Origin of the sequence: Thermoactinomyces sp. DSM 45892 (genome assembly GCF_900107305.1) — a bacterium.
GTDB lineage: Bacteria > Bacillota > Bacilli > Thermoactinomycetales > Thermoactinomycetaceae > Baia.
Genome location: NZ_FNPL01000011.1, coordinates 1 through 57,671, shown reverse-complemented (window position 1 = coordinate 57,671; position 57,671 = coordinate 1). Strand labels below are relative to the sequence as shown.

At 42.6% G+C, this 57,671-nt stretch carries 55 protein-coding genes (1 of these 55 running past the window's edge); 3 read left to right on the top strand and 52 right to left on the bottom strand.

Features of this window, described 5'->3' with window-relative positions; all coding sequences use genetic code 11:
• From BLU58_RS10200 to miaB, 14 genes are all read right to left on the bottom strand, one after another.
• Positions 1–1,055 carry the 5' portion of a methionine gamma-lyase family protein gene (locus BLU58_RS10200; RefSeq protein ID WP_093292109.1) on the bottom strand. Its footprint begins 208 nt before the window's first position, so the window shows 1,055 of its 1,263 coding nt (coding positions 1–1,055); the start codon lies at positions 1,053–1,055; the stop codon falls past the left edge of the window.
• 40 nt (positions 1,056–1,095) lie between these two features.
• Positions 1,096–2,334, bottom strand: a complete 1,239-nt coding sequence (gene hflX / locus BLU58_RS10195; protein ID WP_255404675.1) for a GTPase HflX — start codon at positions 2,332–2,334, stop codon at positions 1,096–1,098.
• A gap of 70 nt (positions 2,335–2,404) precedes the next feature.
• Positions 2,405–3,367: an AAA family ATPase gene (locus BLU58_RS10190; protein WP_093292107.1), complete on the bottom strand. Its 963-nt coding sequence runs from the start codon at positions 3,365–3,367 to the stop codon at positions 2,405–2,407.
• Between the two features lie 92 nt (positions 3,368–3,459).
• Positions 3,460–3,708, bottom strand: a complete 249-nt coding sequence (hfq, locus tag BLU58_RS10185; RefSeq protein ID WP_072329815.1) for an RNA chaperone Hfq — start codon at positions 3,706–3,708, stop codon at positions 3,460–3,462.
• 33 nt (positions 3,709–3,741) lie between these two features.
• Positions 3,742–4,671: a tRNA (adenosine(37)-N6)-dimethylallyltransferase MiaA gene (miaA, locus tag BLU58_RS10180; protein ID WP_093292106.1), complete on the bottom strand. Its 930-nt coding sequence runs from the start codon at positions 4,669–4,671 to the stop codon at positions 3,742–3,744.
• A gap of 13 nt (positions 4,672–4,684) precedes the next feature.
• Positions 4,685–5,362, bottom strand: coding sequence for a GNAT family N-acetyltransferase (locus BLU58_RS10175; protein ID WP_093292105.1), 678 nt, complete (start codon positions 5,360–5,362; stop codon positions 4,685–4,687).
• A 68-nt stretch (positions 5,363–5,430) separates the two neighbouring features.
• The gene (locus BLU58_RS10170) at positions 5,431–6,156 is read right to left on the bottom strand and encodes a class I SAM-dependent methyltransferase (protein ID WP_176786608.1); all 726 of its coding nucleotides are present in this window, start codon (positions 6,154–6,156) and stop codon (positions 5,431–5,433) included.
• A gap of 278 nt (positions 6,157–6,434) precedes the next feature.
• A complete protein-coding gene (locus tag BLU58_RS10165) occupies positions 6,435–7,256 on the bottom strand; it encodes an ADP-ribosyltransferase (RefSeq protein WP_255404673.1) in 822 nt (273 codons plus the stop codon).
• 399 nt (positions 7,257–7,655) lie between these two features.
• A complete protein-coding gene (gene mutL, locus BLU58_RS10160) occupies positions 7,656–9,557 on the bottom strand; it encodes a DNA mismatch repair endonuclease MutL (protein WP_093292102.1) in 1,902 nt (633 codons plus the stop codon).
• A gap of 68 nt (positions 9,558–9,625) precedes the next feature.
• Complete coding sequence (mutS, locus tag BLU58_RS10155; RefSeq protein WP_093292101.1) at positions 9,626–12,382, bottom strand: DNA mismatch repair protein MutS; 2,757 nt, start codon at positions 12,380–12,382, stop codon at positions 9,626–9,628.
• A 111-nt stretch (positions 12,383–12,493) separates the two neighbouring features.
• Complete coding sequence (locus BLU58_RS10150; RefSeq protein WP_093292100.1) at positions 12,494–13,927, bottom strand: putative amidoligase domain-containing protein; 1,434 nt, start codon at positions 13,925–13,927, stop codon at positions 12,494–12,496.
• A gap of 276 nt (positions 13,928–14,203) precedes the next feature.
• Positions 14,204–14,794 (bottom strand): outer spore coat protein CotE, encoded by a 591-nt coding sequence (cotE, locus tag BLU58_RS10145; protein WP_093292099.1) that lies wholly within the window; start codon positions 14,792–14,794, stop codon positions 14,204–14,206.
• A 90-nt stretch (positions 14,795–14,884) separates the two neighbouring features.
• Positions 14,885–15,313 (bottom strand): YlbF family regulator, encoded by a 429-nt coding sequence (locus BLU58_RS10140; RefSeq protein ID WP_143123764.1) that lies wholly within the window; start codon positions 15,311–15,313, stop codon positions 14,885–14,887.
• A 12-nt stretch (positions 15,314–15,325) separates the two neighbouring features.
• Positions 15,326–16,810, bottom strand: coding sequence for a tRNA (N6-isopentenyl adenosine(37)-C2)-methylthiotransferase MiaB (miaB, locus tag BLU58_RS10135; protein ID WP_255404672.1), 1,485 nt, complete (start codon positions 16,808–16,810; stop codon positions 15,326–15,328).
• 261 nt (positions 16,811–17,071) lie between these two features.
• Here miaB and BLU58_RS10130 point away from each other — a divergent pair, with 261 nt between their 5' ends.
• Positions 17,072–17,896, top strand: a complete 825-nt coding sequence (locus tag BLU58_RS10130) for a Cof-type HAD-IIB family hydrolase (RefSeq protein WP_093292097.1) — start codon at positions 17,072–17,074, stop codon at positions 17,894–17,896.
• A 132-nt stretch (positions 17,897–18,028) separates the two neighbouring features.
• Positions 18,029–18,355, top strand: a complete 327-nt coding sequence (locus tag BLU58_RS10125; RefSeq protein WP_093292096.1) for a hypothetical protein — start codon at positions 18,029–18,031, stop codon at positions 18,353–18,355.
• A 5-nt stretch (positions 18,356–18,360) separates the two neighbouring features.
• Here the strand turns inward: BLU58_RS10125 and BLU58_RS10120 are convergent, their stop codons facing one another.
• The 23 genes from BLU58_RS10120 to BLU58_RS10010 all read right to left on the bottom strand — a co-directional run bounded on the left by BLU58_RS10120 (position 18,361) and on the right by BLU58_RS10010 (position 43,276).
• Positions 18,361–19,095: a sugar phosphate nucleotidyltransferase gene (locus BLU58_RS10120; protein WP_093292095.1), complete on the bottom strand. Its 735-nt coding sequence runs from the start codon at positions 19,093–19,095 to the stop codon at positions 18,361–18,363.
• Positions 19,096–19,836: 741 nt separating this feature from the next.
• On the bottom strand, positions 19,837–22,287 hold the full coding sequence (locus BLU58_RS10115) for a beta-ketoacyl-[acyl-carrier-protein] synthase family protein (RefSeq protein ID WP_093292094.1): 2,451 nt from the start codon (positions 22,285–22,287) through the stop codon (positions 19,837–19,839).
• 14 nt (positions 22,288–22,301) lie between these two features.
• Positions 22,302–23,402 carry an aminomethyl transferase family protein gene (locus BLU58_RS10110; protein ID WP_093292093.1) on the bottom strand — a complete coding sequence of 367 codons (1,101 nt, stop codon included), beginning with the start codon at positions 23,400–23,402 and terminating at the stop codon, positions 22,302–22,304.
• 1 nt (position 23,403) lies between these two features.
• Positions 23,404–24,744 carry a DUF6365 family protein gene (locus tag BLU58_RS10105; RefSeq protein WP_093292092.1) on the bottom strand — a complete coding sequence of 447 codons (1,341 nt, stop codon included), beginning with the start codon at positions 24,742–24,744 and terminating at the stop codon, positions 23,404–23,406.
• Between the two features lie 4 nt (positions 24,745–24,748).
• Complete coding sequence (locus BLU58_RS10100) at positions 24,749–27,712, bottom strand: GNAT family N-acetyltransferase (RefSeq protein WP_093292091.1); 2,964 nt, start codon at positions 27,710–27,712, stop codon at positions 24,749–24,751.
• A gap of 35 nt (positions 27,713–27,747) precedes the next feature.
• Entirely contained in the window at positions 27,748–28,254 is a 507-nt protein-coding gene (gene fabZ, locus BLU58_RS10095) for a 3-hydroxyacyl-ACP dehydratase FabZ (RefSeq protein WP_093292090.1), read from the bottom strand.
• Positions 28,255–28,262: 8 nt separating this feature from the next.
• Positions 28,263–28,550, bottom strand: a complete 288-nt coding sequence (locus BLU58_RS10090; RefSeq protein WP_093292089.1) for a phosphopantetheine-binding protein — start codon at positions 28,548–28,550, stop codon at positions 28,263–28,265.
• 42 nt (positions 28,551–28,592) lie between these two features.
• Positions 28,593–29,339: a 3-oxoacyl-[acyl-carrier-protein] reductase gene (gene fabG / locus BLU58_RS10085; protein WP_093292088.1), complete on the bottom strand. Its 747-nt coding sequence runs from the start codon at positions 29,337–29,339 to the stop codon at positions 28,593–28,595.
• A 242-nt stretch (positions 29,340–29,581) separates the two neighbouring features.
• The gene (gene fabD, locus BLU58_RS10080) at positions 29,582–30,505 is read right to left on the bottom strand and encodes an ACP S-malonyltransferase (protein ID WP_093292087.1); all 924 of its coding nucleotides are present in this window, start codon (positions 30,503–30,505) and stop codon (positions 29,582–29,584) included.
• An 18-nt stretch (positions 30,506–30,523) separates the two neighbouring features.
• Positions 30,524–31,765 carry an ABC transporter permease gene (locus BLU58_RS10075; protein ID WP_093292086.1) on the bottom strand — a complete coding sequence of 414 codons (1,242 nt, stop codon included), beginning with the start codon at positions 31,763–31,765 and terminating at the stop codon, positions 30,524–30,526.
• A 17-nt stretch (positions 31,766–31,782) separates the two neighbouring features.
• Positions 31,783–32,730, bottom strand: coding sequence for an ABC transporter ATP-binding protein (locus BLU58_RS10070; protein ID WP_093292085.1), 948 nt, complete (start codon positions 32,728–32,730; stop codon positions 31,783–31,785).
• 329 nt (positions 32,731–33,059) lie between these two features.
• On the bottom strand, positions 33,060–33,932 hold the full coding sequence (locus BLU58_RS10065) for a non-homologous end joining protein Ku (RefSeq protein ID WP_255404677.1): 873 nt from the start codon (positions 33,930–33,932) through the stop codon (positions 33,060–33,062).
• A gap of 31 nt (positions 33,933–33,963) precedes the next feature.
• Entirely contained in the window at positions 33,964–35,340 is a 1,377-nt protein-coding gene (locus tag BLU58_RS10060) for a tetratricopeptide repeat protein (RefSeq protein ID WP_176786607.1), read from the bottom strand.
• A gap of 123 nt (positions 35,341–35,463) precedes the next feature.
• Positions 35,464–35,847 carry an aspartate 1-decarboxylase gene (panD, locus tag BLU58_RS10055; RefSeq protein ID WP_093292082.1) on the bottom strand — a complete coding sequence of 128 codons (384 nt, stop codon included), beginning with the start codon at positions 35,845–35,847 and terminating at the stop codon, positions 35,464–35,466.
• Between the two features lie 3 nt (positions 35,848–35,850).
• The gene (gene panC / locus BLU58_RS10050) at positions 35,851–36,714 is read right to left on the bottom strand and encodes a pantoate--beta-alanine ligase (protein ID WP_093292081.1); all 864 of its coding nucleotides are present in this window, start codon (positions 36,712–36,714) and stop codon (positions 35,851–35,853) included.
• Positions 36,711–37,577: a 3-methyl-2-oxobutanoate hydroxymethyltransferase gene (panB, locus tag BLU58_RS10045; protein ID WP_093292080.1), complete on the bottom strand. Its 867-nt coding sequence runs from the start codon at positions 37,575–37,577 to the stop codon at positions 36,711–36,713. The genes panC and panB overlap by 4 nt, the downstream gene beginning before the upstream one ends.
• A 12-nt stretch (positions 37,578–37,589) precedes the next feature.
• Entirely contained in the window at positions 37,590–38,573 is a 984-nt protein-coding gene (locus BLU58_RS10040; RefSeq protein WP_093292079.1) for a biotin--[acetyl-CoA-carboxylase] ligase, read from the bottom strand.
• Positions 38,554–39,780, bottom strand: a complete 1,227-nt coding sequence (locus BLU58_RS10035; RefSeq protein WP_093292078.1) for a CCA tRNA nucleotidyltransferase — start codon at positions 39,778–39,780, stop codon at positions 38,554–38,556. Before BLU58_RS10035 ends, BLU58_RS10040 begins: the two co-directional genes overlap by 20 nt.
• A gap of 14 nt (positions 39,781–39,794) precedes the next feature.
• Positions 39,795–40,919, bottom strand: a complete 1,125-nt coding sequence (gene bshA / locus BLU58_RS10030) for an N-acetyl-alpha-D-glucosaminyl L-malate synthase BshA (protein ID WP_093292077.1) — start codon at positions 40,917–40,919, stop codon at positions 39,795–39,797.
• A gap of 34 nt (positions 40,920–40,953) precedes the next feature.
• Complete coding sequence (gene bshB1 / locus BLU58_RS10025; protein WP_176786606.1) at positions 40,954–41,661, bottom strand: bacillithiol biosynthesis deacetylase BshB1; 708 nt, start codon at positions 41,659–41,661, stop codon at positions 40,954–40,956.
• Between the two features lie 23 nt (positions 41,662–41,684).
• Positions 41,685–42,077 carry a methylglyoxal synthase gene (locus BLU58_RS10020; protein WP_093292075.1) on the bottom strand — a complete coding sequence of 131 codons (393 nt, stop codon included), beginning with the start codon at positions 42,075–42,077 and terminating at the stop codon, positions 41,685–41,687.
• Positions 42,078–42,104: 27 nt separating this feature from the next.
• Positions 42,105–42,905, bottom strand: coding sequence for a 4-hydroxy-tetrahydrodipicolinate reductase (gene dapB, locus BLU58_RS10015; protein ID WP_304442032.1), 801 nt, complete (start codon positions 42,903–42,905; stop codon positions 42,105–42,107).
• 20 nt (positions 42,906–42,925) lie between these two features.
• The gene (locus BLU58_RS10010; RefSeq protein WP_093292073.1) at positions 42,926–43,276 is read right to left on the bottom strand and encodes a nucleotide pyrophosphohydrolase; all 351 of its coding nucleotides are present in this window, start codon (positions 43,274–43,276) and stop codon (positions 42,926–42,928) included.
• Between the two features lie 182 nt (positions 43,277–43,458).
• On the opposite strand from BLU58_RS10010, the gene BLU58_RS10005 reads away from it, so the two are divergent.
• Positions 43,459–44,343, top strand: coding sequence for a YitT family protein (locus BLU58_RS10005; protein WP_255404671.1), 885 nt, complete (start codon positions 43,459–43,461; stop codon positions 44,341–44,343).
• Positions 44,344–44,384: 41 nt separating this feature from the next.
• On the opposite strand, the gene BLU58_RS10000 is transcribed toward BLU58_RS10005, so the two are convergent.
• From BLU58_RS10000 to ndk, 15 genes are all read right to left on the bottom strand, one after another.
• Entirely contained in the window at positions 44,385–45,188 is an 804-nt protein-coding gene (locus tag BLU58_RS10000; RefSeq protein ID WP_176786605.1) for a sporulation protein YpjB, read from the bottom strand.
• Positions 45,189–45,272: 84 nt separating this feature from the next.
• On the bottom strand, positions 45,273–45,914 hold the full coding sequence (locus BLU58_RS09995) for a DUF1405 domain-containing protein (protein ID WP_093292071.1): 642 nt from the start codon (positions 45,912–45,914) through the stop codon (positions 45,273–45,275).
• A gap of 65 nt (positions 45,915–45,979) precedes the next feature.
• Positions 45,980–46,789 carry a menaquinol-cytochrome c reductase cytochrome b/c subunit gene (locus BLU58_RS09990; RefSeq protein WP_255404670.1) on the bottom strand — a complete coding sequence of 270 codons (810 nt, stop codon included), beginning with the start codon at positions 46,787–46,789 and terminating at the stop codon, positions 45,980–45,982.
• Between the two features lie 25 nt (positions 46,790–46,814).
• Positions 46,815–47,486 carry a menaquinol-cytochrome c reductase cytochrome b subunit gene (gene qcrB, locus BLU58_RS09985; RefSeq protein ID WP_093292070.1) on the bottom strand — a complete coding sequence of 224 codons (672 nt, stop codon included), beginning with the start codon at positions 47,484–47,486 and terminating at the stop codon, positions 46,815–46,817.
• Positions 47,487–47,516: 30 nt separating this feature from the next.
• Complete coding sequence (locus BLU58_RS09980; protein ID WP_255404669.1) at positions 47,517–48,014, bottom strand: QcrA and Rieske domain-containing protein; 498 nt, start codon at positions 48,012–48,014, stop codon at positions 47,517–47,519.
• A 161-nt stretch (positions 48,015–48,175) separates the two neighbouring features.
• Positions 48,176–48,637, bottom strand: a complete 462-nt coding sequence (locus tag BLU58_RS09975; protein WP_093292069.1) for a DUF2487 family protein — start codon at positions 48,635–48,637, stop codon at positions 48,176–48,178.
• Positions 48,638–48,688: 51 nt separating this feature from the next.
• On the bottom strand, positions 48,689–49,240 hold the full coding sequence (locus tag BLU58_RS09970; protein WP_093292068.1) for a ReoY family proteolytic degradation factor: 552 nt from the start codon (positions 49,238–49,240) through the stop codon (positions 48,689–48,691).
• Positions 49,241–49,356: 116 nt separating this feature from the next.
• A complete protein-coding gene (locus BLU58_RS09965) occupies positions 49,357–50,472 on the bottom strand; it encodes a hypothetical protein (protein ID WP_093292067.1) in 1,116 nt (371 codons plus the stop codon).
• A 67-nt stretch (positions 50,473–50,539) separates the two neighbouring features.
• On the bottom strand, positions 50,540–51,472 hold the full coding sequence (coaA, locus tag BLU58_RS09960; RefSeq protein ID WP_176786604.1) for a type I pantothenate kinase: 933 nt from the start codon (positions 51,470–51,472) through the stop codon (positions 50,540–50,542).
• An 88-nt stretch (positions 51,473–51,560) separates the two neighbouring features.
• Entirely contained in the window at positions 51,561–52,049 is a 489-nt protein-coding gene (locus tag BLU58_RS09955; protein ID WP_093292065.1) for a hypothetical protein, read from the bottom strand.
• A gap of 148 nt (positions 52,050–52,197) precedes the next feature.
• Complete coding sequence (hisC, locus tag BLU58_RS09950) at positions 52,198–53,295, bottom strand: histidinol-phosphate transaminase (protein ID WP_369813738.1); 1,098 nt, start codon at positions 53,293–53,295, stop codon at positions 52,198–52,200.
• A gap of 242 nt (positions 53,296–53,537) precedes the next feature.
• Positions 53,538–54,632 (bottom strand): 3-dehydroquinate synthase, encoded by a 1,095-nt coding sequence (gene aroB, locus BLU58_RS09945; RefSeq protein WP_093292064.1) that lies wholly within the window; start codon positions 54,630–54,632, stop codon positions 53,538–53,540.
• A 15-nt stretch (positions 54,633–54,647) separates the two neighbouring features.
• Positions 54,648–55,811, bottom strand: coding sequence for a chorismate synthase (gene aroC / locus BLU58_RS09940; protein WP_093292063.1), 1,164 nt, complete (start codon positions 55,809–55,811; stop codon positions 54,648–54,650).
• 27 nt (positions 55,812–55,838) lie between these two features.
• Positions 55,839–56,846, bottom strand: coding sequence for a hypothetical protein (locus BLU58_RS09935; protein WP_176786603.1), 1,008 nt, complete (start codon positions 56,844–56,846; stop codon positions 55,839–55,841).
• A gap of 91 nt (positions 56,847–56,937) precedes the next feature.
• Positions 56,938–57,381: a nucleoside-diphosphate kinase gene (ndk, locus tag BLU58_RS09930; RefSeq protein ID WP_093292061.1), complete on the bottom strand. Its 444-nt coding sequence runs from the start codon at positions 57,379–57,381 to the stop codon at positions 56,938–56,940.
• Between the last annotated feature and the right edge of the window lie 290 nt (positions 57,382–57,671).

Here is a 57,671-nt window from a genome sequence, read left to right as displayed (position 1 = left end):
ATCGGAGTAATGTGGGCATCCACTGGACTCGCACTTTGAATACCTTGGCAAAAAGCAATCAATAGTTCGGCACTCCCCAGTCGAACTTGCTGGATAATATCCGTTCGCGGTTCATCCCATCTTGGAGTAGTCTGAAAGCCAACTTCTTTTAACATCGCAGAAGCAAATACCACGCCCTTTAATGCTTCCCCCACTACATGAGGTGCTAAAAACAGTCCTTGATAGTAGTCCCGTTGATACCCATAAGTGGCCCCACCTTCTACCCCTATACCCGGGGCAACGAGACGTGAAGCCGCCTTTTCGATGAACTTCTTCTTCCCGACCATATATCCACCTGATTTTGCCAAGCCCCCGCCTGGATTTTTGATGAGTGAACCCGCTACAATATCAGCCCCGACATGTGTCGGCTCCAAGTTCTCTACAAACTCCCCATAACAGTTGTCTACAAAAATGACCGCTTGAGGTGCTATTTCACGAATTTGTAAAATCATGTCTCGAATGCGTGCAATGGTAAAAGAAGGTCGATCCGCGTAGCCACGAGAGCGCTGAATAGCAACTACTTTCGTGCTTGCACTAACAAACTTCCTAAATGTGTTCCAGTCGATATCCCCATCATCTAGCAAAGGGATTTCTCGATATCGAATTCCATAGTCCGCCAAAGAGCCTGTCCCATCCCTCTCCTTACCAATCACTTTATGGAGTGTATCATAAGGGGTTCCAGTAAGATAAATCAACTCTTCACCCGGGCGCAGGTTTCCGTATAAACTGCTCGCAATCGCATGTGTACCGGAAATAATATTGGATCTGACCAATGCCATCTCAGCCCCAAACAAATCGGCAAAAATCCGTTCAAGCACTTCCCGTCCCACATCATCATACCCATATCCTGTAGACGAGTGCAGATGATAATCGCTCACAGCATGTTTGCGAAACGCATTAAGAACGCGCCACTGATGCATATCGACGCGTTCCTCGATTTGACCCATAATAGGCCCTACCTGCTTTCTTACTTTAGACTGTAATTCCTGAATCCATGTTTCATGTTTTAGCTCCATATGTACACCGTTTCTATTGTGTATTTGTTTACTTACCTACCTACTTTATTTGCATCTTCTCTTGCAAATCCCTCGGAAGAGAGCTCAATTTATTCCTCGGGAGACGGTATTGAAACGAAATTTCTAAATCCTCTGTCTCGCTATGTAAGATTTCTGCATGACGATATAGCGCAGAAATCCAGTCCCCCTTCTCAACAGAGAATGAAACCGTCCCTTTAAAATCATGTTGATAGAGAAGCTCTTCTATTTTTTCTTTTAGGCGTTCTAAATCAGATTGATTAAAGGCGGAAATCATCATTCGGTTGCCTTCTCGCTCTCCCAATTCATCCTGGGTCGATCGCTCCACCATTTGATCCACTTTATTAAAAACAATCAGTGTTGGGATATGTGCCGCTCCTAATTCTTCGAGAACCTCTTCCACTACCTTCATTTGTTCTGATGATTCAGGATGGCTTGCATCCACTACATGTAGTAGCAAATCAGCTTCTGTCACCTGTTCAAGAGTACTACGAAAAGAAGCTACTAATTGGTGCGGAAGATTGCGGATAAAACCAACCGTATCCGTCAACAAAACCTCTTGCCCGTTAGAAAGATCCAATTTACGCGATGTCGGATCCAAGGTGGCAAATAATTTATCCTCTGCTAACACTTCCGACTCTGTTAACTGATTGAGTAATGTAGACTTCCCTGCATTTGTATAACCTACGAGCGATACTTGTGTCACGGCTTGTTTCTTTCGTCTTGCTTGGTGAAGCCTGCGATGTTTGCGCACTTCTTCTAAGTCATGTTTCAAAATATCAATTTGTCGCCTGATATGTCTTCGATCCGTTTCAAGCTTCTTCTCACCAGGGCCTCGTGTACCAATCCCGCCGCCCAGTCTAGATAGCTCTCTGCGCTTTCCTACCAGTCTTGGTAGCATATATTGGAGCTGAGCTAACTCAACTTGAAGACGACCTTCTTTCGTCTGTGCTCGCCCTGCAAATATATCGAGGATTAACTGTGTCCGATCAATCACTTTCGCATCAATTAGCCCCTCTAGATGTTTGATTTGGGAAGGAATTAATTCTTGATCAAAAATGACCAAGTCAGCCTCTAGATCCTCTACTAACTGCGCGATCTCTTCTGCTTTTCCCTTTCCAACTAACCACGCACGATCCTTTCGATCGCGAAACTGAATCACCTGTTCCATTACCTCTGCGTGGGCCGTTTCCGCTAGACCCGCTAATTCTTCTAAAGAAGAACGAAGCTCCCATTCATGCAACTTAGAACCACAACTCACAAGTATGGCCCGTTCCCTCTCTACGATTCCTTCGATTGGTATCCATCCTTCCAACAAACAATGAAATATGTTAATTATACCATGAGTGAATAGGTGTTTTCTTTTCGACTTCGTCTAACTGAAAGTCATTTGAACGCAAGGTCATTAAGTCGTTTCGATTTGCATAAGGCATTTGTAGCAACCGAACGGCATGTTGGCGAACGGCCTGTTCAATCGAATTACGTATATAACGAGCATTCCCAAAAGGGCGATCTAAACGCTCCATTTCTCGTTGAACATGGCTTCGCAACTTCTCTTTTGCCGCGACAGATAGACGGTATTGTCTCTCATTCGTCATACATTCAGCAATTTCAAGTAGTTGTTGAATCGAAAAATCCGCAAACTCAAGCTGAACAGGAAATCGAGAAGGCAATCCAGGGTTGGAGCTTAAAAAATTACTCATTTCCCATGAATATCCTGCTAAAATTAAGATAAAATCATTCTTATGATCCTCCATTGCTTTTACAAGGGTATCAATAGCTTCTTTCCCAAAATCTTTTTCCCCACCACGAGCTAATGAATACGCTTCGTCAATAAATAGAATTCCACCAAGTGCTTTATTTACATGCTCTCTCGTCTTTTGAGCAGTATGTCCGATGTACTCCCCCACTAAATCAGCCCGCTCTACCTCCACTAAATGACCTTTTGACAACATCCCCATTTCCCGAAACAAACTGCTCATAATTCTCGCTACCGTTGTCTTACCCGTTCCAGGGTTCCCAGTAAATACCATATGAAGAACTTGCTGCTCACTACTTAGACCAGCGGCCTGCCTTCTCTTACCGATTTCCAGCCATGCATATATTTCCTTTACGAAGGCCTTCACTTGGGTTAATCCTACTAATTGATCCAATTGGTCGAAGCATTTCTTTAAACCGACAGGCGTTTCCTCTTGCCAAGCAGGAAGGGAACAGATAGCAGCGCTCTGTTTTCGATCAAACACGATTTGGATTCGATGTTTCTCATCTTGCACCTCAAGGACTCTCCTGCTCATGAAGTTCACCTCATCTGGGCTATTTGTTCTGTCTATGTATACGCATATGCCCATTTATTGGTGATAATAGAAAAAAGCCAAGTGATAATTTCTCACTTGACTTCTACTTCTTTATCTTCTTGGGACATAAGAGATACAGGACGCGCTGGTGTAAACGTAGAGATTGCATGCTTATAAACCATTTGTTGCTTACCTTCACTATCGATCACAATGGTAAAGTTATCAAAACCTCTAATGACACCTCTTAATTGAAATCCATTCATTAAATAAATGGTTACAGGTACTGATTCTTTTCGAATCTGATTCAAAAATGTATCTTGGATATTAATGGCTTGTTTCAAAATAAGTACCTCCTATGTTTATCAGTCAGGTATTTATTCTCTGTACTCTGGAAACTTTCCTGCCACCTGCTCTTTAATTTCTTCAAAGATTCCTTTTTTCGTTACATCATACCAAAAAATCTCACTTGATCGCCTAAACCATGAGAGTTGCCGTTTCGCATAATTACGAGATCCCTTTTTAATCTGTTCAATGGCAGCATCCAAAGACCATTCTCCATCTAAATAGCGATAAATCTCCTTGTAACCGATCGCATGCATCGAAGTAGCAGCCCTTTGATACCCCTTTTGACGCAACATTTGTACCTCTTCTACTAGCCCTTGCTCTATCATCAAATCAACCCGCCCATTAATTCGCTCATATAGTAAATCCCGGGGCATCGTTAGACCAATCCATAAGGATCGATACGGCGACTCTCCCTTTTTACTTAGTTGTGAGATCGACTTGCCTGTCTGTTCATACACCTCTAAAGCCCGGATTAACCGTTTCTGATCATTTGGATGTAATTTCTTTGCTGATGCCTGGTCTACTTCTTGCAAACGTCTATGCAGCGCATCATTCCCCTTTTTTTCTGCTAACTCTCTTAATTTTTGTCTCAAACTCGGGTTTTCTTTTACATCTGGCATGAGATAGTTATGAGTAACCGAATCCAGGTATAAACCCGTTCCACCTACTAAAATAGGAAGGTGAGCTCGACGGGTTACTTCGGCAATCGATTCTCGAGCCACTTTCTGAAACTCCTGCACTGAAAAAGAGTAGTCGGGATCATACAGATCAATGAGATGATGAGGAATGAGTTCTCTGTCTTCCTGCGACGCTTTTGCTGTTCCAATATCCATATAACGGTAAACTTGCATCGAGTCCCCCGATATGATTTCTCCATGAAACTCTTGAGCTAATGATAGACTTAAAGACGTTTTCCCTACAGCAGTAGGGCCCACAATTACCAACAAGTTAGGCTTCATCGTAACTACACCCCTAATCTAACCTCATTGACGTAAGACACTCTTCCAGTACTTTTACATGGATCTGATTCATTTCTTGGTATTTTTTCTTAAATATTTCTTCGATCATCCTTTCAATCTCATCATAACCCACTGTTTCCTCATACTGTTTCAGAAGCAAATGCAGCGGAACAGGTTGATCGCCTTGTTTTAACGGTGGCTGTAGATATTTGACATTCTTCAGATTTATAAATTGATTCTTTTCAAAGAAGCGATTTCTCCGCGTGCAATTCCGCTTCTCAAGCTCTGTATGCGACAATTCTTCCTTCTCAGTCTCCAATACAATTCCTTTTAGAGAATGGTACCCTGCTTTTTTTGCATCATTCATCAGAATTTCCTCTATTTTATTTAGCGTCATACTGCCTATTCCACGACTTCTTATGTGTGGATTCGTTGCGAGGTAAACTACAAACCCCATATTCAATTTTGAAAAATAATGGGCAGTAGCAAGAGAGCAGATTTCATTCTCATTTTGATATCCTACTAGAAATGTATATGAGTCTGGAAAGGAGGATTTCTGACTTACTAAACCCCGATAAAATACATCGTGTGACTCCCTCACCTCGTCAGGGAATGATTGATCATAAATCTCAAATACTTTCTGAATGAAGACTTCATCTTCGGATGTGAGTTTTCTCCATGTTATATCCACTTTTGACTTTTTAACTCCTCTATTTCTCTGTTTTTTGTTTGTGAAGCAAACTTATTTACATAAAAAACTTATGTTGTCTGGGATGTTCGTATAACTCCCCAAGCAAATTGCGAAGATGCTTTTACAATCGTGAATCCTAATCGCTCGAACTCTCCGCTATCGGGTCTCTCTTTTAGCATAACCAACCGCCTAGCAACTCGAACAGCGTGTTGAACAGATTCTTGATCAAGTGGTACAGGATTCGCAAGTGGTTTTAACACCTGCATCGCAGAAGAAGACTTAATAGTAGAGCGAAACATCGGATCAAAGATAACCACATCAAAAGAATCATCTTTCATAATGGGAAGAGTATCGCGATAATCTTGACCGACCACTTCCACTCTTCTCATCGCAGCATCTAACCTGGTTCGATTCGTAATCGTGGTCTTCAAGCCTTGCCTTACCATCTGTGCTAAAACAGGTTGCGACTCCAAACCAACGACCCGCCCTGAATCACCAACTGCATAACTTGCCACAATCGCATCAGAAGCCATACCCAACGTACAGTCGAGAACGTGGTCCCCCGATCGTAGCTCGGCAAACTTCACCAATGAATCCGATTCGCCACGAGCTAAATTTTTGATTCTAAGTGCTGAAGTGTTGGGATGGAAATGAAATGAATGACCGTCTTTTCGCTCATAGCGCCAACCTTTTTTCGTTATTAAAATCACTTCATCTCGGTCTGCTTGGTCAAATAAACCGGGGAGTGATAGGCGATGTCGTTCTTTATACGGAACAGCTAACTCTCCCGCCAATTGCTTCGCCTCTTTTACTAATACATCGTCTGGGTGAAAAGAAGTGCTTACAAATAATATTTTACATCACTCGCTTCGATACTAAGGGATTATAGTGTTTTTTATCTTTTGAAGTATACACGAATACCAGTCTTCTATCCAATCGGCCTGTTAGATATATTTCCGATCCTACTTAGGATGCGCTGGACTATACCCCGAGGGAAGTGAAAATTCATACAAAAACCACCTCTATTGAAATTTTCAGAAGTGGTTTGTCTACAGTCAGTTGGTTTTACTCCTTATTTTGATAAGGATGGTAGGCGGTCTTCAAATATTTTGTTATCAAGAGAACGTTTCTCTCTATAATTAGACGGTATGTCTAAAATATCAATATCTACCAATACATATTCTCTATCTCTTTCGATCGTTTTTCCTTCCTCGTCTTTTTCACTTATTTTTTCAGTTACTGGCGAGATATTGGTAACTTTATATGTTCGATTTCTCGGTAAAAGCAACTCCATTTCGTCAGGGAAATTACTTAAAGGTGCTAAATACATAGCTGGAACTCCTTGTGGAACATGAATTTTCATTAAAATAGGTAACTCACTAAACCCACCTGCCACATCTTTCATAATACTAGTACTCATATACGCTGGATCTTTTTTCATTTTTCCTTGAAACAAAGTTTTGAACCCTTCAAAACGATCCATATTTATCTTGGAATCGTCGTTAATTAGATCACCATTTTGTAATCCAAATGCTCGCTCGCTCACTCGACGATATACGATCGTATCTTGAAACAGTCTTACTCTAGAAAAAGCCTTGTCCATATGTTTAATGCTTTTTTCGATTTTTGCTTGATCTAGGCCCTCAAAAAAGTTAGAACGAAGATAACCATTGATAGCACTATAATCTGCCATAGTATATCCTCTTACTATATCTTTTTCTACTTGTGGAGCAAGTTTATTCCACAAGCTAAATAACTCATTTCCCCACTCGTCAGCTTCTGACTTACATTCTTCTCTAAACTCCAATGGTCTTTTAGAAAGACACTGTTTAGTAGTTACTTCTACTTTTGACTGTGCAGAAACATGGATAGGAATTACGATGGAAGATACCATGAATACACTCATGCATACACTCAATATTCGTTTGCTTTTCAACGTCATATTATCTCGTTGCCTTTATTTTATAATATTCTAAAAAACATGTAAAACCGTTTATTTTCGGATACATTGAATACAAATACGGCAACTCTCTCCCTTTTTTTAGTAGATTTGCAATATAATCATTTGATTTAATTAGATTTTTATCAAGTAATTATATTACTTTGGTAATAGTATCACTAATCCCTATCAATTACTATATACATATCATTGAATATCTCGACTTCACTACTTTTTCACTTCTTGTTTGCCATTTGTTTGCAACGCCCCTTCTATTCACCTGATTCCTCTTTTGACAGCTCCTAAAAAAACTCGGGTTTATCAGGTGAATAGAAGTGACTGCAACACTTGTTATTACATCACTCGTTTAAACATCTTTTCTAGCTCATACGTTGTAAAATGGACAAAAATCGGGCGCCCATGTGGGCATGTAAACGGATTTTCACACTCAGATAACTGGTGAAAAAGAGACTCCATCTCTTCATGCCTAAGATGGCGATTCGCCTTGATCGCCGCTTTACATGACATCATCTTCGCGGAGGCATCTCGTAATACCGCCACATCAACTTTGCCGTGGTCCTTCAAGTAGAGAATGATTTCATGAATCAAGTCCACTTCATTTTCCTTGGGAAACCAACTTGGATACGCTCGAATCATAAACGTATTTCCCCCAAACGGCTCCAAATCCAAGCCCCAGTCTTGCAGTTCTTCTAAATAATTTTCTAATATCTTCGCTTCTGGAATCGTACATTCGATCGTTAACGGAATTAATAACGATTGTTGTGTTCTATTTTTTTCGCCCATTCTGTGGTAAAAAACTTCATAATAAACTCTTTCATGGGCGGCATGTTGATCTACTAGATAGAAGCCATCATCTGATTGGGCAACAATATAGGTTCCGTGTACCTGAGCCAGTGGCAACAGTAGCGGAAAACGTGAGTTCGTAGCCTCTATTGACTCATCTATCGTATTCAAGTTTCGAGACTCTGCTTGTTCCACGATGTCTGGCAACTCTGGCTCGATCTTTTCTTCTACTGGGTCTGGTATTGGATTCACATATGGAGGAGGAGAAAATTTCTCCTGAACCAGTTGTCTCTCTATCACTTTTTTCTCTTCTACTTTCGTTTGTGGATTATCATGCCATAGAGAAGCCCTCTCTTGAACCTCCCATTCGTTTGACCGAGCAGGTGTAAAAGATAACTCAGATTGCTCTGGCTTCGGCGCGACACTTTTTATCGTTGCAGCTCCCATAGCTTGTGGTACGAGCCTTTGCTTATGAAGAGCACTTTGAACGGACTGTTCTATTAATTGACATAGTTCACGTTCCTTGCTTAAACGAACTTCTAATTTGGTCGGATGAACATTTACATCTACCAGTTTGGGGTCCATCCTCATTTGGATCACACCAATCGGATAACGCCCATTTGGCAGGAGCGTACCATATGCCCTAAGGATCGATTGAGAGATAGAGATACTCCTTACATAGCGACCATTTAGGATAATAGAGAGGTAGGAGCGATTCGATCTAGTCAACTCCGGCTTAGAGATAAGCCCACTTAATTGGAAATCTCCATCTTCTCCACCTACTTGCATCATCTGAGAAGCAACTTGTTTCCCATAGATAGCATGGATCACATGAAGCAATTTCCCGTCTCCCGGTGTTCGGAAAAGCTCTTTTCCATTATGAATAAGCGTAAATGAAAGATCCGGGCAAGAAAGAGCAAGCCGGCCCATTACATCTGCTACTTGACTTACTTCTGTGTTGACGGTCTTCAAATATTTTAAGCGAGCAGGCGTATTATAAAACAAGTCACGCACTACTACATCCGTTCCCCTAGAACGAGAAGTATCCTCTGTGTGTAATAACTGTCCGCCCTCAATTGTTAATAAAGTGGCGAGTTCAGAAGCGTCTTCAGCTGTCTTCAGCTCCACCTTCGCCACAGATGCAATACTAGGTAATGCTTCCCCACGAAACCCAAGTGTCTGGATTTGAAATAGATCTCGTTCACGCTGAATCTTACTAGTAGCATGTCGTTCAAAGGCGATTACTGCATCTTCTCGCTCCATCCCTGAACCATTATCTGAAACGCGAATATATGAAATACCGCCTTCTTCTAACTGCACCGTAATCTTATCCGCCTTGGCATCAATCGCGTTTTCTACTAGCTCCTTCACGATGGAAGCAGGACGTTCTACTACTTCCCCTGCGGCAATCTGATTCGCCAATTGCTCATCTAACACACGAATTTTCCCCATGTACATATCCCCCTCTCATAAACAAAGGAACGAGAGATTGGTTCCTACCATCTGCCCGCCCCAATTAGCTATTTCAATAATTTTTTCTTTAGCTCTAAAACAAACTGCATCGTTTGAAATGGTGTTTGATTCATCAGATCAAATTGTAATATAGCAGATAACACTTCTTCCTCTGCTACAGGACGACTCGAAGACCATTTAGCCTCTGATCGTTGTTCTGCATCTACTATTTCTCGTTCTGTTTCATGAGCAACTTCCCGCTCTCGCGATTTTTTCGCAGCTCCACCAAAATCAAACAAACTTAATTGTCCATCTGGATCATCTGTTTGATAGACGATCGGTTCTTCATGGATTTCTGGGATATGTCCGCTATTGACTTGAATGGAAGCCGCACATGCGACAGCAGACTCCGAGTTGCCAACTTCAAGCCTCTCTAAGATCACTTTCGCACGCTGAATCACAGTGGTAGGTAGCCCAGCTAGCTCGGCAACATGGATTCCATAGCTTCGGTCCGCTCCACCTGAGACAATGCGGTGTAAGAACACAACTTTCCCGTCTTTCTCAATACATTTTGCATGTACATTTACAAGACGTTCTAGTTTTTGGTCTAATTGTGTCAGCTCGTGATAATGAGTCGAGAATAGAGTCTTCGCCCCCACATGATCATGGATATATTCTACAATAGCATGAGCAAGAGCTAAGCCATCATAAGTGGATGTACCTCTTCCTACTTCATCCAACAGAATCAAACTACGGGATGTCGCTTCTCGCAGTGCTTGACACGTCTCAGCCATCTCTACCATAAACGTACTCCGTCCACCTACTAAATCATCTGCAGCCCCGATTCGTGTAAAGATCCGATCTGTTAACGAAATCCGTGCAGACCGAGCCGGAACAAAGCATCCAATTTGACTTAAAATCGTAATCAAAGCCACTTGTCTCATATAGGTGGACTTCCCAGCCATGTTCGGCCCCGTAATGAGATACAATTGGCGAGATTGATGATTTAGTTCCACATCATTTGCGATGAACTCCTGATCATCGCGTGCAAGTGCTTCAACCACTGGATGTCGCCCTGCCACGACAACCATTTCATCCCCTGCATGCACTTCTGGACGTACATACTGCCCCTCGGCAGAAACTTTTGCAAATGCATGAAGTACATCTAATTCAGCAATCTGTTCGGCCAGCTTCTGGAGTCGTCCAATATGGGTAGCGAGATGATTTCTCACTCCACAAAACAGCTCATACTCTAAATCCATCGACTTCTCAGAAGCGTCGAGAATCAATTGTTCTTTCTGCTTTAACTCAGGTGTAATAAACCGCTCTGCATTGGCAAGAGTCTGTTTTCGTTCATATAATCCTTCTGGAAGATTTCGTAAATTCGAACGGGAAATCTCAATATAATAACCAAATATACGGTTATAACCAATCTTGAGAGACTTAATTCCTGTTCGATTACGTTCTTGTTGTTCTAATGTAGCAATCCACTGTTTTCCATTTTTCTGGACGTCACGATACTGATCCAACTGTTCGTGATAACCAGCCTGGATGATGCCTCCTTCTTTTACAGAGAGAGGGGGGTCAGCCACAATCGCTTTTGATATGTATGTCTGTAAATCTACACATTCATCTATCTCTACTAGAAGGGAATGAATCCGTTTCGACGGCAACTGACGTAACAAATTTTTCAAATCAGGGATTGCTACGAGTGAGCGGTGTAGGGCCACTAGATCCCGAGCAGTAGCAGACCCGTAAGAAATCCGGGCAGCTAAACGTTCTAAATCATATACATTCTTTAATCCCGCCCGAACATCATCTAATAACAACAGATGCTCCAGATAGGCAGCTACAACGTCTTGTCGGTTTTGGATCTCTTCTATACGAAGCAAAGGCTTGTCCAACCATTTTTTTAATAGCCTGCTTCCCATAGCGGTAACCGACTGATCTAATAATCCTAATAGGGAACCGCGCTTCTTCCCTTCTCCCATCGTAATCGTCAATTCCAGATTACGTCGAGCCACTTCATCCAACATCATGTACTGCTTAGCATCATATCGATGCAGCCTTTGTAGATGGCCTAAAGATCGTTTTTGTGTATTTTGTAGGTATGCATACAAAGTAACTAAACCTTTTTTTAAGCCAACAGTAGAGCATTCTTGATGAAAAGTAGGAAACTGGCCCTCCACCTTCTTCTGCAGACCCTCAAATTGCGTCTCCTCCACAGAAAACGGTGTCACCACTACACGATATCGCTTTTGCAACATCGTTCCTATATCTTCTCGGTCTAGTAAAGCATGTTCGACTAATAATTCTTTAGGTTGATAAGACAAGATTTCATCTAATAACGAGGACAAATCCTGTAATTCGGTAAGATGAATCTCCCCTGTTGATAAGTCCACAGCCGATAAGCTATATAGAGAATGACTCTGTACAACAGATACAAGAAAGTTATTTTCTTGATCGGTCAGCATTGATTCTTCCATCACAGTCCCTGGGGTGACGAAACGGATAATTTCTCTTCTTACAACCCCTTTGGCAGAGGATGGATCTTCTACCTGTTCACAAATAGCGACTTTATAACCTTTTTCAATTAGGCGTTCGATATAGGTATTAGCAGAATGATACGGAACTCCGCACATCGGAATTCGCTCTTCTGTTCCTCCACCTCGCCCTGTCAATGTAATCTCTAGCTCTTCTGCAGCTAATTGAGCATCTTCAAAAAATAACTCATAGAAGTCCCCTAAGCGAAAAAATAAAAAGGCATCGGGTGCTTGAGCCTTAATCTTAAGATACTGTTCAATCATCGGAGTATATTTAGCCAAATCTCTCTTCCTCCGGCTATTATTCTATCAATTCTATATCTTACTTATTGTAACATGCATAGAAAAAGGGAACAACTATAACATACCATAGGTTCCCTTCAATGCCTTATGTTACCTTTTCTTTGTATGATATGGAGGAAGTCTCCAAGCTTTCCGTAAGTCCGCTGACTCATCCCACGTCTTCCCTTGCTGGATGAATGAAAAAAACTCATCAATCACATTTTGATATGCTTCGTAATCATCTAAACGTTTTATATCTTGCCATAGATCTGGAATCCATTCTTTTAGCACTGCTTTATTTCCATCGTAGTATGCCTGTTGTATATCAGGATCACTTAACGGATTATACATCAATTGTTCGAAATTTCCAGCAATAATTTTCGACAAAACCAGCACACCTTTGGTTAGAACAGGGGTTATTAACCAACTAGGTGGAGTTCGGTATTCAAAGCCACCGTGCTCCTGCATGCGATAATCTCCGAGGAATCCATATTTGGGACGCCGATCCTTCCCTCTAGGATCTTCACATACTACTAGCGGCAAAGCTAAGTAATTATCTAAAGCCCTGAGTAATTGAAAACTAGGCTCGATCCCACTAAAGTGAACATGACCACCAATCGGGTATTTGGGGTAAGGGAGGGCACCTGCTAACCATTTACATTGTACATGTTGCACCTTCTTCGCAGCATGTAGCAAGCACTGATAGACGCGAATACTTAACCGTAAGGGGTCTGACGTAGGATCTGGCCTGAGTTCCACAATAGGCTTATGACTTCGATTATCTCCTAACCATGCCGCATCACACCCTATTTTCCCTTGTATAGGAAAATATTTCGATGCGACAATCAAATTTCCTTTTGGAGTAACCATAATAAACTCCGGATCGGCACCTAACATAATCGGCTTAAGTGTGGTGCTTGACTTCCTAAGATTTTTGCGATAATCAGATACGGCTTTAATAAAAAGCCTCTCTAGATCTTCATTTAACTTAGGACTAGGGTCGACCTGAACAATCGATATCTTTTTACTTGTACCTACTCCACAGGTTACCATTCCATAATCCAATCCCGTCGCATATAAAGCCCGAACGGCTACCTTTTGTACGCGCTTGATTTCCCGATCATGATCCGGATCGGTAACCCTTACATACGTTTTTCTCTTCACTTTTTGCTTTTTCTTGGATTGACTTAACCAAACACTCGTTTCCTTCGAACGATAAACACTAAGTACTTTCGTCTGAAAAATACTAAATACGTATTCACGAAGAAACTGCCGGCTGCTACCTACCACCTGAAGCCCATGTAATTGAAGAATGTCATGATGTTGTTTTGCACTTTTTAGTTTCTCTACGTGTTTTTCGTTGTTTAATGTGTAGAGCGTTGAAGACATACGTATCGCCCCAGATATTTGGATCTGATCGTCATTCGTCTCCAAGAGGATGGAAGGCGCAAATCTGTGATCAACACTGACAAGTTGTTCGCGAAGACCTTGCAGTTCTTCTTGTTCAGATTCCTTTTCATCTAATGGTAGGGTAACGGCTCCCATAACCTTTCCCCTTTCTACGCACCACCCACGGCTACCTTTTATGCCTTAATACCGAAAAAGCCAAATCCATTGGTTATTTATATGCAAATGCATCAGCACAAGTGAGTATTATCAAGCCACTTATTCTCATTCCAAAAAACAGACTCCCTGCTATAGTATTCGAATCCATGCGGGCTGGAGTCTGTCTCTAGTTATTTTTACGTACCTATGAACATATTTTCTATTTCTATAAAAAATAAAGCTACCGGCATCATTTGCCAGTAGCTTTACTAAGAATCAGTCTTCCAAATCATCAAAGACTAAGTCTGGATCTAGGTCATCGAAGGTGTCATACTCGTCTTCTTCAGCCATCTCGCTTATGAAGTCTTCTTTGTCTTTATCATCCCAATCACCAAGTTCATGTGGGAAGACGGCTACTGTGACTTTTGTTTCACCTATCAGCTCCACGACAAATTCTTTTTCCACTTTGATAGAAATGGAATCTTTATGGGGAGAAAGCTTTGCTGCTACACAATTGGGAGTCTGTGTACAAATCGTACTTACATTAACAGTCCCTTCGCGTGTATAGCGATCATAGTACGTAAGGGGAATTTTTTCTGCGTAGTGTACTGTTTCTGTCATGACATCTGTCTTGGTATTTCCTTTGGTGGAGTACCAAATATTCACATCATACGTACCACGTACCTCGACCGCTTCACCTACCTTAGAGCTTTCATAATTGTGATTAATTAACCACGCTCCTAATATGTGGTGAATGTGGTCAGGTGGGTGGATAGAGTGTTTCACTTGACAAAACTTCCGTCCTTTCCCACAAATCGCTCTCGACATGATTTGACGGTATTCAACTGATCGATCTGTATTTGCCACCTTATTCCCTCCTCAAACGGTCGTTCACTTGAGTATATGCAGGGCGTACGCCTAGGGTGCATGAGGGAACTAACAGATCTCAAAGTTTTTTCATTTTGAACGGCTTTTGCAGCCACACGAACCGCCAGAACCACAGCCTCTAGCGACTTCTCCTCCCGCCTCAATATGAATTTTTGCTGAAACGGTTTCTGCCACGACATTTTGAATCGTTTGCAGAAGATCATTTATCTCTACTTGATACTGTTGGTATTCCTTCACAATCGGAAGGTGATCAAATTCATATTGTAGCTGTTCTAATTCTTTTTCCAGCAAACGAACGTACTCGCTTTTATGATAATGTTTGGCGTGAACCAACTCTTTTTGTTTCTTCTTAATTTCATCAATTAACTGGTTTACCTTCGCACTATCCTGAACTTGTTTCTCAGCTTGCCGGAAGCGCTTGACCTCGGCAGTAGCACTCACCTGTTCAGATAGTTTTTTGGCACACACGAGCACGGGATGTTCCATTATATCCTTCACCTGCCACCCCACCTAAGCAACCGGAACTTTCTGCTGTGGTTGATCTTCCAACCAAACACCTGTTAACGACCAAGTTTTTGGATCTTCGATGCGGACCATTACCATTTTACCAATTAAACTTTTAGGTCCAGCAAAGTTTACCAATTTATTCGTACGAGTCCGGCCGGAGAGAACATCTGCATTCTTCTTACTCTCGCCCTCGACCAACACTTCTACGACTTCACCACGTAACGCTTCGTTTTTACGACGACCTATTTCATTTAAAGTTTCATTTAGTCTCTGGAGTCGTGCCTTTTTCACTTCCATCGGAATATCATCCTGCATCTTAGCCGCTGGAGTCCCTTCACGAGGAGAATAGATAAAAGTAAAGGCGGAATCAAATTCCACTTCTCTCACTAACGAAATCGTCTCTTCAAACTGCTCATCTGTTTCACCTGGGAAGCCAACGATGATATCTGTTGTTAGAACCACATTTGGCACTGCTTCTTTGATTTTACGCACTAAGTCTAGATAACGTTCCCGATCATATTTGCGGGCCATTAATTTCAGGACCTCACTACTTCCAGATTGAACAGGGAGATGAATGTGTTCTACCAAGTTACCACCTTTACCAAGCACTTCCACTAAGTGGTCATCAAAGTCACGAGGATGGCTCGTTGTAAAGCGAATTCGGGGAATGCCAATCTTACGCACATCATCCATTAAGTCGCCGAAGAGATAGTTACGATCTTCTAGATCTTTACCATATGCATTTACATTTTGGCCAAGCAATGTTACTTCTTGATAGCCTTTACGAGCCAATTCTCGGATCTCGTCAAGTACATCCTCTGGGCGACGACTACGTTCCTTCCCACGGGTGTAGGGAACGATACAGTACGTACAGAATTTATCGCAACCATACATGATATTTACCCAAGCACGCAAGCCATCTGCACGTACTTTTGGCATATTCTCTACTACATCTCCCTCTTTTGACCAAACTTCGATTACCATCTCTTTACTCATAAGCGCATTATGCACTAGATGGGGCAGACGATGGATGTTATGGGTTCCGAATACCAAATCCACATTTTGATAGCTTTTTAGAATCCGATTCACTACTGATTCTTCTTGAGACATACATCCACATACACCTAGAATCAGATTAGGCTTCTCAAGCTTAAGATGTTTGAGCCGGCCTAACTCTCCAAACACTTTATCCTCAGCATTTTCACGGATTGCACATGTATTGAGCAAGATGATGTCTGCATCGCGTTCATCTGTAGTAGGCGAATAACCCATCATCTCAAAAATACCTGCCATCGTCTCGCTATCATGGACATTCATCTGACAACCAAACGTTTGGATCAAATATTTATGACCCACTCCGATCTGTTTCATTTCATCTGGTAATGTCTCAAACTGCAAAACTTGTACTTCTTCTTTCCCACGCTTTTTCGCTTCTCTTAAGTCAGGGGCTTGAAAGTATTGAGAGAAGTCTTTTTTCATTTTACTCATGCTCCCACCTCTGAATTCTCATTTATTTTTTTAGAGACTTATCTATTTTAAATGAAATCATAACGTCACTTGTAGCGCTTAAATAGAAAAACAACCTACAACTAAGTGATTATACCTGAAATTCCTTATTTCTTCAATGGAGGCTTAACAATCCACTTACTATTCCTAAAAATAGAAATAAAGGTATCTTCACGCACTTCCTTGGTACATGGTGTATAATTATTTTCATTATCGAAAGAATAGTGAAACGGGGGTTTATTTATGTCGAACAAACATTTAATAGTGCTAGATTTAGATGGAACATTACTAACAGAAGATAAAAAAATAACACAAGCCACGAAGCAAGTACTCCACCAAGCGATGAGGGAGGGGCATGAGGTTGCCATTGCGACAGGACGTCCTTATCGGATGAGTATGCAATATTATCAGGAGCTTGGCCTACGCTCACCAATCGTAAACTATAATGGTGCACTTAGCCATCATCCCTATGATACGTCCTTTGAAAAACATCATATTACCATACCATTAGAGCAAGCTCATCATATTATTGAAACTTGTTATTCCCTTGATATGCCAAATATTCTCGTAGAAATAGAAGATCATATCTACTCTTCCATAACAGGAATCGAAAATACAGATCACACATTCTTCTCCTTGCATGCACACGAAATTCACACAGGGGATTTGCTTCAACTAATAAAAGATCATCCAACCAGCATACTCGTACAATTCCATGACCATCATAACTGGGATGAAATCCAAAAAACCTTTATTAATCGTCACAGTCATATCGTACATCACCGCAAATGGAATGAACCTTTTCAAGTGGTGGAAGTCCTACGACAAGGAGTTGACAAAGCGGTTGGGGTAGAACGAATAGCTCGTTATTACGATATTCCTAAGGAGCGAATTATCGCTTTCGGCGACGAAGATAACGACATGGGAATGCTCCAATATGTCGGTAAGGGAGTAGCCATGGGAAATGCCATCGAAGCCTTAAAAAGTGTTGCAGATGACATCACCGATCACAATGATCATGACGGTGTAGCGAATTACTTGAAAAAACATCTAAAACTACAGTCATAATCATGGAAAATAATAAGAGGATCCACTATTTTAGATGCGTAGTAGCAACCAAAATAGTGGATCCTCTTCGTTAGTTCTAAAAAGATAGTTGTCTCATAAATAGAAGGTAAAGCTCAGTTAGAGGAGGATACGATGAAAAATAAATGGTTTCCCATCATCATGCAATCCTGCTTAGTAACCGCCATTGCAGTCAATCTGATGCTTGTTTCCATGTTTCTCTGGGTCCCAAATGCAAACTCCGTCCCAGCTACCGCATTTCCCACACAAAATGGTGGAAAAAGTGAATACTCCTCTGAACTACAAAGCCGGCAAGACAAAGGTAGTTATCAAGTCGAAGCCTACCAAGAATATGAGATTACAAGAGATGCGGATGGGAAAATGATCAAAAAAGAAGCAACAGATGAAACGACTTATCTTCGCTACTGGAATGGAAAAAATACTACCGGATCAGTTGAATAAATCCATTATTTCATTTCTATCACATCATAAGCTATCTCACTAGATAGCTTATTTGCAATGGCTAGAGAGTGAATGGTTCCTGCATCCGTCCACCATCCATCTAGTATGTCATAGGTTAGTTGTTTTTTTCTAATATAAGCATTATTTACATCGGTTATCTCAAGTTCCCCACGCTTTGATGGTTGAAGTGTTTTGATAATCTCAAAGACATGGTGGTCATATAGATAAATCCCCGTTACTGCGTAGGAGCTTTTGGGATCAGATGGTTTCTCTTGAATGGATATAATTTGATCTCCATCGATCTCAGGTACGCCAAAGCGCTTGGGGTCATCCACACGCTTAATCAGTATTTTAGCCCCTTGGGCCTGATTCTGAAACGTTTGGACACAAGAAGAAATATCATCTAAAAATATATTATCTCCTAGTAAAACGGTAACCAAATCATCGCCAACAAAATCCTTAGCTAGTCCTAAAGCCTGCGCGATCCCACCTGCTTGATCTTGAACTTTATAGGTAAACGAAACCCCAAACTCAACTCCACTTCCTAAGAGGTTCACTACATCCCCCATATGCTCCCGGCCGGTTACGATCAATATGTCTTGAATGCCTGATTGACGTAATTTGTAGATCGGATGATAAATCATAGGGTATTCCCCAACGGGAAGTAGATGCTTATTTGTCACCTTTGTCAACGGATACAATCGGGATCCCGTTCCACCTGCTAAAATCACGCCTTTCATGATATATCCACCTCATTTGGTTAAGGAATCGTGTAGAGTCATACTAGTATCAGCCAATTAGCTAGGAAAAAAATAGGCTTGTTGATAAGCTAAGCCAACTATGGAAGCCGGCACGGGGCATGTATCTGATCACTGCTAAATAGTGAGCCTGCAAAGATGTGGAAAAGCAAGTCCGCTCCGTCATTCTCAGCTTCGGGCAAGTGGCAAAAACTCGCAAAAACCGCTCAAACATTTGCCACAAAACACCCGAGCTTCCAATGACTGCGCTAAACAGACTCACTAACATCGCTATGATCAGACACATTGCCCCTCTTCCATCTCCAATACTGATTCATTAACAGAACTGTAGGGAAGAGAAAAAGAAATTGCTTGTTCTCTTCCCAATCATGCAAATCAAGTTTACTTTCTAGATAAGCACCCACAACAACCAGGTTGGTTTATGCATCAGAAATTAGGGGCTAGAGAGGGGAGAGTCTGTTCAACCTCTTGCAATATTAGCGATCCATAGCGTGGGGCGCTTTTGGTGCAATGTCCGAGCGTACTTTGCGAGTCTTGCACCTCCCTAGAGGAGGATTGCGGAGCGAGCAATCCCTACTTCCCTGCTGGGTCGGTATTTGAGCAGTGGTCGAACAGATCTCTCCCGGTTCTGATCATCCAATAAGCCCTTCATAAACAACCGATTATCCACACTTCCCCCGGTCGTTCTCCAAAATATTTGGTGATTAGCTTAATTCTCCACCCTTACTCATAACGACTGAGCACCAACGAATGATAATTCCCACCATACGCATACGAACTAATCAATGCATGATCTACCTGAGCCTTACGCGGCCCACCCATTACATAATCAAGGTTTACATCGGACATTGGATTCTCTAAATTCCGGGTAAAAGGAATCGTACCATCCAAGGCAGACAAAGCGGTTAACAAGCCAATGGAACCAGCTGTGCCATGTGTTTCCCCGAAGATGGAACCCGGTGCACTAACAGGGACTTTATCTTGGAACACTTGATGGATTGCTTTTGCTTCAATCGGATCAAAGAGATGATGTCCATTTGCCGCGGCAGCAATATAGCCGATATCTTCTGTAGCTAAACCAGTATCTGATAGAGCCAGCTCAAATGACTTTGCCCACTCCGTTCCCTCCGGATTTAGGCTTGCAATTTTATGATGATCAGATGTCATACCAAACCCTTTGCACTCTGCGAGAACCCGTGCATTACGAGCCTTTGCTGCTTCTTCGCTCTCCACGATCATCGCCACGCTTCCTTCTCCGAGCACGACTCCATCCCGATCACTAGCAAAGGGTCTTGACTTGGTTTTACTCAAGAAGTTGGGAATCCGGCCATGACCCGCAAGTAACGGCTCATTAAACTCATCTGATGTCACCACAATGACCGTATCACATCCACCTAGTTGAATCAGTGAGTAAGCATAATATAAGGCGCTAATCGCTGAGACCCCACCAGCTGTAATCGTAGAAGTAGGTCCCTTAACTTTAAAATGGAGTCCAATATGACCTGCAGCAGCATTCATCACCGTATTCGGGAAAAGCTGGGCATTCGCCATCTTCGCCCCTTCTTGAATGACTACACGGTTAAAGGATTCTACTGTCTCTGTCGGACCTGTGCCTGTCGCGAAAATCACGCCTACTTTTTCGCTGTTATTACGGGTAATCTTGAGCTTCGCATCATCCAATGCCATTTTCGTTACCGCAACCGCTTGCTTACTCAGCGTGTCCATTCTTCGTAACATGCTTGGATTAATCATCTTTTTATAAGGAATATCAGGGATTTGTCCAGCTTCTGACTGGCCGTAAGGCTTGGTGTCAAATCGATGAACCTCCGAAATCCCGCTCTCTTCTCCTTTTACCAGTTGATCAAACTGCTGCATGTTGGCAACATTACCAGCTAACACACCTACACCTGTTAGCAAAACTTTCTTCCTTGGTGCCTGAGCAGGGGTTGGCTTTTGATCATGGTGCTTTCCAAAAAGAGCCGTTGCATTATTCCCTCCAAATGCAAACGAGTTAGAAAGAACCGTGTTTATCTTTGCTTCTCGTCCTTTATTGGGAACAAAGTCCAAATCAAATTTTTGACTATCCTCATCAAAGTTGATTGTAGGAGGGATAAAGGAACGATGAATCGCTAAGACGGACGTAACAGCTTCCACTGCACCTGCAGCTCCTAATGTGTGACCCAACATAGATTTGGTTGATGAAATAGGAACAGCTTGTTCTTTGATAATACTCCGTAGCGCCTTTGGTTCAGAAGCATCATTCGTAGGAGTACCTGTACCGTGTCCATTGATATACGAAAGATCCTGTTCAGTCAGTCCTGCCTTATTTAATGCTCCTTTCATCGAGCGAATCGCACCTGCGCCCCCTGGGTCGGGTGCTGTTTGATGATAGGAATCGGCTGAGAGGTCATAATCGAGAACCTCGGCTAAAATCGTAGCGCCCCGAGCACAAGCATCTTCCATACGCTCTAGAATGAGAATACCTGCACCTTCACCGATATTTAGACCGTGACTTTGGCTATAGGGTGCACATGGTTCACTGGAGAGAGCTTGTAAACTATTAAAACCGCTAAATGATAGAAATGTTAGCGGATCTACTCCCCCCGCAATCATGACATCCGCTTTCCCTGTACGAATGATATCCGTTGCATATCCAATCGAATTGGTTCCGGCTGCACATGCATTGGAAATGACACTTCGAGGCCCTTTGATACCAAGTGCATGGGCGATGTTGTCACATGGGGTGTGGACAGGGTATTTATAAAGCAGATTTACATCCGTTTGATCTAATCCGTTTTCAATCCATTGTTTGTGAAAAATTTCTCCACTACGCATCCCACCAAGCGAAGTTCCTAAAACGATACCAACTCGATAGGGATCTAATTCAGATAGATTCATCTTGGCAAATTGAACCGCCTCTCGGGCAGCTAAAACCGCAAACTGCCCCGCGCGATCCATATGTTTTCGTTCTTCGTCGGTAAAGTGATTTTCAGGCCTGAAATGACCCACTTCTCCTCCAAATTTTGTATTGATTTGGGACAAGTCTAAAGAAGTAACCGGTTTAATTCCACTTTTACCAGCAACCACATTCTCCCAAAATTCTTCTACATCATTGCCATTTGCACAGATGATCCCTACGCCTGTTACAGCGATACGGGCTTTTTGGATTGACATGTCCACTCACCGCCTTAGATGATTTTGATTGACCACGATTTAGGGAATGTATACGGGGACGATTGAGTTTGAATCCGTACTCGTTCCCCATTCTGATTTAGCCCTTCTAGATCAATCCCAGAAACCGCAAAGTCCTCATGAATCACAGCAAGCCCTAGTTTTTTGTCAAGAGTCGGGCTATAGCAAATTTGTAAAACCTTCCCAACATTTGTTTCCTCTACTACGATCGCATCATTGGCATCGAGTACGTGATCTTGATTGGTAACAAAGCCGATCACCCTTTGTTTAACTCCTTGCTCTCTCATCGAATTGATCGCCTCAAAACCAGTAAAGTCCTCTTTGTCAAAGCTGACCAACCACTCCAAACAAGCTTCATACAGTGTTAAATCGTTGCCTTCAACCGCCATATTCGGCTGGCGCACTTCCATCATCGCGATTTCAAGAGCATCCATTCCCACTGCTTGTACTTTTACATCTTCATCAGCGTAACCGAGTAACGTTTCCCACATCTGATGGGCAACATCCATCTGTACAATGACCTTATATCCATATTCTCCAGTAACACCTGTCCGGGCAAAGAAGACATGATGTCCATTCCAATCGATTTCCACAAACGCTTGGAATGGGAGAGAGGAGATTTCAAAATCGATTAAACGTTGACCCACCTTCCACGCATAAGGCCCTTCCAGTCCGATCATAGCTAACTTCTCGCTAAGATCTTCAATCTCTACATCATCCACTTTGCGCCCATTTAACCATGCCAATACCTCAGAACGCTTTGTTATAGATGTTTCGATCAAGATCGCATCCTCTGTCTTATATACATTAATGAGATCGATCACTTGTCCATTGTCATCAAGAAGCAATGTATATAAAGACTTTTCTATATCAAGGAATTCAATCTCTTTGGTAACTAATTCATTGATAAACTCTACATGGCTCTCCCCAGTTACCTTGATTTTCCCAACAGCAGACAGGTCAATGAGGCCAACCCCACCACGCAGCACACGGTATTCCTCATTTACATCGGTATAGGTCGAAACCACAGCATAACCATCTGCTTCTCGACAAGCATGATCGTTCATAATGTTTCTGGTTAACAGTGTTGTTTTCATTTTATCTCCCCCATGAGAACTCAACTTTTTGTTCAGTAATAAAACGGAGCATTTCCATCGCACCAGGTAAATGAATGATTTTCTCTATATATCTTTCTTGCTTGTCCAAAATATGTTGCTTCGTTGGCTCATCGTACAACATGTTCCATATCTTTTCGCCCGTTTGATCCACACAAAACATCTCCGCAATATCTATCGCAGCAAAAAACGGATTATCTTCTAGCAAAGGGGCCAACTCCTCAACCCAACCATTTGGAAAAGTGAGAAACGGATATAGCCCTTGTGGCAATACTCGATTCCATCGCTCCAAAATCTCTTTGATCGGTTCGCTACTTACTTGCGGAAGAGACGGTACACCGCGATCCGGACTACTTACCACCTTTGTATTAATGAGGCTTAGTGTGGGCACATATCCAAACAACGCCTTTGCCATCGAGCAAGAAGTGATATTATCGGTAATAAATAAATCACACGAAAACAATAGATCTTCATACTCATCTAAATCCATAAATGGTAATGAAACAAAAGACAACTTAGAATGTGGATCTCGTTCGAGAAAGCCCTTCTCTGATGCAATTCCCACAACCACTACTTTAGACGGAAGTGAGCGGGTACCCAAATATTGACCAATTAACTCCTGAATAAAGTATTCATAGCTATATGACGCCTGCATATGTAGCTTGCTTTCTAACATTCGCATCTTAACCAACAAACTAGCCCATGCTGCCTTTGAGACCATGACCAATTTGTCATCTTCATCTTCACAGCCAAACCGTTGTCTCATCTGCAGTTTGACATCTTCGTCAATATGAAACGGCTCTTTATAGAGAGTCACTGCCTTGATTCGATCGTCCACATCCTCTGGGGAATTAATCGGGCAGGTCCGGATAATCTTCATCTGCTCAGGAACTTGACGCAAATGAACTTCTCCTTTGATATTGGCATTCGGACGTTTATTGATTGTTCCATCAAACAGCCTATTTCGTAAAACTCTGGAGTTAGGCGCCCAAGAAAGCGAATCGATTGTGGCACAAGGAATCCCCAGTTGTATCACATAATCGAGGTCGATGAGTGGTGATTCTAGATCCAAATTATGATAATCCGCAATCACAATCGCATCTGGCTGGAATTCCTCTACCAATGCTTGTATGGGAGTCGTTTGCATCGTAGCTTTTCGTAAGGAAGTTGCTGACATTCCCGCTTGTCGTACATAATCGATATGGTTCGGACTAGTTAAGAAGTGGGTTCGAACATCTTGTTCTTCTAGTTGTCTGGCTAAATAAATCGTGTTGTGTAGTTCTCCGATACTAAATAAGCTGGGTGCAATAAATAATACATTCATCTGATTAGCCCCCCATTCTAAAATAGTTACAAACCTCTTCTACAGAATGTCCTATGGCGAAGTAGGTAGAATATCGCTTCTTTTCACCACTTCCTACTTTGACTGGATGGACGAGTGAGACTTGAAACCCTTTCTTCGGGATCTCATATACCGCTAACTGTCCTTGATAAGAAGGCATCCAACACGCTGCAAACAGGTCACTCCCCAGCTCCAATACCATACGTGGCTCCCCATATACTTTTCGCCGGATTCCGTTTTCAGTCAGAACTTGATGGCCCAGTGCATTCCAATAATGAATCGTCTTCGCACGCCGTTTTTCCTGAAATCCATTCCACAGCGATTGGATGGCAAAGTACGATTCCTGAAGCGCTCTCGAACGATTAGAAACATGAAAGTCCAATCGGATCAACGGGACATTGGGAACGAGTAAATAATCTAGCGAGAAACCTTTATTACTACAACGAACCCCTTCCCATGTAATCCCATTCTTCTCTGTGACCGAAATGGGCTGCCCTTGAAACGAAAGCAACTTGGAAGCATCGAGAAGGACACTGTTCTCCAAATCAATCGGCTGATCAAACGGCTTCAGAAAAATGCCTGAGCGTGGTGAAGGGCTATCACGTCCCCCCCTTCTCTCAGAACCTTGCAACTGAAAAAGTAGTTCCTTCCCCTGAACCTTTATACTTGTCAATGCCCCTTGATGTTCCGGAACCAGCTTCAATTGGATTGCTTGATTGTTAATCAAATATAGTAACTTGGAAGCTTCGTTGCGTTCTTCTACGCTTACTTCTCCCTTCTCCACAGAAGATATATGTCTAATTGGCAAACTGATCTCCGCTTGTTGTGTGAAAGGATCGGAAAACTTCCCTCTGTCTACTATCCTCTGCCAGTGCTGTTTGATATTTTCTACGCCACTCCGGGCGATAACATAATAATGAACAGCCCTAGGCTCGCTTGCTTTATATGATTCTCGTATATTTCGTAACTTCTTTCTCTTACTCATAAATGGAAATGACTTTTTCTCACCATCACCACTTGCAAATACAATCGCTGGCATCCAACGTAACCCATATAGCAGGGATTCAACTTGTCCCTTCCATACCATACCTACCGTTACTTCACGATCTTCAAAAGCACTCCACGACATGGAGTAAGCCTGAGGATCAGACGGTAGCTGTAAATCATGTGCATATTCAAAGTCATGAATCAAAAAAGGAAACTCTTCATAGATAACCGTATCTTTTCGGATCCCTTCCTTGAATGGGATGTGAATAACCGCATCTTGCAACATACACCATGGATGAATCTTAAACGACTCAGTAGAGTTCGTACTATCTTCAATCTTCACGATGCGAACGGAGCAGATCGATATTTTCCGAGTCAATATGGCCCCATTGTCCCTTACCTCTTTCACCACGATAGTAGATTCCGAGTCATCGTTACATTGCAGAGAACGACTTGCCATACGTTTTACGCCGCTCGTATAAGGGAGGCCGAGATCGGGCCAAGCCTCCTGAACCACTTGCTTTCCTGAAACTTGGTCATATACGTACACACCACCCGTGTCCGAATCAATCTGCACCGAAATATAAGGGTTCTCTAATATGACTCTGCCATTTCTCCTGTATCGAACCACACCATTCTTGGAATGAACAGGAATTTGAAAATGACCCGTATGGATACACTTATTTTGTTCCGAGATAACCTCACAGAAGAGCTTCCCCACTCCAGTACGAGCTCCTTGCAACCACAACGGGATGTCCACGATTTCCTCTGGCTCAATCAACCATGTATCCCTTTCTGGCAAAATAGCTTGTAACCGTTTATCATCAGAAGTTTTTACTTGTAATTGAACGCGTATGGGTTCGGCTACAAAACTTTGTAGCCGAAGATAGGTGGTAGTACTCTCTCCAAGTAACAACGACTGCTCTGGCATACTGAGTTCCACTTGAGAGCGAACCTCCACACCACTATGAAACTCAAACTGAACTTCTCCAAATTGGACACTCGTTTTGAGTTCACCTTGCAGGGGACTTAGTAGGGTAATCGTTTCCTCCCACTCGATTGATTCGCCTGCATCCAAAAGTTGGATCTTTTGCCCATTTTGATATTCTACTTCTTGATTCCCTAAGTGAGTTTGAAACTGAACGAGGATATTAGAATCCTGCCGATTTTCAAACTCGAAGCGAATTCGAATGCTTTGTCCAATCGTTAGCATTTGTCCTTCCACCATATAGCTGTTAAAACGAAACTGCGGACTCTCCATTTTGGTTACTTTTTGACTCCGAATGTCGATCCAACACGTAACACCCATTTCTCCATACTGAATCGTGTAAGGAACCATTTCGACTCCATGTTCCACTACTGAATCCGCTTCGCTCGAACGTGTAGCAGAAGTAATTAAGTTTTTCCAGCCAACATTTTCCATCATTCCTTCTGGCAGCATCGACTGATAACCACTTAATACGTACTGGAGTATATAGGGGAGGTAGCAACGTAAATCAATATACCCATCGTAATCCAGACGAGAACGACTCGTTTGATACATTCCCACTCGCTTGTATAGGGCCATCGCCAGTCGATTTGTTGGGTCCACCTCTGTGTCGATGTACCAGTATCCCTTTGCAGTCAACCGCGAAATGGATTCCGAAAAAAATCGTCCTGGTATTCCTCCATTACGAAATTCAGGGTGGATAATAAAGTAGCCAGACCATACTGCTCTAGGGTCAGGCATCTTCTGACCTGATAACGTGCTAAACAACATCGTTCCAATGATGCTTCCTTCGTACTCCGCTAGTAAATAGGAGACGATCTCCCGCTCATCCATCAATCGCAAAATATCGTCTGTCTTCAGCGGATACCCAGAAGGTCCCGTCCCATAACCAAAGCGGTTATAGAAAGAGGCAATTTGCTCAGCATCTTCCCGTTTACAATCCCGGATCTTAACCCACCCTTGATCTTGATCCAACACTCTCACTCCCCATGTTTATGAACTCGAAGTAGTTAAGGTCGTTGAGATACACTTAGAGTTCCTTCCACAACACATTCCTTGCCAACATAGGCAGCTACATTTACTTTTGACAAAATCCCCAGAGATCTCCCTATCTTCACCTTTAAAAGAAGCTGATCCCCTGGCACTACTGGCTTCATAAACTTCATATCTCGAATCGCAACTAAGTATCCAACACGGGATGAGATATCAATCTCCTCTACCGGCTCCACTTGGACCTCTGCAGTTGCCACCGCCTCTTGCTCAGCTTCCCGCATAGCCTGAAGCGCGCCTGTACAGTAGACGACTGCTGTCATCTGTGCAAGTGCTTCTACGATTAGAACCCCTGGCATAATCGATTCATTCGGAAAATGCCCCTCGAAAAACGGCTCACTAATCGTCACGTTTTTAATCCCTACACCACTTACACCTGGTTTCAACTCAGTCACACGATCTAGCAGGAGAAAGGGCCAGCGGTGGGGCAGTAATTTACGAATTTCATCCGCATTCATCACCGTCATCGCTGTTATCACTCCTCGATGTTTTCTAAGATATAATCAGCTAATTTATTTACAGAACCAAATACTTCCATATTATCGTCATAAATGGTCACACCAAACTCATCTTCAATTACAACAAACAACTCCAATGCATCGATCGAATCTAAACCTAGACCACGACCAAAAAGAGGTTGGTCATCTGTGATCAAATTTGGTTCCATATCGAGATTTAACCGTTCCACAATGATCGCCTTGATTCGCTGCGTTAATTCGCGTCTTTTCTCTGCTTTTTCTTTTGTCTCTTGATATGTAAGCAATGTTGTCACTCTCTCCATGTCGTTATGTTTTGATTTATTTTCTTATCCGTTGATCAATCCACCATCAATCGTAAACACTTTTCCAGTTATATAGGAGGATTTATGAGAACTTAAAAAAGTAACGAGATGTGCCACTTCTTCCGCTTTTCCCATGCGCTTTAGTGGAACCAGATCCATCATCTTCGATAAAATCGCTTGATCCATCCCCTTTGTCATATCTGTCGCAATAAAACCAGGAGCAACGACATTAGCACGGATATTGTGTTCGGCCACTTCCATCGCCAAGCTTTTAGTAAAAGAGATAATTCCACCTTTAGAGGCCGCATAGTTGGTCTGACCCTTGGAACCAGCTACCCCGCTTGTAGAAGAAACATTAATAATGGCACCAGACTTCTGCTTCATCATGATCTTGACCGCTTCTCTCGAACATAAGAACGCTCCGCCCAGATTCACCCGAATCACATCATCCCATTTCGCCTCGCTCATCACAGCAACAAAACCATCCTTGGTAATACCTGCGTTATTGACTAGGATATCAAGTCTACCAAAACTCTTTTTCACCTCCTTAAATAGCGATTTCACTTCCTTCTCCTGCGAGATATCAGCTTGTATCGCATGTGCAGTACCACCTGCTTCTTGAATCTCAGCAATCGTCTGCTCTGCTCCCCGTGGATTGCTTGAAAACGTAAGCACAACCGTTACTCCATTTGCCGCTAAATCAATCGCTATCGCCTTGCCAATTCCTCTTGATCCACCGGTAACCAATGCTACTTCTGTACCCTCAAACATGTTTCACACCCTCCTATAGCTAAAAACAAGAACTTTTACAAGAAACTGACCCCTGAGAGATGGCAATGATAGAGCTTTTGAGCTTCAACTTTCCTAGAATACTAGTTTTCTTATAACTACCTGCCTAGTAATAATAAAAATGTCCTTTAACAAAGGGATTAGTCTTTAATGACATCCATCGTAATTATAGACTATATTAAAAAGAGAAAAAGAGAATGCTAGATTGCAGTTAGGAGGGACTCCTATCTCATTCTCTTTAATGCCTTCGCTAGCGCCATCGGTGATTCGGTAGAATGCACTTGATATCCCTCTGCAAAAGAGCGCATCAATCCAGATAAGGTCTTACTGGACCCCACTTCTACAAATTGCTCAATCTCCATCTCTGCTAATCGCGTAATCGTTTGTGTCCATTTGACAGGGCTTGTACACTGCCTTCTGACATCTTCTACGATCAAATCGACATCGTGTGATTCTTTCGCTGTGCCATTAAGGACGATCGGAACACGAGGGGTACGAAGGGAGAACCGAGAGATAAATTCCATCAACTCTGCCTCCATCTCCCCCATTAATCGGGAGTGAAACGCTTGGCTAACGGATAGCTTCTTAGCCTTAATCCCTTCGACCTCATCTAGTACGGTGTAAGCCTCATTCATTTTCTCCACAGCACCAGACAATACAATTTGATTCGGTGCATTGTAAGCGGCTATATCGATCTCTTGCTCTTCAATCCAAGTAAGGGCCTCTGCCATCAATTCTTGCTTCGAAGTCACAATCGCGACCATGCTACCCGGCCGCTTAACCGACGCCATACACCTCCCACGCTTGCGAACAATTTGTAACGCATCCGCAAACGTGAGAGAGCGAGACGCTACTAGCGCCGAAAACTGGCCCACACTATGCCCAGCCATCGCCGATGGAGTGATGCCCTCTTGTTCGAGTACACGATATACCCCAACACTAACTGTTAAGATCGCTGGCTGTGCTACTTCTGTCGCGGTTAAATACTCAACTGGACCTTGAAAGCATATTTTCTGTAAATCAAATCCCAACACATCATTTGCTTCCTGAAACAAGGAGGAGAAAATGGATTCATACCTTCGATAGAAATCTCTACCCATCCCCACATGCTGGGAGCCTTGTCCGGGAAAAATAAATGCGAGACTCATCTTCCACCTCCTAATCGGTTATTCAAAGCGAAAACGTTGGATTGCAATGGTGAGGAATAATAAGCCCATACCGAGTAATACACCTGCTGGAAGAAGAATGTCCACCAAACCTCCTCCGTAGACCAACAAATCACTAAAGCCACCCGTTGACCAAGCTGTCAAGGTAACGTGAGCAAACTTCTGCAACCATTCTGGTACGATTGATAATGGCCACCAAGACCCGCCCAACGCCGACATCGAAAGAACCACTAAAAGCGAAATACCGCTTGCTTGCGAGCGTGTTTTACAAAATGCCGCCAGTAGCATGGCCAATCCTGTTGCGGCAAATGCGGTACTGATCATCATCAATAACAATCCAAGGATGCTGTTTCCTAGATTCATGTCGAAAACGAGATAACCAACCGTAAATAAAACAAGACATTGGAATGTTGCTGTCATAAAACTAGAAAGCATTTTACCTAAGAGAATAGATTGATTCGAAATTGGTAATGTTTTTAATTTACGTAATGTTCCATTCTCTCGTTCTTCAAGTAATGCCGAAGCGGCAGAACTCGCACCGAAAAGGACAAACATAACCGCATATCCGGGTACGTTGTAATCAAATGGAGTTGCTGTACTTCCTTTACTCTTTTCCAAACTTTTTGTTTTCACTTCAATTGGGGGCTTTTCTGTATAAGGCTTAACATAATCTTGTACTTTAGAAATTTCTGAAGTAGGATCCAATTTTAGATTATGCTTTTGTCCCACAACACTAGCAAAATTTTGTATAGACTGGGCCCCAACCTGATTTGCAACGATCGCAGTCGACAATCTAGACGTATATTCCGATACCACATTCTTTATCACACCCGGAATCACTTGATCTGCTGGATTTTGGATAACCTCAACACTAGCCCCTTTCCCTTCACCTACAGCCTTTGAAAATCCTTTAGGAATCACAATTGCAGCCTTCTTATCTTTCACTAATTCCTCTGCTTCGCTCCTAGTCATCGGCTGTTCTTTTCCATCTTTTTTATAAGTAAGCATCAAATCCAAAGCTTTTTCTTTGTTTAATGCCTCTACCATATCCTTCGCCGCTTGTCCACTATCTTCAACCACAACCGGTATCTTAAACTTTTCGGTAGGACCACCATATACCCCCGACAGAGCAACACTAGCAATCGCAATGATAATGATAGGAGCCAAAAATAAGTAAGCTAATCCCCAAATATCACGAATCAAGATTTGTAAATCTTTTCTTGCTATATGCCATATACTCAAGTGAAATCCCTCCACATCTAATCACGTAGTTTTTTGCCTGTTAATTTTAGAAATACACTCTCTAGATCAGACTCGTGAACGTTAAAAGATTCAACTGGTATCTGGTTCGTACGAATCCATCCTAAGACCGACTCCGTAACCTCTAAGAGATTGAAAGAATGAATGATCAGTTTGTTATCGATCACATGATGAGAATCAACATATGGCAAGGAAGAGATATGCTGGACCAACCAATCGGGGATCGACTTAAAATCGAGTACCAACTGCTTGTCCCCGTATTTTTGGAGCAAGGTGTCTGTTTCTTCTAAATCCAATATCTTGCCTTTATCATAAATAGCAACACGATCACAAAGTTCTTGGGCTTCCTCCATGTAGTGGGTCGTATAAATCACTGTCATCTGGAACTCTTTTACCAAGTATTGAATCGAATTAAATATATGATTCCGTGATTGAGGGTCTACTCCCACAGTCGGTTCATCCAAAAATAATACTTTCGGACGATTTAGTAAACCAATCGCTAAATTTAAACGCCGTTTCATTCCACCCGAATAAGCACCTACTTTACGGCTAGCCAAATCCTCTAATTGAGCAATTTTTAACACTTCTTTGATTCGTGATCTCTTCTCTCTGCCTTTTAAACCGTATAAATTAGCAAAGAATGAGAGGTTTTCCTCTGCGGTTAGCGTAAGATAAAGGGCAAGATCTTGAGGAACAAGGCTCACTTTCTGCTTTACTTTCGCACTATCCTTCAACAAGTCATATCCGCATACAGTGGCTGAACCCTCGTCAGGCGGCAAAACCGTTGTCAGCATAGAGATGAGTGTAGTCTTACCAGCCCCATTAGGTCCAAGCAATCCTAAGACTTCACCCTCATAAATATCTAAATCGACCTCATTTACTGCAGTAAATGAATCAAATTTTTTAGTTAAACCATATGTAGAAATTAAAACATCCCTTGTAGACAAGTGAAGGCCTCCTTTATCAAGCGTGATTTGGAATACCTATACTCCTAGACCATTCACCTCCCTATTCTATTTCCCTAAACCGTATTCCAGATACAGGAAAAAATTAAATAAATCAGAAATTGGTAGCTGCTAATAAATATTCAAATAAAAATGACCACACAAATTGAAAAACTATTTAAGTGTCATGGTATAGGAATCATATTATAGCCGTCAAGTAGTAAATAATAGGAAAATATGGCTAGTTTATTAGATGGTAAATTTTTTTATATAAAGAATAATTAAATTATAAAACAAAAACCCCCAGAATAAATTGGGGTTTTGTTAATAAATTAGGCTTCTTTGTTTTTCTGTATTTTTTTTGTAGTTTTTTTGGGTGGATTATCTGTTTTTTTCTTGGTTATTTTCTTCTTAGAGGGTTCTGTGGGTGTTTCCAATACTTTATTTGAAGTAGTTGCTTCGAGACTAGCTCGCAGAGCTTCCATCAAATCGATTACTTTTTCAGGACGACGCGCCGGAGCTTCTACTACTTCTTGACCTGTAATTTTCTTCTCGATTGCATTTTGCACGGCTTGACGATATTCATCGTGGTATTTTTCAGGGTTAAACTCAGTAGTCAAGTTCTCAATTAGTTGCTTTGCCATCTGGAGCTCTTTTTCAGGTAGTTCCACTGCGTCCGGAACACCGGGAACCATGCCCACATCACGAACCTCATCCGGATAATGAACCGTCTCCATAACCAAGCAATTTTGATAAACCCTTATCACCGCTAATGAGCGCTTGGAACGAAGCGTTATCTGGGCCACACCAATCTTGTTCGACTCTTTTAGCGCTTCCCTAAGTAAGGCATACGCTTTATTATTTTGGTCTTGAGAGCCTAGATAGTAAGTCTTTTGAAAGTAGATGGGATCGATCTGATCTAGATCGACAAAATCGAGAATCTCTATCGCTTTATTAGCATCAGGCAGCAGCGCAGCCATCTCTTCATCGTCCATCACCACAAACTTCCCATCTGCATATTCAAAGCCCTTTACTACTTCGCCCCACGGAACTTCCTCTTGACATTGTGGGCAAGTGCGTACGGTTTGAATGGGCGTTTGACACTTGCTATGAAGGTATCGAAACTTAACATTCTTCTCTTCCGTCGCCGCAAACATTTTAACCGGTATATTTACCAGGCCGAAGCTAATCGATCCTTTCCACATCGTATGCACGATCTTCTACCCCCATCTATCATTAGGATGACAAGCAAATTTCTTTCCAACATTGTTGCATCAGATCAGAGCGACCTTCAATCAAATGACAAATTCCTTGATAAAAGATAGGGTCCCTCCAGCTTTTCAACCGGGAATGAGCTTCCTGAAATTGTTCAATTGCTTCTGGGATCTGCCCCATCTCCAGTAAAACTCTCCCTTTTTGGTAATGTCCCATTGCTTGAGAGGATGATTGCTCTTGCTCTATCATTTCTTCTGCTATTTGTATGGCTTCTGGGGTCTTTCCAGCTTTAGTAGAGAGACGGGAGCGCATGGCAATCCAATTTGGCTGCTTCTGTGCTTCTATCGGGATAGAGGATAAAACTTTTTCCACTTTATCATCTTCTCCTTGTAAGAAGGAGATCCATGCGAACATAAACAACAAGTTCGGGTTTCGAGGATCGAGTGTCAGGCCCTTCTTTAACCACAACAAAGCAGAATTAGCATCATGCTTCGCCCAGAAATTCCAAGCAATCCCGTGATAAGCCGTAAATCGATGCTCCTGGTTACTAGTTAATTTCCGGTACCAATCAATTGCTTTATCATGTTCACCCATCTCTTCATAATCATGAGCAATGGAAATCATCACCATCGGATGATGCGTTTTCTCATAAGAAGCCATTCGCCAGAAATTAACGCTTCCCCATTCACGGTAGTGCCGGTAACAATTCGATAAGTAGTGCATCGATTCCCAGTCGTGTTCATTTATGTTTAAGGCATGATAAAAGTGAGGGATCGCTTCATGATATTCACCCATCCGGTAATAACAAGTGCCTAAGTTAAACCAACTGTCACTGTGATCTGGGATGATACTAATTACCTTACGAAAATACTTGATGGCCTGCTGATCATTCCCTTGTTTCACTTCTATACATCCCAGCATATGTGTGGCAAATCCTACAAATACGTCTTGTGTCGTGGTACGGATCACAAGATGAAAATGATTGGCAGACTCTTCAAGTTCACCCGCATGAAACTGCGATAATCCCAGATAGACACGTCCTAATAAAAAATCAGGCTCTTGATGGACAACTTGATGGAACAAATCTTTTGCCTCATGAAACATCGTAAGGTTAAAATACCCTTGACCTTGTCTAAATTGACGAACCACTGATTCATGAATCCAAAACTCTTCTTCTACCTCTTTTTCATCACTTATAAGCTCTGGGTGCTCATGAATTAGTTGGGCCACTCTCTCCTCAATAGCAGACCATGACTCCAGTAACTGATCACATGACTTTTTTAGTTGACGAAAACGACCTTTCCATTTTTGTCGATCTTTCAAGGGGCTGTTAGGATAATTCGTTTCAATCTCTTTCAACGTCTGTTCTACAATTTCGATCCATTGTGGCTGAAACATAAAATTCCCTCCGCTCATTCATGCTTGATGTTTGGAGTATCTCCTTATGAAAGAAATGTATTCAAAAAAACCAACATAAAAACCCCCTAAACAATTAATTAGGGAGTTTATGTTGGTTTCTATTTAGATAATGACACCATGCACTTCTTCACCTAGCATTTGTAAAATCTGATTACCTTCATCCATGATGGCAATCTTCGGTCGGTAGTTTCGAGAAGTAGCATCGTCCATTAGTGCATAAGCAATGACAATAACCGTATCACCCGGTTGCACGAGGCGAGCCGCCGCACCATTTAGACACAGCACCCCACTACCACGTTCACCTGGGATGACATATGTTTCTAAACGGGCTCCATTGTTATTATTGACGATCTGCACTTTCTCATTTGCTAGGATATCAACTCGATCCATAATATCCTCATCAATGGTAATACTACCTACATAATTTAGATTTGCTTCTGTTACGGTAGCACGATGTATTTTTGATTTCATCATCGTACGAAACATGGATTAACACTCCTTGTTGTTATGACGGACCAGTACATTATCAATCAGGCGTGTAGAGCCGAAACGTACCGCGACTGCGATGAGTAGGTCATCTGTAAGAGAATTCGGGGTCTCAAGTGATGGATATCGCAGAGTATCGACGTAGTCAATCTCAGCTAAAGACTGCGTTTGAATCTGCTGGATTACAAATTGATTCACTTGATCAGCACTTTCAAACAAATGAGAAGCTAATTTATCTTTTGCCATCTGGAGGCTTTTCGACAAAATCAATGCCTGTTGATGTTGTTCGGAAGTTAAAAACACATTGCGCGAACTTAATGCTAGTCCATCAGGTTCACGAATAATCTCACACGGAACAACCGTCACGGGAATATCCAAATCCCGTACCATTTGTTCAATGACAGCTACTTGTTGGGCATCTTTTAGCCCAAAATACGCCCGGTCTGGTTGCACAATCTGAAATAATTTTGTTACTACGGTAGCCACACCATCAAAATGACCTGGCCTTGAGGCACCACATAGCTTTTCTGTAATCTGGCCAACTCGCACATAGGTTAACGATTGACCGGGGTACATCTCTGGTACATCAGGATGGAATAAATAGTCAACACCTGCTTCTTTCGCTAACTCACAATCCCTCTCAAAATCACGAGGATAACGTTCCAAATCTTCATTCGGTCCAAATTGTAGTGGGTTAACAAAAATCGACATAACTACTATATCACACTCTAGTTTAGCTTGTTTTACTAAACTTATGTGACCCTCATGTAGATACCCCATCGTCGGTACAAATCCAATTTTTTTACGAGAAATGCGTGACGATTGCATGGAGGCCCTTAGTTCAGATTTAGTTGTAATCACTCTCATGATATGCCTTCTTTCTCCTTCTGGCCACTACCATAGAGATGTTGCTGAGTCTCAGAGGATAGCTGAGATACATGTTCCTCAGCTGGAAATTGGTGTCCTTTTACCTCTTCAACATAAGAGCGAATCCCCTGTTTAATCAGTCCCCCCACATCAGCATACGTTTTGACAAACGAGGGCTTGAAGTTGCCACCACTCATTTGTAACACATCATGAAAGACAAGAACTTGACCATCACAATATCGCCCTGCACCAATCCCAATTACAGGGATCGAAATCTCATCCCGAATCTGCCTTGCTAATTCTTCGGGGACACATTCCAGTACAAGAGCAAAGGCACCAGCCGCCTCTACCCTCTTCGCCTCTTCAACTAGATGTAATGCAGAAGATGGATCTTTTCCTTGTATGAGGTAACCACCTAATTTATTCACAGACTGTGGCTGTAGGCCGAGATGGGCCATCACAGGTACCCCCGCTTGTACGAGTGTTTGAATCTGGCCGATTATTTCACTGCCACCTTCTAACTTAACTCCATATGCATGTGCTTCTTGCATCAGTCTACCCGCGGCCTTTAATACTTCATCCCGTGATAGGTGGGCAACCAAGAAAGGGAGATCTGCAATCACCATCGCCCTCTTGGCCCCGCGCGTCACTGCTTTCGTATGGTGAATCATGTCCTCCAATGTTACCGGAATCGTGGAATCATAGCCGAGAACCACCATTCCCAGCGAATCACCCACTAGGATCAAATCCGCCCCGGCCTCTTCTACCAACACAGAACTTGGATAATCGTAAGCAGTAATCATCGCGATAGGAGTCTGTTCACGCTTCATCTTGGCTAGCGTACGAATCGTTACGTTCTTCATTTGCTATTCCCCTCAATATTTTTCTATATCGATTTCTGCAGAATAAACTGCTATGGTTCCTTGATCCACTTGTAACTTTAATGCACCTGTGTCATATAAACCTTTGAGTATACCTGTATGATTCCCTTGGGGTGTTCGCACAGTAATCAGTTGATCCATCTTATAGGCGCCTCGCTCCCACTCTTGCTGAATCACCTGAAAACCCTCCTGTAGATATCGCTCGTAGCACTCTTCCAGTTCCTCTAAAACAGCCGCGATTAATGTGGCACGGTGGATATCTCCACCTAACTCGATGGATAATGATGTGGCGATATCTAAAATCTCTTTAGGGAAATCTTGTTTTTTTGTATTTACATTCATTCCGATTCCAATGATGGCATAGTGAATGCGGTCTTGCTCTCCACGAATCTCTGTTAGGACCCCACAAACCTTCTTCCCGTCTATTAGCAAATCATTAGGCCATTTAATTTGTATGTCCAAGCCCGTTACTCGTTCGATCCCACGCTTAATTCCAACGGATGTTAAGATTGTGAGATGGTATGCATTTTGTAAAGCGATGGGGGGGCGTAAAATCAGGCTCATCCAGACTCCTGTACGAGGTGGAGAATGCCAAACACGGCCTAAACGACCTTTGCCATCAATCTGTTCTTCCGCAACCACAATAGCTCCTTCTTGTGCGCCTTCCTTGGCCCATTGATGCGCGATTAGTTGCGTAGATGGGGTCTGATTCTGATATTGAATTTCACGGCCAAACCGGTTGGTTTGTAGATGGGGATAGATTTCTTCTGGGGCAACTCGATCTGGCCTGTATACCAGACGATAACCACTGCGCGGTTTCGCTTCGATCTCATATCCTCCAGCTCGCAGTTCCTCCATGTGCTTCCATATAGCCGCTCTACTTACTCCAACTTGATGACTTAACTCCTCCCCCGATAGATAATGGGGCTGACGATCCAATAATACGGCCAAGATTTCATCACGAATACTTTGTGGCAATTTGGCCCCCTACTTTCAACAAAATTTCTTTTTGATTCGGAATCTCTCCCACTACAACCAAGCGACATAACTCTGATAAGACCCACTTTACCCAAGGACCTGGTTTCTTCTCTATGTATGAAATTAATTCATTTCCCTGAATAGATAGATCTGTTACCCTTTTAACTGGCATTTCCGCCCACCAGTCTCGCAACTGCTCCATTTTACAACCCGTCTCATGGTACAGCGCTTGCTGAATATAGTAGCTCTCTACAACGGGTTCCAATCCATAACGGAGAAAAACTTGCTTCATCCATTTCTCGTCAGGCGCTTTTACTCGTTCCCATTCGGTCAGGATCTCCATAATAGACTGGAAGTATTGGGAGTCTTTTTTTGAACACTTACATTCACGGGTTCTGCTTTTTACTGAGTCCGCAGTAGTGCCAAATGCTAGAAGGAACCAAACCCATTTCCCCGCACGCTGGCAATGGCTGGGGATACGATTAAGCCGTTCTTCTACTCTCTGCCGATCCCATTGCCAATGATGTAAAGGAGGCATGTGATAAAAGAGCTCAGTCTGTAACAACACTTGAAAACCGATGTGCGGACTAGGGCTTCCCAAGATCTTCTCCATCTCGGTCATAATTCGTTCGACAGACAGATGCTTCACGTCCTGCTTACAGTACACCATCGCTTCTTGGATAAGCGGATCAATCGAAAATGAAAACTGAGCAGCAAACCGAGCAGCTCGAATCATACGCAAAGCATCTTCCCCAAAGCGTTCCGTCGCAGTCCCCACCGCACGAATCATTCCTTTTTCTAGGTCAATCCGCCCATCAAAATAGTCATATAGATTTCCATCCAAATCCATCGCCATGGCATTCATCGTAAAATCTCTACGCTGTAAATCATCTCGTAAGGAGCGTACAAACTGGACTCCACTTGGGCGGCGATGGTCTTTATAAACCCCTTCTGTTCGAAATGTAGTTACTTCTACTGATTCCTGGTCCCACAGCACTGTTATAGTACCATGCTCCAGTCCCGTCGCAAAAGAGCGAGCAAACAGAGCTTGGACTTCAGAAGGGGTTGCCGAAGTAGCTATATCATAATCGTTTGGGATGCGACCTTGCAACAGATCGCGCACGCATCCTCCAACTAAATATGCTTCGTAGCCTGATTCATTTAGCTTTTGAATCACTGCATGAGCTGCTTTTCGCCTAGGGTCCATGTGTTCCACTCCCTTTACCGCTCTTCTAGTACCTCACGATATAGATTTTCATATAATCCAACAACCGCTTCCCCGGAGAAGTGTTTTTGTACTCTCTCCATACCAGCTTGTACAAATTGATTGTAAAGGTCCGGTTGGGTTAGCAGTTTGATCGCATAGTTCGCCATCGAATCAACATCACCAATAGGTGAAAGAAATCCGGTTACACCATGTTCTACAACTTCGGGCAGTCCGCCTGCGTTTGATCCGATTGTAGGGACTCCACAAGCCATCGCCTCTAGTGCGACGAGGCCGAAGCTTTCTTTCTCAGATGGGAGGAGGAGCAGGTCGGCTAAAGAATGGATTTGTGCCACATCATCTTGTTTGCCTAAAAAAGCGACTTTCTCCTCTAATCCAAGACTTTTCACCATTTTGTGGATGGGTATAGAGTCTGGTCCTTCACCCACTAATAGCAATCGTGCTGGTACTTTCTCATATACTTGAGCAAAGATTCGGATCACGTCTTCTGTCCGTTTTACAGGTCGGAAGTTAGAGATATGTAGCAACGTTTTCTCGTGGCTACAGGGCGTGTACTTCTCACAAGCCCCAGTCACATCCCTTGGATAGTACACACGTTGATCAACAAAGTTATAGATCCGCTCAATCGGAGTCTCCACTTGAAAAATATCTACTGTTTGTTCTGCTAGACTATCTGATACTGCCGTCACTCGATCACTCTGAGTAATACCAAATTTGATTACGTCTTTTAGGACTGGATCCTCGCCTAATACAGTGATGTCTGTACCGTGAAGGGTGGTTACGATTTTTAGATGATCTCCTACCATCTGCTTAGCTAGTACAGCCGCAATCGCATGGGGCACGGCATAATGCACATGGAGCAAGTCCAGTTTGTAGGTTTGAGCCACCTGTGCCATGCGGCTAGCTAGTGCCAAGTCATACGGAGGATATTTAAACAGAGAATATTGATTTGCTTCTACTGGATGATAATATATGTTTTGATGAAATCCGCCTAAGCGAAAAGGCATATCATAACTGATAAAGTGGACTTGGTGACCACGATCTGCTAATAATTTTCCTAACTCTGTCGCCACCACTCCAGAGCCTCCGTGTGTAGGGTAACATGTGATACCGATTTTCATAGTTGCACCCCGATCCTATTTTGCTACTAGTACACTATACTAATAATGATTGCTTTATAGGGCGTGGACTTACTAGACCTTCGCCATATTGTGCCCCAATCATCTGTCCCCACATCTGGTCTCGCCCCTGAATCATCGACAAGAAGGTTGGCCCGTTAATAGGGGTATCCACTTGCCCTTCTTCTCGCCTGAACTGACTGCGATAGGCTAGGATAGAGTCCATTTTTTTCTCATATACGTTACTAATATCCACTATCATATCTGCTTTCGCGATGTCATTCAGGAAATAGTAGTACAGCTGCTTTATACGATGATGCGGCTCATGATCAGGAGTCTGATAGTTTTTTAGTCCTGCGTTAAAGATTGCTTCATTCACCAATTTACTACAAGCCACATGGTCTGGATGACGATCTTCAAAGTAAGGAGCTAGTATCACAGAAGGACGGCATTGTCTGATCACTTGAACCATTTTCACTAATTGCTCGGGTGATCCCGTTAAACCCCGGTCTGGCAATTGAAGATTATAATGTCCGACCAAGCCCAAGGCCTCCCCCGCCTTCTTCGCCTCTTCTCTACGTAATTCAACTGTACCATTTGAAGAAAGTTCTGCCTCGGTTAAGCTACAAATTGCCACTCGTTTCCCCGCTACAGAGTGTTTCGCTAAAATCCCGGATGCACCAATCTCCACATCGTCGGGGTGAGCACCAAAAGCCAACAAATCGACCGAATGAAATTCTTCCATCAAATTCCCTTCTCTCTCATTTTTTAAGAATGATCTCTTGTGATAAATCCATCTTGATCCAGAGATCGAATCAAAATTTCTGCCGTTGCTAAATTCGTTGCTACGGGAATGTCATGAACATCTGCTAATCGTAACAAGGCTAAAATATCAGGTTCATGAGGCTGGGAAGTGAGCGGGTCTCGAAAAAAAATAATCAAATCCACATTTTGCTCGGCCACTAGTGCTCCAATCTGTTGATCCCCGCCCAATGGGCCTGATAGAAAACGCGTAACCTTCAACTGTGTCGCTTCCATAATCAAAGCTCCAGTTGTACCCGTTGCATATAAACGATGTGAAAGAAGTAGCGGTTCATACGCTATGGCAAAGTTAACCATTTTATCTTTTAATGCATCATGTGAGATGAGCGCAATATTCATCTAATTCTCCACCTTTGATGTCTACCATTACATGTCTAAAATCTTTTCTAAGCCATACACAAGATGATCTAAATTCATCACTTTTCGAACAGAAAGATCTACTCCAGGCATAAACGATTCCCGATTTAATGAGTCATGCCGTATCGTCAATAATTGCCCATCTCCTCCGAAAAGGACTTCTTGGTGAGCCACAAGCCCTGGCAGGCGAACACTGTGGATGCGGAAGCCGCTATAGTATGCTCCACGAGCCCCTTCCCATACTTCCTGTTCTGAGGGATGACCTTGCTTTACTTCTTTGCGGGCCTCTGCAATCAATTCCGCTGTTTTAAGTGATGTGCCTGACGGAGCATCTAGCTTATGATCATGATGCGATTCAATAATCTCTACATGAGGAAGATATTTGGCTGCTTTTGCCGCAAATACCATCATCAAAACAGCCCCAATCGCAAAGTTAGGAATAATTAAAGCGCCTAATTTCTTCTGTGAAAAGTCCTGTTGAAGCTGATCGATTTCTTCCTCGCTAAGACCGGTTGTCCCAACTACGGGGCGAACTCCTGCTTGCAGGCATAACTCCATATGATCCTTTACACATTCGGGAGAAGTGAAGTCGATTAAAACATCGGCCTCCACTTCATCAAGCGCAGTAGCGACAGAACGATGAAAAGAGACCCCGAGTGATCCAATCCCGACCACCTCTCCTACATCTTTCCCTTCTTCTGTACGTGAAACCGCACCTACTAATTGAAAATCGGCTACACGCTGAATTAATTTTACCGCTTCTTGCCCCATCTTGCCGGAAGCTCCAGCGATAATAATACGAATACTCATGATGTCTACTCCTCTTTCTCTTATCTCTCTTGTTCATTCTCTTTTCGTGTCCATCGATCCCGGTCACGCGTATTGTATTTGCTCATTACCCCATCAAAAGCCTCTTGTAGATTAATGTCAAGGGAATTAGCAAAACAAGCTATAATAAAAATAAGATCACCCAACTCATTTTGAATGGAGTTTTCTTCTTCTGTTTTCTTCTTAGGCTTTTCCCCGAATTGATGGTTTACTTCCCTCGCTAACTCACCTACCTCTTCCGTCATACGAGCAAGCATAGATAGCGGTTTGAAATAACCTTCCTTAAATTGACCAATATATTCATCTACTTCACGTTGAATATCGTGAAATGTTTTCGGTTTTTTTTCTAACATCAAAATCCCTCCTGACCTTCCCATGTTACCCTATCAGGCTTAAGATATAAAGTTACTAAAAAAAGATCTATGAACCCATCTTTCGGAAATTTAAATAAGAAACCCTCTCGGATTTTTGTTATTATATCGGGGTATACTACACTACAACAGAATAACCATTCTGTTAAACGGAGCGAGCTACTATGAAAAAACAAATTTACATGCACACCCGCAATATTCTCTCTATCCTAATAGGAGCCTTTATTGCGGCTGTCGGAATCAACTACTTTGCGATCCCAAACCAATTAGCAGAGGGCGGTTTCACAGGGATTGCACTGCTTGCCAACTACCAATTTGGTTTATCGCCTGGATGGATCATCTTGGGACTAAACATCCCACTCTTTTTTGTTGGATATAGGGTATTTGGAAAACAAACATTATTTTACACCTTAATTGGAACCACTTCCTTCTCCCTATTTATCGAATGGACAGCAGGGCTCGGAAGTTCCCGTCAAGACGTACTACTAGCGTCCCTCTACACAGGAGTATTAGTCGGAATTGGTCTTGGTTTAATTTTCCGGGTTGGAGGAACAACAGGTGGCGCAGACATTATCGCGCGCCTTATGAACAAGTACTTCGGTTGGAGCATGGGGAAAACCATGTTTATCTTTGATTTTTTTGTCATCCTCATCTCTAGTAAGGTCATCGGTTTAGATAAAGCCATGTATACCTTAATCGTCGTTTTCGTCGGCGCGCGTGTGATCGATTTTGTCGTAGAGGGGCTAAATGCATCGAAAGCGGCGACCATCATCTCCAACGCAGCTGTTTTGTTGGCTGATGAGATTACTCGGAAAATGGGACGCGGTGTCACATTCTTACAGGGAAAAGGGGGATACACTGGAACAGAGAAAAATGTCATTTACATCGTCCTTGCTCCCAATCAAATCCCGAAACTGAAACAAATCGTTCACAACGCAGACCCGTACGCTTTTATGGTCATTCATGACGTACGCGATGTGTACGGAGAAGGGTTCTCGTATGAAGCTCCTGATAAAATAGAAAAGAATATAAAAAAAGAAAAGAAATAGATAAAAAGCACTCATTTTCATTTTCGAATGAGTGCTTTTTTCTATTCTGTTCTCGCCTTTGTTCCTTCGTATTTCTTCCACAGAAAATAACTCAATACAATCAAAATGGTACTAATCAACCAGATAATAACCATCGGCATAGGCATTTGTACAGTTGGTTTTAATAGCCTCATCACATCTTGATCGCTTCCATGGAAAATGTTCGGAATAAGTTGTTCCAGAAGTTGAATAATCGTTTCATTTTCCGAAAAATTCCTGTTTTTCTCCAGAAAAGCAAGCATGGAATCCACCCTTTGTAAAATAGAAGGGCTTTTTGAAATTAAAATAGCGGGACGTACCAGATCAAAGCTTTTTTGAAATTGGCGAACCGCTTCCCGAAGATCCTCATGCTTCTGTTCTTGATTGGATTGCTTCATGCCACCAACCGAGCGCTGTAGCTCAGGCTCTGCATTATGCCATAAAGGCTGATTGGTATGAACAAGAACATCAAATGAATAGACTAACTTCCTCGCTCGTGCCGCCAACCCTTCCGGGTCTATCAACGCCTGATTTAATTGCTCGTCCATCTCTAAAATCGTATTAGATAAGGCCGAAATCACTCTCAATGAATATTTTTTCATCTGGAAATTCGTTTTTGAAAAGGAGATGGCCAGCTTCGTCACAGTCGATTTCGCTTCTACTACATTTTGTTGCCCGATCTGTTTCTGTATCTGAAGTGCCAATTGTAGCCATTCTTGCTCCTTCGTTTTCTCTGCCGACCATTTATCCTCAGCCCATGTATCTGATATATTCCAAAAAAAGAATCCGTTTAAAATGACAAGTATCAGGCAAAGTCGAATCCACAACAGGGTCCCCTCCTGTTAACGCACTAGTACTACTACCTTATTCAGGTTGTTCGACTCGCATGTCTAAGAGGGGAAAAATACTCGCTATTTTTGATATAACTTTTTATATTCCCATAATCGAACCTTACTCGGGATCATCATGAAGATCGCGGCTAGGAAAATACTTGTCAGCCCTAGTATAACCGTAAAGAATCCAATAGATGGCATATAGCTATCTAACTCCGTCACTACCCACGGATGTAAATCAAATTGGTAATCAAAATAGTCATTCATCAGAGTCCAAGTAGCTGTGATCAAGATATCTCTTTTTTGGAACGTGTAATAAGGGAAATAAAGAATTCCTTGCAACGCCATCCCTAGGTGTGAACCAATTAACATCCAATGCTCCCAGGTAAGAGACTCCGCCCAAGGAATCGGAGTTACAGCCGCTCCCCATAAGATCATCACCACTGCCCAAATGCCATATTTAAAAAGAGTAATACACGCTAGAGCCTCGATCAGAGGACTTCTTTTCTTCATCAGATATAAGAATAGAACCACTGTAAAAAACAAACTAGCCGTTGGACTATCGGGTACAAACGGGATTTGATACCATTTTGTCATCATCAGTTGCTCTTTATACCAATAGTAACCATAGATCGTACCAACCAAATTAATCACAAAGAGAGAAAGTAAAAACCATCGCTCCATTATGACACTTCGAATATAACGCACCGCAGGAGTCATTCTTCATTCTCCTTATGATCCGGAAAAAACCTAGTCACCGAATGGCAACCAGGTTTTCTCCATTGTTATTTTTGTTTTTGTTTCATGAGCCAGTCGAGAAGAACTTGTTTATCGGCTTCAGAACCTTGGAACATACCTGCTGGCATCGCACCACGACCCTCATCGATCACTTTCTCGATATCCTTACGAGTCAACTTTTCATCCTCGCCTTTGATACGGTCCCCTACACCAAGAAGTGGTGGACCTTGAACCCCTTGCAGTTTATCACCGTGACATTTGATACAAGCATTCTTTTTATAAAGCTCGTAGCCTTTGTCATGTTCAGCGACAATCTTTTTATCCTTCGCAGGGGTACCAGAGGAAGATTGGACTTGGATAACATGCTCTGCTTCCGCAGCCCAAGTTAAGCCGATCACTCCGAGAAGTGAAAGGATTGCGATTCCCGTTGTAACAGGACGCTTGATTGGCCGGCGCTCTTTGCTGGTATCCAAGAATGGAGCTAGCATCAAACCACCAAACAACAACCCTGGTACAACGATAATACCCACAACGGTAAATGGACCCGCTGCCCATTTATATTTCAATAACTGATACAAGAATAAAAAATACCAGTCTGGTACAGGCAAAAAACCAGTATTAGTAGGATCTGCAATATCACCTAGTGGCGGATTTTCAGCCATAACCAAAGTCATAAAACCTACTAGGAAAACCGCAGCAACCATCCACTCTTTTAGCAAGAAGTCAGGGAAAAACTGTTCTGTCTTGCCAGGAAACTGAGAGTAATCTGGGGGGAGCATCTCTTTCGAATTCACCCTTACACGCGAGTCTCCCACATAGTGGACTTGCTTCTGGTTTCCGTCTTGATTGTGTGCCAAGTGGATCCCTCCTCACGTATACGGCTTACAACGGGCCTGAGATGCCCTGACGGCGTATTAAGATAAAGTGAGCCGCTAACAAACCTAGCAACCCGCCTGGTAAAAAGAATACATGAAGTGCATAGAATCGAGGAATCGTGGTTGCCCCTACCATATCGCCACCTTGCAAGAACGTAGCAAGATAGCTACCTATAAATGGAACTGATTCTGCAATCTGTATCCCTACCTTGGTTGCAAAGTAAGCTTTATTATCCCAAGGCAATAGGTATCCGGTAAATCCAAGACCTAACATCATAAAGAAAATCAACACTCCAACGATCCAGTTAAATTCACGTGGATTTTTATAGGAGCCAGTGAAGAATACACGTAACGTATGTAAGAATAGCATTACGATCGCGACACTTGCACCCCAGTGGTGCATACCACGAACAATCGTCCCCATGGCAACCTCAGTTTGTAGATACTTAACACTTGCGTGGGCGTTAATGATATCCGGAACATAATACATTGCCAGAAACATTCCTGAAAGGATTTGAATCATAACAACGAAAAAAGTGAGTCCACCAAAACAATAGATAAATGCAGAGAAATGGTGTGCTGGATTCACATGTTCCGGTACTTCATGATCCGCAACATCTCGCCAGATCGGCGTGATATCGAGGCGTTCATCCACCCACTTGTAGACCGCGCGCAACATAAACGCGACACCTCCTCGGTGATTGAGTACTTAAGCTTTCTTGATTGGGCCAATCCATAAATGCCCAGCCTCAATTTTGGTTTCGTATTGATCAAGTGGTTTAGTTGGTGGCGTACCAGGAACGTTTGTTCCATTTTTAAAATAACGACCAAAATGACAAGGGCAGAAGAATTCACCCTTGAATTGGGGGTTACTCTCCCAACCTACAGTACAACCCAAATGCTTACAAATAGGTGAAAGCGCTAAAATTTTTCCTTCGCTTTTCATAACCCAAGCTGTACGGGGCTCCCCACCTTCTGGAACATACCATCCGTCTTTTACTTCTACACGAAAATCAACTGCTTGAGGAGTTTCATTAATTAGACCCTCCGACAAGTTCGTTTTGACGAATGCACCCTTTCCTCCCTTTTTCAGCATAGGATCTGCTGCAAAACGGATCATAGGAAAAAGCATGCCCATTCCGAGGAAACCAGCCGTCCCACCCAACGTATAAGTTAAGAATTGGCGGCGGGAAACTTTTTTACTCACGACAAGTCCGACCTCCTTCTACACGGCATGAAACCGCCTAAAGCACGGGAAACGGAACCTTTTACACATGCTAGGACTTATTCTTTTACTAGGACATCTCCAATAATAGCGAATGGCATCTGAAAAATCAAGAAAACTCATGTGAGAAACGTAACAAGTTTTCAATATGAGTTTTGCCAATTTTGTACAATTGATTCCGTCGCCTCCCGCACATGCTTTTCTAGCTCCCACATATCGTCTGTAGGTTCACACGATACAACCTTGGTAATCATGGAAAACACAGGCGAATCTAGGCTTTCATCATCCCCTAAGTGTGTGTGTTTTTCATCTGTCAGCACAACAAGGTGAGCAAATCCAGACTTTTGCAGTGATTGAACTGTGTTGTGAATCACTGCACGAAACAACTCAGCAGCCATCCCATAATCTACAATGGTAGGTAGTAAAAACACCCTTCCCTGTAAACCTTGTTCCACGCGCTCCGCTACACGCTCCAACCGATGCAAACTTTGAAAAGGTACCTGTTTCTGTTCCATCAAACAGCTAGCTACGGGTAAAATCAACGTATCTACAAAAGGAGCCACTTGTTGCCACTCCTGATCGTCTACTGTACATAGTTTCATCATGTCCACATCCTTCTTATCTCAAACAAAAAAATACCCAGCTTCTGCTGAGCATTATATCATGTCTTTCTCTAATTTTCTTAGTTCCGCTGTTAATGTAGCAAATCTTTCTTCATCTCGATCCTCTAGAGATTGATCAATCTGGACATATAACTCTTTTTTATGAAATTCCTTCATCGTATGGTCCAGGAACATCTCCGCAAACAGACTTAGTAGCTGGTCTTGTGCGAGATCCTGTTTTTCCAAAGGATTTACCTCCAATACAGCAGCAAACTCTGGACACGATGCACAACCTTTAAAATACAAACCAATATAAATATCTTCATTTGGAAAAGACTTGATGTCAAAGTAAGCACTTTCTACGTCTGTACCTAACCGCTTTTTCTTCTTAAACTGAAAAGATGGCTTCTTGACACATTTCGTAGACATGAGAATCGCTTTAGGTAGATTTTCTACGTAATCAACGAAATGGACCCGTTTTAATAGTTGTTCGTCTGAGGACAGGTAACTGAGCAGCCAAGCCGCCTCTTTTTTTTGTAACTCATACCGATTCAAAAACCAGTTGATAAACTGTTTCTTCTCTGAAACGGTAACACTGTTGCTCATCTGCCTTCCCCCTTGCATGGATGGGTGAATGAGTCGATCCCTGACAAAGATGTAGCTCTTTGTATCTATCCTATTACACCTATAACTATTACATTCGAGTTAAAGAATCCATTTTCCTACTTCGGCGACTGAATAAACCCTTCTTCAATTGTTTGTTCTCCAAATGCAGAAATGCCATGCATCCACCTAATCCCATTCGATGTGAGAGTAAAATAAGCTTCTTGATTCTCCTCCCCCCACTTTCCAATCCCCAAATGAACCAACATTTCCATTATTTTTTGGAATAACGTTTTCTCTGTTTCATAATAGAACGGTTTTAACCAAGGACAGACTGCTTGATAAATCGCGGAAACCGATATCCATTTCGGGTAGGAGAGTAGACCAATCCACCTTAAAATAATAGGTAATTGAGGAATCGGACGCCGATAGAGACGAATCCAAAATCGATAAAGCTGCTTTCCTTCCTGTACTCCTAACTGATTACAACGTTCAGATCCCGCAGAAGTAACGCCCAAATATCCTTGATCTTCTAAGATGTATTTTTCATAGTATGCATAATCATAAAGAAGTGAGAAGCGATTCGGATATAGATGATACATTCGCCCAAAACCAAATCTTGGCCCACCGCTTTTAATAGGCTCTTCTGGGATCGCAAACGTTTGGAGTAACTGCTTGAATTGCTGACGATAAATCGCTTGATTTTGTGTCAATCTCACAATATCTTGCTGTAAATATCGTAGGAAACGTTGTAAGTCATATACCATCTGATTTTCTTCATCACGATAGCAACTAGGGGCATGCGATTGCTGAAAGGGAATATACGACTGAACAAATGCTTGTTGAATCTGCTCTCTGATATCACTAGGCATATGATAGAGATACTGAGTTTGATGGGAATAGCCTGGAAACAACCAGCCTTTTTTTAATGCCTCGACGACAAAAGACCTAGGCGTCCCTTCTCCCCCCGATAAAGCAGCACGACCTTTTGCCAATAACTCTTCCATCGTGTAGGCTGGGCTCGGATCAAGCGTAATTAGCTCAATAAATCGTAACTCAGTCGCAGAGCACCCTTCCAGCAAGTTATGGATATAACTTTTTTTACTGATTCGACGTAGTAAGCTACAGATTAACTCATGTTTCGAGTGTTGATCCGTTTGTTCACATCCATAGTGCCGATGTAATTGTTTCAATTGATCAATTCCTGCATAAGTAAGCCATTCTGCTATTCGCATCTCACTACGACACCCTTTCATCCCTATTAATGCTAGTTTGGACGAAAGGGTGTTAAGTTAGTCATATTTAAATTCGTAATTTCCTCTGTACATATATATCAGAAACCGAGTGGTCACCATTTTTATGTAGAATGACATCAGCCCGTTCGCGTGAAGGTAAAATATAGTTATGGAGATTTACATGATTAATCTCGTTCCATACATTCATTGCCCGGTTTAATAGCTCCTCCTCGCTTAGTGAGGTAAATTGATGATAGTAGGAATACGGGTTTGCTCTAGCTTCCGTCCAGAGCCGTTTGACTCGCTCTAGATACCAGATAATCTGATTCTCTTCCTCTGCATCCACATAGATTGAAATATCTATAAAGTCGGCGGCAATCCATGAAGTTCGCTTCAGCAAATCTAACTGGACTGGAACCACTTGCAACACATTTAACCCTTCTACAATCACCATTTTCGGTCGTGTGAATGTAAGGGTTTCATCTGGCAATATATCATACGTATCATGTGAGTAAATCGGAACTTGAAAGTTCGAAAAGCCAGATTTGCATTCATAGAGTAGGCGAACGAATCCTTCCATATCATAACTCTCAGGAAAGCCTTTTCTATGTAGCATATTTTTCTCAGTCATCGTTTTCATCGGATATAAAAAGCTATCTGTTGATACAACTGCCACAGAGCCGTCACCCAGCGAATCCTCAAATAAGGTGTGAAAAATCTGGGCAATCGTGCTCTTTCCACCTGCGACACTGCCTGCAACTCCAATGATGAGTGGAATGTTAGCAGTACGTGGGGCTTGTTGTAAATGACGATATAGCTCCACAAAGCGAGAAGCGATCGGGAGGTATACTTGACGAATTTCTTGTTCAGATATGTTTAGTTTATCAATCAATTTCACATACGCTTCTGGCGATAGTGAAAAAGGAGTTGCCTGCTGGCGCCCATTCCACTCATCTCGCTGGTAGCGGATATGGAGGGTTAAGTCAACCTCTTGGCTCATGTTCATTCTCCTCTTTAGAGATCTTTGTCCATTGTGACAAAAAAAAGTGAGAATGACAATCTTTTTACTCTATCCTTGATAAATCTAATTATTTCTGAACGAATACTTTATGTCTAGAAACAAGTCTACCTCCCTGTTCATCCTTCTCTTTTATCTTCATCCATCTACCAAACAAGAATGCTATGCAAGAGATAATTAAAATAGAGAACGGTGAATCCCATTCTTGTAAGCCAAATAGCACAAATAATTCACCAACGAGATATGTCCAATCCGCCTGCATTTGCTGGAACCATGTCCATGGTAGAACAAAGAAAGGCAAATGATAGAAACAAAATAAAGCACTCGATACCTTCCAGTTAAGGTGATAGCTCCATTTGGCAGTAGAACCTAAACCCATGTAAGCGAATAAGGTAATCACTCCAACCATGAGCAACGTCCATTCATGAAGAAGTTCCGTCATATCACTAATAGGAAACCAAATGGAGATAAAAAAAGGGAATACCCATGTTTTCAAAACGAAAATACAGATTAAAACAAAGAAAAATTCCAATGAAAAATGCCAGATTCGCCCGCCCATAGACAACCCTCCTCATCCCACATTATGTGGACAAACCAAAAAAAAGAACCGTTATTCGGTTCTAACACGGCAATCTAGGATAGGAGTGGAGAGAAACCATACTATACACTAAATATAACTTACTTATTATCTGAAATGCAAGTAATTTCTAACATTTATGCTCTTCTAGGAAAGCCTCAAGTTCCTTCAAAAAAATCTCATTTTCCTCTTTACTACCAATGGTAACCCGCAGGAATGTCGGAAATCCGAGTCCTTCTCCAGAACGGGTAATCACTCCGCGATGAAGTAAGAACTGAAAGACATCATTGGCTGGGAAACCTGTATCAAATAAGATGAAATTTCCGTGTGAGGGATAATGAAATAAGCCTAATTGATCGAGGCGCCCCGTAATCTGCTTACGTCCACTCTCATTTTGATTGCGACAATAGAAAACAAAGGTTTGATCTTCCATAGCGCTACTAGCTGCTAATTGAGCCAAACGATTTACGTTAAATGGATCGCGTACTCGGTTTAACTCGGTTACTACTTCTGGATGTGCAACCCCAAATCCGACCCGTAGTGCCGCCAAGCCATAAATTTTAGAGAAGGTCCGCAGCACAATGATATTTGGATTGTAATCAAGTAAAGACAAAGAATCTGGATAACTAGAATCCGTTACATATTCCGCGTAGGCCTCATCAATCACGGTTAAGACGTGATCTGGAACTTGATCTAAAAATGATTCAAGCTCTGTGCGCCCTACTATCGTGCCCGTTGGATTATTCGGATTACAGATCCAGACCACTCTTGTTTTTTCCGTAATCGCTGCGAGCATTCCTTCAAGGTCATGAGTACCTCCTTTCAAAGGAACACGGACCGGAGTAGCTCCCTCTATTTTGGTTACCGTTTTATAACGAGGAAAAGTAAGATCCGCCATCACTGCCTCTGTATCTCGTTCTAGATATGTACAAGCAATCATTTGAACAATCTCATCTGATCCATTCCCAAAGATGAGACGCCGTGGATCTACTTCGAGATGCTCAGCTACTTTTTCACGTAAAATAGGAGCATGTCCTTCCGGATAGAGTTGAAGAGAGTCCTTTCCTTGCTCGATTGCTTTCCAAACCGCTTTTGATGATCCAAACGGATTCTCGTTACTTGCTAATTTGATGATGCGTTCGAGGCCGAGTTCTCGTCTTACTTCTTCTAGGGGTTTGCCTGGCTGATAAACAGCTAAACCTTGAATGGATTTTTTTGATTTGATCATGGATGTATTCCTCCCTCTCTTTATATTTTACAATAGTTGAAGGTAGAAAGGTCCAAATTTTCGTAGAAATGGGGATAGAAGTGCATTAGATTCGATTCTCCATTCGGTTAGGGTTAGTGTTATGGAATGAAAAGCCCTTGCTTCAATGGATTACGCTAAGCAGGCTCACTAAACATCTCAATAGCTAGATACACTGCCCCTATTCCAAATACTCGATGCCTCTATTTCCGTAGCTAGTGCAATCAATAAGCCCCAATCTTACGCAATGCTTGACGGACTAACTCCTCGGGGACGTGTTGGGTAATTTGAGCCTGTCCACATATAGGGGATACGATGAAAGTGAATCCGGTGGATGTGTGCTTCTTGTCTCTGCGCAGATAATCCATGAGTTCATCTTCGGATAAAGGTGTGCGTAGCTTGGTAGGCAGACAGAAGTGGGTTAGTAGTTCTTGGGTCATCTTGGTTAATCCCTGGTTGGAGGAGTGGAGTTGTTCGCTCATCCATGCTGATCCGACCATGCCGATCGAGATTGCTTCTCCATGGGTGTAGGAACTATAGGAAGTCGTCCCCTCAATGGCATGACCGATAGTATGTCCGTAGTTTAAAATGGCACGGATGCCTTGTTCGGTTTCGTCTTGGCTGACGACGGCTACTTTGACGGAACATGCTCTTTCGATGGCTTCTGTTAGATAGATAGGGTTCCTCTCTAAAAGCTCTTCTTTGTTTTCAAATAGCCAATCGACAAAAGATCGGTCCCAAATCAATCCGTGCTTAATAACTTCAGCAAACCCTGATTGAAGCTCTCGCGTTGATAATGTTTGTAGAGTGTCTACATCGTAGATAACACCTTGAGGCTGATAGAAGGCACCCATGATGTTTTTACCTGACGTGTGATTAATGGCTACCTTCCCACCTACACTGCTGTCATGTGCGAGTAGAGTAGTCGGCAATTGAAAGAAACGAACTCCACGCATGTATGTAGCCGCTACAAATCCAGCCAAATCCCCGACCATCCCCCCACCTAATGCTAGGATGACACTTTTTCGATTGCACCCTGCCTCTATCAACTTCCCAATCAAAGATTCGTAGGTTGCGACCGATTTCGATTGTTCACCGTGAGGGACGACCGCAAAATCGATCGAGAAGCCAGATTCAGAGAGACTTCTCCGAACTGGCTCCAAATAGTGAATGGCCACCTGATCGTCAGTGATGAGAAATAAGCGATCTTGTTTCTGAAAACCATGTTTCTCTAAGAGGTCAGGCAACTTCGCTAATAATCCCGATCCAATCAAGATGGAATAGGACTGCTTAGGTAACGAGATCTCTAGTTTTCTCATGTACTCACACCCCCATCAAAAACTTTTCGTATGCTCTCGATAGCGCTGTACTTGGGACACTAACTCCTCTGCTGTATCAGCAGGGAATTTTTCAAGTAGGGCTTGAGCCACTTCCCAAGCGACTACAGCTTCTGCTACCACACTAGCCGCTGGAACCGCACAGGAGTCTGATCTTTCAATACTTGCCGCAAATGGCTCTTTTGTATCAATATCCACACTCATGAGCGGCTTGTACAAAGTAGGAATCGGTTTCATCACACCACGGACGATCATCTCTTCACCTGTCGTCATCCCACCTTCAAATCCACCGAGGCGATTAGTAGCACGAGTAAAGCCGCTCTCCTTCGACCAGATAATCTCATCATGAACTTGTGAGCCACGCAAATGAGCCGCCTCAAAGCCAATTCCAAACTCGACTCCTTTAAACGCATTGATGCTCACGATCGCTTGCGCAATTTTCGCATCTAGCTTTCGATCCCATTGAGTATGGCTTCCGAGGCCGATCGGCATTCCCTCTACAATCACTTCCACAATACCACCAATCGAATCCCCTTCTGCCTTCGCATCATCAATCTCTTTCATCATGGCCTGTTCAGCCTCTGGATCTAAGCAACGTACAGGCGATTCCTCTGTTCGAGTGATAAACTCCGCCAGCGGAACCCCGAAAACCCGCTTTGCCTTCACTCCACCAATCTGCAAGACATGCCCTGCAATCTCGATCCCACATAGTGCAAGAATTTGCCTTGCAAATGCTCCAGCCGCTACTCTAGCCGCCGTCTCTCTCGCACTCGAACGTTCTAAGACATCTCGCAAATCACGATGGTCATATTTTATCGCTCCATTTAAATCCGCATGCCCCGGGCGTGGGCGTGTTAGCTTTCTCTTATCTGCTTCTTCCTGCATCGGAAATGGATTCATCACCCTTTGCCAATGCGTATAATCCTTATTTTCGATCACTAACGCAATGGGTGCACCTGTCGTCTTACCAAAACGGACGCCACTCATGATTTGGATTTCATCTCGCTCAATCTGCATCCGTCGGCCACGACCATGTCCTTTTTGTCTACGATGCAATTGATGGTCAATCTGCTCTTTCGAAAAGGGAACTTGACTCGGCACGCCATCTATAATCAATGTAAGTTGCGGACCATGTGATTCTCCTGCTGTTAGATATCTCATCTATGTTCATATCCTCTCAAAAAAGGCTTAACTATAGCCAAGTTTCGTCCAATCACTAGGAGCATCTTTTTGTAACTGGATTACGAGTTGCTCTATTAATGACTGGTCGCTTAGCTCAGGTCTAGCTACTAATTTTCTCGTAATCATAACCTGCTCCATCATCTTCGCACACGCATTTTGAGTCGTTCTTTTTGCTATATTCCTGCCTTGCTGAATAAAGTCAACCATATTCTCATCCGACATCCGAATCGTCAATCTCGAGACATAGCGAAGCCATATCATCAGAAAGTCGAGAACAAGCGTCACTTGCTTCTTCTGAATCATTTCTTGGAACCATGGCTCTTGAATCGTAACAATGGCGGTAGATTGCTTACTTACTAACAACTGGGACCATTCGATCACATGACGGAAGATTTTCTCTAACTCATCCGAATCCATTTCGAGTTGCTCGAATTCGTAAGAGCACTGTGCTAGTACGTAGTTCATAGGTGGCTGAATCCCGTGCACTTGCCATCTCTTTGCCAGTTCCAACCAAGATGGCTCCACAAAGCGGACTGTCTGACACCGAGAGCGCACCGTCTGAACGATACTCTTCTCTTGTTCTGTTATCAAAATCGCTAACATAGAAGAAGTCGGCTCTTCTAAAAATTTTAACAACGTGTTTGCTGTCTCTATTCTCATTCGATCAGCTGAATCCAAAATCACAACACGTGTCATCCCAGGTGCAGATTGATACCGAAAGCGATGTTGTAACTGCTTAATCTGCTCCATCTTAATCACGTTACCATCTGGCTCAATCACGACTACATCCGGATGATTCCCCGATTGGATTTGCATACATGTAGGACACTCATCACATGGATCTAACTGCCCTTTCTCGCAATTCACTACCTTAGCAAACTCGATGGCAATTTCCCTCTTATAGGCACATTTTGGACCGTAAAACAAGTACCCGTGGGCGACACGATCTTGCTTGATGGCCGTTTGTAAAAATTCTATCACTCGTTTCTGAGCTTTATATGACTGAAACGACATCTGATACATGCCCCCGCTTTCTATCACATTCTCTCTATATCCTCTCAAAAGAAAAAAGCCCGGTCAACCCGAGCTTTCTTCTTACATCGCCTTACACCCAACGACTTAACGTTTTTTCATAGCTGTTAACTTCTTCTTCTTTGAACCACAGGCTCAATTCACGCTCAGCGCTTTCAGCAGAATCGGAACCATGAACAATATTCATACCAACACTTATTCCAAAATCGCCACGAATCGTACCTAGATCCGCCTCTTTAGGATTGGTTTTACCCATCATATGACGAGCAGTCCCAATCACACCTTCACCTGCCCAAACCATAGCAAACACAGGGCTAGATGTGATAAAGTCTACAAGCTCACCGAAAAATGGACGCTCTTTATGTTCTGCGTAATGTGCTTCCGCTAGGTCACGAGACACATGCATCAATTTAGCACCAACCAGCTGGTAGCCTTTCTTCTCAAAACGAGCTACGATCTCGCCTACTAAACCGCGTTGTACACCGTCGGGTTTCACCATAATAAATGTTTTTTCCATGAGTATTACCTCCAGTTTATGTAACAAATGTGCCCAGAAGATACATCTAAGCAAATTGATAACTATGTATAAGACCAAAAAAATTGTATCAAGAAGTAAATGGGAAAGCAACCGTTTTCATAGAAAAGAAACCCAATAAAACCGCTAAAAAATAGACAGGAAGTGCATACGACTTCATAAAATCCTACTACTATCTAACTCGAGATGAGCAAATTCGCTTGAAATAATTTACAAATGATCAAAAAGAAAGACATGGTACCCCCTGTGTAGAAGTTATTGGTTCCCGCCAA

Coding starts and splice junctions, on each gene's coding strand:
- ndk (WP_093292061.1), bottom strand. CDS start 57,381: ATGGAAAAAACATTTATTATGGTGAAACCCGACGGTGTACAACGCGGT.
- panB (WP_093292080.1), bottom strand. CDS start 37,577: ATGAAGAACGTAACGATTCGTACGCTAGCCAAGATGAAGCGTGAACAG.
- BLU58_RS10010 (WP_093292073.1), bottom strand. CDS start 43,276: ATGTTAGAAAAAAAACCGAAAACATTTCACGATATTCAACGTGAAGTA.
- BLU58_RS10035 (WP_093292078.1), bottom strand. CDS start 39,780: ATGGACCCTAGGCGAAAAGCAGCTCATGCAGTGATTCAAAAGCTAAAT.
- qcrB (WP_093292070.1), bottom strand. CDS start 47,486: ATGTTGCGCGCGGTCTACAAGTGGGTGGATGAACGCCTCGATATCACG.
- BLU58_RS10150 (WP_093292100.1), bottom strand. CDS start 13,927: ATGGGAGCCGTTACCCTACCATTAGATGAAAAGGAATCTGAACAAGAA.
- dapB (WP_304442032.1), bottom strand. CDS start 42,905: ATGAGTATTCGTATTATTATCGCTGGAGCTTCCGGCAAGATGGGGCAA.
- BLU58_RS10190 (WP_093292107.1), bottom strand. CDS start 3,367: ATGAGCAGGAGAGTCCTTGAGGTGCAAGATGAGAAACATCGAATCCAA.
- miaA (WP_093292106.1), bottom strand. CDS start 4,671: ATGAAGCCTAACTTGTTGGTAATTGTGGGCCCTACTGCTGTAGGGAAA.
- miaB (WP_255404672.1), bottom strand. CDS start 16,810: ATGAGTAAAATGAAAAAAGACTTCTCTCAATACTTTCAAGCCCCTGAC.
- BLU58_RS10005 (WP_255404671.1), top strand. CDS start 43,459: ATGAAAAAACAAATTTACATGCACACCCGCAATATTCTCTCTATCCTA.
- BLU58_RS09995 (WP_093292071.1), bottom strand. CDS start 45,914: ATGACTCCTGCGGTGCGTTATATTCGAAGTGTCATAATGGAGCGATGG.
- BLU58_RS10110 (WP_093292093.1), bottom strand. CDS start 23,402: ATGAAAACAACACTGTTAACCAGAAACATTATGAACGATCATGCTTGT.
- BLU58_RS10105 (WP_093292092.1), bottom strand. CDS start 24,744: ATGAATGTATTATTTATTGCACCCAGCTTATTTAGTATCGGAGAACTA.
- BLU58_RS10165 (WP_255404673.1), bottom strand. CDS start 7,256: ATGGTATCTTCCATCGTAATTCCTATCCATGTTTCTGCACAGTCAAAA.
- BLU58_RS10060 (WP_176786607.1), bottom strand. CDS start 35,340: ATGTTTCAGCCACAATGGATCGAAATTGTAGAACAGACGTTGAAAGAG.
- mutL (WP_093292102.1), bottom strand. CDS start 9,557: ATGGGGAAAATTCGTGTGTTAGATGAGCAATTGGCGAATCAGATTGCC.
- fabG (WP_093292088.1), bottom strand. CDS start 29,339: ATGTTTGAGGGTACAGAAGTAGCATTGGTTACCGGTGGATCAAGAGGA.
- BLU58_RS09965 (WP_093292067.1), bottom strand. CDS start 50,472: ATGCGAATAGCAGAATGGCTTACTTATGCAGGAATTGATCAATTGAAA.
- BLU58_RS10130 (WP_093292097.1), top strand. CDS start 17,072: ATGTCGAACAAACATTTAATAGTGCTAGATTTAGATGGAACATTACTA.
- BLU58_RS10120 (WP_093292095.1), bottom strand. CDS start 19,095: ATGAAAGGCGTGATTTTAGCAGGTGGAACGGGATCCCGATTGTATCCG.
- BLU58_RS10020 (WP_093292075.1), bottom strand. CDS start 42,077: ATGAATATTGCGCTCATCTCACATGATGCATTAAAAGATAAAATGGTT.
- BLU58_RS10115 (WP_093292094.1), bottom strand. CDS start 22,287: ATGTCAATCCAAAAAGCCCGTATCGCTGTAACAGGCGTAGGGATCATC.
- BLU58_RS10125 (WP_093292096.1), top strand. CDS start 18,029: ATGAAAAATAAATGGTTTCCCATCATCATGCAATCCTGCTTAGTAACC.
- BLU58_RS09970 (WP_093292068.1), bottom strand. CDS start 49,240: ATGAGCAACAGTGTTACCGTTTCAGAGAAGAAACAGTTTATCAACTGG.
- aroC (WP_093292063.1), bottom strand. CDS start 55,811: ATGAGATATCTAACAGCAGGAGAATCACATGGTCCGCAACTTACATTG.
- aroB (WP_093292064.1), bottom strand. CDS start 54,632: ATGAGAAAACTAGAGATCTCGTTACCTAAGCAGTCCTATTCCATCTTG.
- BLU58_RS10065 (WP_255404677.1), bottom strand. CDS start 33,932: ATGTGGAAAGGATCGATTAGCTTCGGCCTGGTAAATATACCGGTTAAA.
- fabZ (WP_093292090.1), bottom strand. CDS start 28,254: ATGACGGTGATGAATGCGGATGAAATTCGTAAATTACTGCCCCACCGC.
- BLU58_RS09975 (WP_093292069.1), bottom strand. CDS start 48,637: ATGATGAAACTATGTACAGTAGACGATCAGGAGTGGCAACAAGTGGCT.
- coaA (WP_176786604.1), bottom strand. CDS start 51,472: ATGAGCCAAGAGGTTGACTTAACCCTCCATATCCGCTACCAGCGAGAT.
- bshA (WP_093292077.1), bottom strand. CDS start 40,919: ATGAAAATCGGTATCACATGTTACCCTACACACGGAGGCTCTGGAGTG.
- panC (WP_093292081.1), bottom strand. CDS start 36,714: ATGAGAGTGATTACAACTAAATCTGAACTAAGGGCCTCCATGCAATCG.
- panD (WP_093292082.1), bottom strand. CDS start 35,847: ATGTTTCGTACGATGATGAAATCAAAAATACATCGTGCTACCGTAACA.
- fabD (WP_093292087.1), bottom strand. CDS start 30,505: ATGAGTCTCGCATTTATTTTTCCCGGACAAGGCTCCCAGCATGTGGGG.
- bshB1 (WP_176786606.1), bottom strand. CDS start 41,661: ATGGAAGAATTTCATTCGGTCGATTTGTTGGCTTTTGGTGCTCACCCC.
- BLU58_RS09935 (WP_176786603.1), bottom strand. CDS start 56,846: ATGTCGTTTCAGTCATATAAAGCTCAGAAACGAGTGATAGAATTTTTA.
- BLU58_RS09955 (WP_093292065.1), bottom strand. CDS start 52,049: ATGGGCGGGCGAATCTGGCATTTTTCATTGGAATTTTTCTTTGTTTTA.
- hisC (WP_369813738.1), bottom strand. CDS start 53,295: ATGATCAAATCAAAAAAATCCATTCAAGGTTTAGCTGTTTATCAGCCA.